Origin of the sequence: Herbaspirillum robiniae (assembly GCF_002213415.1) — a bacterium.
In the GTDB taxonomy this organism is placed as follows: Bacteria; Pseudomonadota; Gammaproteobacteria; order Burkholderiales; family Burkholderiaceae_D; genus Herbaspirillum; species Herbaspirillum robiniae.
Map to the genome: position 1 here is coordinate 343,143 of NZ_NJGU01000004.1, position 56,459 is coordinate 399,601.

Consider the following 56,459-nt stretch of genomic DNA (forward strand, 5'->3'; position numbering starts at 1 on the left):
GCCCTGTTCGGCGCGGCAGGCTATCTGCTGGCGATGGCGCTGGCCGGCTACTACCTGCGCATCTTCGGCGGGACCTGGGGTTCGGTGATCCAGCTGGCCTTCCTGTGCGGGGCGGTGGCGCTGCTGCTGGGCATCCTTTTCTCGGGCGTGTTCCGTTCGCGCCTGCGGGTCTTCATCAGCAAGCACTTCTACAGCTACAACTACGACTATCGCGAGGTGTGGCTGAGCTTCACGCGTTCGCTGTCGTCCAAGGGGCCGGACCTGGAGACGCGCGTGGTCGAGGCGCTCGCCAAACTGGTGGAAAGCCCGGGCGGCGCCGTGTTCATGGTGCGCGACGACGGCAGTTTCGACACCGCGGCGCGCTGGAACTGCGCCGCCGGCGCCCAGGCCGATCCGGCCAACGCCGGCCTGATCAGGTTCCTGGAAGAAAAGCAGTGGGTGATCGACCTGACCCAGCACAAGATCAATCCCGGCCATTACGGCCATGTGGCGATCCCGGCCTGGCTGAGCGACTATCCGCGCGCCTGGCTGGTGGTGCCGATGGAAGTGCACGGCAGGCTGCTGGGGATCGTCATGCTGGCGCAGCCGCGCAGCCCGGTCAAACTCAATTGGGAAGTGACCGACCTGCTCAAGCTGGCCGGGCGCCAGGCCGGCAGCTACCTGGCGCAGCAGCAGTTCGCCACCGAGCTGATGGTGGCGCGCCAGTTCGAGTCGTTCAACCGCATGTCGACCTTCGTGGTGCACGACCTCAAGAACCTGGTGTCGCAACTCTCGCTGTTGATGGCCAACGCCGAACGGCACAAGGACAACCCCGAGTTCCAGCGCGACATGATCGACACGGTCGACTTCTCGGTCCAGAAGATGCGCCTGCTGCTGCACAAGCTGAGCCGCAAGGATTCGGCGGAGACCAGCCAGCCGATCGACCTGGACGCTTTGCTGGAACGGGCCATCCGCGGCAAGTCGGCGGCCGAGCCCAAGCCGGTGCTGACGATCGAGGCCGGCGGCATGCAGGTCCAGGCCGATTGGGAGCGGCTGGAGCGCGTGCTGGGTCATATCGTGCAGAACGCCATCGAGGCGGTCTCGCCCAAGAACGGCCGCGTCGAGGTGCGGCTTGCCCGCGACGGCGCAGAGGCGCTGGTCGAGATCGGCGACAACGGACATGGCATGAGCGAGGAGTTCATCCGCCGCCGGCTGTTCAAGCCCTTCGAGACCACCAAGTCGGCGGGCATGGGCATCGGCGTCTTTGAAAGCCGCGAGTACGTGCAGGCGCTTGGCGGAACGCTGCACGTGGAAAGCGTCGAAGCGGTGGGAACCCGCTTCTTCATCAGGTTGCCTTTGCTCGCGCCCGTGAAAGCGGCGACCACACAACTGCAAGAGGAAACCAGTGAGTCAAAATAAGCCGAAGCTCTTGATTGTCGAGGACGATCCTGGACTTCAGAAGCAATTGCGCTGGAGCCTGGATGCCTACGAGGTGCTCATCGCCGGCGACCGCGAAAGCGCGCTGGCGATGGTGCGCCGGCATGAGCCGGCCGTGGTCACCATGGATCTGGGCCTGCCGCCGGATCCGGACGGCGCCAGCGAGGGCTTCGCCACGCTGCAGCAGGTGCTGGCGCTGGCGCCCGATACCAAGGTCATCATGCTGACCGGCAACCAGGACCATGCGCACGCGGTCAAGGCGATCAGCATGGGCGCCTACGATTTCCACCAGAAGCCATGCAATGACGAAACCCTGCGGCTGGTGGTGGAGCGCGCCTTTTACCTGCACGCCCTGCAGCGCGAGAACCGGCGCATGCAGCAGGGCGCCGGCAATTCGCCGCTCAACGGGCTGATCAGCCGCGACGCCGGCATGCTGGGCGTGTGCCGCAGCATCGAGAAGGTGGCGCCGTCGTCGGCCTCGGTCATGTTGCTGGGCAACAGCGGCACCGGCAAGGAAGTGCTGGCGCGCGCGCTGCACCAGCTCAGCTCGCGCAGCGAGCGCCGCTTCATGGCGATCAACTGCGCGGCGATCCCGGAGAACCTGCTCGAGAGCGAGCTGTTCGGATATGAAAAGGGCGCCTTCACCGGCGCCGTCAAGCAGACCATCGGCAAGGTCGAACTGGCCAATGGCGGCACCTTCTTCCTCGACGAGGTGGGCGACTTGCCGATGCCGTTGCAGGCCAAGCTGCTGCGTTTCCTGCAGGAGCGCGTGATCGAGCGCGTGGGCGGGCATACCGAGATACCGGTGGATGTGCGCGTGATCTGCGCCACGCACCAGAACCTCAAGGAGCTGACCGCCAGCGGCGGCTTCCGCGAGGACTTGTACTACCGCCTGTGCGAGATCGTCATCAAGATCCCGGCGCTGAAGGACCGCGCCGGCGACGCCGTGCTGCTGGCGCGCCACTTCGTGCAGAAGTTCTGCGCCAAGGAAGGGCGCCCGAGCCTGCATTTCAGCCAGGAGGCGCTGCACGCGATCGAGACCTACGACTGGCCCGGCAACGTGCGCGAGATGGAGAATTGCGTGATGCGCGCGGTCATCATGGCCGACGGCTCGCAGATCACCGCGGAAGACCTGGGCCTGTCCGTCGACGGCCGCGAGATCGAGCCGCTGAACCTGCGCCAGGTGCGCGACGAGGCCGAGCGCAAGGCGGTGGTCAAGGCGATCACCCGGATGGACGGCAACATCCTCAAGGCCGCCGAGCTGCTGGGCGTGAGCCGGCCGACGCTGTACGACCTGATGAGCCGGCACGAGATCAAGTGACGATGGCGCTCCAGCACATGCCGATGCCGCGCGCGCGGAGACGGGGATGACGGTCACCCTGGTGCACGACGCCATCACCGCGGCGGCGCTGGCGCGGCCGGACGCCACCGCGGTGCGCTACCGCGGCGCGGCGCTGGACTATGCCGCGCTCGCGCAGGGCGTGGAGACGGCGGCATCGGCCATGCTCCGGTGCGGCATCGGCGCCGGCGAGCGCGTGGCCGTCTATCTGGAAAAACGTATCGAGACGGTGCTGGCGCTGTTCGGCGCGGCCGCCGCGGGCGCCGTCTTCGTGCCGGTCAATCCCTTGCTCAAGCCGGCCCAGGTGGCGCACATCCTCAACGATTGCGGCGTGCGTGTGCTGGTGACGTCGGCGCAGCGCCACGCGGCGCTGGCGGAGGTGCTGGCGCAATGTCCGCAGTTGCGCACCGTGGTGCTGGTCGACGCGCCTGCCGATGCGTCTGCCGCCGGTTCTGCAGGCGCAGAGGTGCTGCCCTGGGAGCAGTTCATGCGGCAGGCAGGGACGGCCTTGCCGCACCGGCGCATCGACGCCGACATGGCGGCCATTCTCTACACCTCAGGCAGCACCGGCCGCCCCAAGGGCGTGGTGCTGTCGCATCGCAACTTGGTGGCGGGAGCGCAGAGCGTGGCGAGCTACCTGGACAATCGTCCGGAGGATCGCCTGCTGTCGGCGCTGCCCCTGAGTTTCGACTACGGGCTGAGCCAGCTGACCACGGCATTCCTGTGCGGCGCATCGGTGGTGCTGATGAATTACCTGTTCCCGCGCGACGTCGTCAAGGCCGTGGCGGAAGAAGGCGTGACCGGGCTGGCCGGGGTGCCGCCGTTGTGGTCGCAGCTGGCGCAGCTGCCGTGGCCGCAGGACTGCACGCTGCGCTACCTCACCAACTCCGGCGGGGCCATGCCGCGTCCGGTGCTGGACCAGCTGCGCCGCGCCTTGCCGGCGACGCAGGTGTTCCTGATGTACGGGTTGACCGAGGCCTTCCGTTCCACCTATCTGCCGCCGTCCGAACTGGACCGGCGCCCCGACTCGATCGGCCGCGCCATTCCCAATGCGGAGGTGCTGGTGGTGCATCCCGACGGCAGCCCCTGCGCGCCCGGCGAGGTCGGCGAGCTGGTGCATCGCGGCGTGCTGGTGGCGCAGGGATACTGGAACGACCCGGAGAAAACCGCCCGGCGCTTCCGGCCGGCGCCGGGGCGCGATCCGCAATTGCAGAGCGCCGAGCTGGCCGTGTGGTCGGGCGACTCGGTACGCATGGACGAAGAGGGCTTCCTCTACTTCGTCGGCCGCGGCGACGACATGATCAAGGTATCCGGATATCGCGTCAGCCCGCATGAGGTGGAAGAGGTGGTCTATGCCAGCGGCCTGGTCGAGGAGGCAGCGGCCATTGGCGTCGGGCATCCGCAATCGGGCCAGGCCATCGTGGTGGTGGTGCCGGCCGCAGAGGCCTTCCCGGCCGACGGCCTGGTCCAGGCCTGCAGGCAGCACCTGCCGTCCTACATGGTGCCGGCCGCCGTGCATCAATGGCCGGGAGGGCTGCCGCGCACGCCCAACGGCAAGCTCGACCGCAAGCTGATGCAGCAGTCGCTGGCCGGACATTTTTTCGACGGAAACACATGAACCCAGCCGCACCGACAATTCCCGACGCCACGGCGAAGCCGGCGCATGCCGCGCGCAGCGGTTTTCCGGTCGAGGAGGGCGTGCTCCGGATCGGCGACGTGCCGTTGACGCGGCTGGCCCAGCGCGTCGGCAGCACGCCGTTCTACGCCTACGACCGGGCTTTGCTGTCGGCGCGGGTGGCGCACCTGCGCGCGCTGCTGCCGCGCGAGATCGAGCTGCATTACTCGATCAAGGCCAATCCGATGCCGGCCCTGGTGCAGTGGATGGCGCAATTGGTCGACGGCTTCGACGTCGCCTCCGGCGGCGAGCTGACGACCGCGCTGGATACGCCGATGCCGGCGCGGCACATCACGTTCGCCGGACCCGGAAAGTCGGCGGCCGAACTGCGGCGCGCGGTGGCGGCCGGGATCCTGGTGCATGTCGAGTCGGCGCGCGAGGCCGACGCCGTCGCAGCCATCGGCGCCGAGCTGGACATCGCGCCGCGGGTATCGCTGCGCCTCAATCCCGCGTTTGAACTGAAGTCGTCCGGCATGCGGATGGGCGGCGGCGCCAAGCCCTTCGGCGTGGATGCGGAGAGCGCGCCGGCCTTGCTCGAGGCGCTGGCCGCCAAGGGCGTCCAGGTGCAGGGCCTGCAGGTATTCTGCGGTTCGCAAAGCCTGGACGGGGCGGCGATCATGGATGCGCAGTCGCGCAGCTTCGAGCTGGGGATGACGCTGGCGCGAGAAGCTTCGCTGGACCTGCATTGCCTCAACATCGGCGGCGCGTTCGGCATTCCTTATTTCCCCGGCGATCGCGCGCTCGACATCGCGCCGATCGGCGAACACTTGCGGCAATGGCTGGCGCGGCTGCGCGAGGCGCTGCCGGCGGCGCGGGTGGTGATGGAACTGGGGCGCTACCTGGTGGGCGAGGCCGGCATCTACGTGGCCCGCGTGGTGGAGCGCAAGGTGTCGCGCGGGCAGGTTTTCCTGGTGGTCGACGGCGGCCTGCATCATCATCTCGCCGCCTCCGGCAATTTCGGCCAGGTGCTGCGCAAGAACTATCCGGTGACGGTGGTGCCGCAGCAGCCGCGCGCAGGCGAGATCGAACACGAGGTGGTGACGGTGGTCGGGCCGCTGTGTACGCCGCTGGACGTGCTGGCCGCGCAGATGCGCCTGCCGCGCGCCGAGCCGGGCGATTTCGTGGTGGTGTTCCAGTCGGGCGCCTACGGCCTCAGCGCCAGCCCGGTCGCCTTCCTCGGGCACCCGGCTCCGGCCGAGGTGCTGGTATGAGGATGCCAGTGCGATGAACCGCGCCTTCTCCGCCTACCTCGACCTGGTCCGTTTCATCGCCGCCATGCTGGTGGTGCTGGACCATCTCGTGGCCTTCCGTATCGTCACGCCGGCACAGGCGGCGTTCTTTCCGGAGTGGGGCAGGGAGGCGGTGGTCATGTTCTTCGTGCTGTCCGGGTTCGTGATCGCCTACGCGACCGAGTCGCGCCAGCAGAGCTTCGGGCAATACGCGGTCAGCCGCGCCGCGCGCATCTATTCGGTGGCGCTGCCCTTGCTGCTGCTGGCCTTTCTTGGCGCGTATGCGCTGCAGGGCGTGCTGGCCGAGCCGCTCAAAGAGGGCTACCAGCTGCAGAAGTTCTATCTCTACATTCCCTATCACAGCCTGTTCCTGGGCGAACTGTGGACGCATTCGGAGACGCCTCTCTGGCTCATTCCCTACTGGTCGCTGGGCTACGAGGTCTGGTACTACCTGCTGTTCGGCGTGCTGTTCTTCATGCGCGGCCGGCGCAGGATGCTGTGCGCGGCCGCCGTGCTGCTGGTGATGGGCTACAAGCTCTGGCTGCTGCTGCCGGTGTGGTACGCGGGCGTGCTGTTATGGCGCGGGCGCGAGCGGCTGCGCCTGGCCCCTGCCGCGGCGCGCACCGGGATGCTGCTCAGCGTGGTCCTGCTGTGCGCCTACAAGTTCTGGCATGGCGACGTCTGGCTGAGAACGCTGGGTCACGCCTGGTGGCCGTTCGCCTCGCTCCCTTTGGGCAGCGCCGAGCGTTATCCGGGCGATTACCTGGTCGGGCTGCTGGTGCTGCTCAATTTCCATTGCGCCCTGCATGCCCGCATGGCGATGCCGCAGTGGGCCTCGCGCGCGGCGCGCGTGCTGGCGTATTACACCTTCCCCCTCTATCTCGTGCACGGGCTGGTGATCTCCTGCTGGCTGGCCTTGCGGCCGGCGGCGGCCGGCGGCGCCGAGCCGGTATCGGTCTGCCTGGCGGTGCTGCTGGCGACCTGGCTGGCCGGCTCGCTCGCGGATCCCTTGCGCGCCGCCATGGAAGTCGGTGGACGCCGGCTGTGCGCGTGGCTGGCCGGCGCGGGCGGCGGCCTGCGGACTTTGCAGGAAAAATAAGATGCTGTTCAACTCCTTTGGCTTCCTGTTCCTGTTCATGCCGGTGGTGGTGCTGGGCTTCTTCGCCCTGGCGCGGATCCGGCGCGAGTGGGCGGCGGCCTGGCTGGCGCTGGCCTCGCTGTTCTTTTATGGCTGGTGGGACGTACGTTATCTTCCCTTGCTGCTGGGCTCGATATGCTTCAACTACTGGGCCGGCCGGTACATAGGCGCGGCCCAGGGCAAGGCGCGGCTGCGCGGCCTGACCCTGGCGGTGGCGGCCGACCTGCTGCTGCTGGCCTACTACAAATACGCGGCGTTCGCGGTGGCCAGCGTCAATGCGGCATTGGGCAGCGAACTGCCGGTGATGAGCGTCGTGCTGCCGATCGGCATTTCCTTCTTCACCTTCACCCAGATCGCGTTCCTGGTGGATACCTTCCGCGGCGAGGTGAAGGAATACAATTTCGTCCACTACCTGCTGTTCGTCACTTACTTCCCCCATCTGATCGCAGGGCCCGTGCTGCATCACAAGGAAATGATGCCGCAGTTCGCCGATGCGCGAAGTTATCGTTTTTCGGCCGGCAACTGGGCCATCGGGCTGTCCATCTTCACGCTCGGCCTGGCCAAGAAGGTGCTGGTGGCCGACAACCTGGCCGAGTACGCCAACGCCGTGTTCGACCAGGGCGGCGCGCCGGGCCTGCTGGTGGCGTGGGGCGGCGTGCTGGCCTACGCCTTCCAGCTGTATTTTGATTTTTCCGGTTACTCGGACATGGCGATCGGCTTGTCGCGCCTGTTCGGGGTCAAGCTGCCGATCAATTTCTACTCGCCCTACAAGGCGCCCAACATCATCGTGTTCTGGCGCCACTGGCACATGACGCTGTCGCGCTTTTTGCGCGACTACCTCTACATCCCGCTGGGCGGCGGCCGCCACGGAACGCTGCGGCGCTACTTGAACCTGATGCTGACCATGGTGCTGGGCGGCTTGTGGCATGGCGCCGGCTGGAACTATGTGATCTGGGGCGCGCTGCATGGCGGCTTCCTGATGATCAACCACGGCTGGCAGGCGCTGTGGCGCGGCCGGCCGGCTGCGCCGCCGTCGCGCGCGGGCCGGGTCGCCGGCGTGCTGCTGACCTTCGTGGCGGTGTGCATCGCCTGGGTGTTCTTCCGAGCGCCGGACCTGCCGCGCGCGCTGGAGGTGTTGCGCGGCATGCTGTTCATGTCCGGCGTCAGCCTGCCCGACGCCATCGGCGCGCGCCTGGGCGACGGCGCGCGCGGCTGGCTGGAGCAGCACGGGGTGGGGTTCTACCTCGGCGGCGGGGCGCGCTTCGTGCAGACCTATCTGTGGGTGGGCGCTGCCGCGCTGCTGGTGTTCTTCTGCCCGAACACGGTACAGATCATGCGCCGCTTCGAACCGGCGCTGCTGGAAGCCGGTGACGCGCTGGAGCGCGCATCGGCGGCGCGCTTCGCCGGCTGGGAGCCTAAGCGGCGCTGGGCGGTCTGGATCGGGGTGCTGATGGTGCTGAGCCTGCTGTCGCTGAACCGGCCGGCGGAATTTCTTTATTTCCAGTTTTGAGGACAGGGACCGGCATGGATGAGAGCCGCGGATTTTCACGTTTCCTGGCCTGGATGACGGGGTCGGTGGCGCTGGGCTGCCTGTTGGCCGCCGCCTGCGTGGTGGTGGTGGATCCCTATCGCCTGTACCAGCTGGTGCGCATTCCCGGTTTCAGCGATCTGCGCCCCGCGCCCGAGCACAACCAGGAAGAGATCAAGCTGACGCTGGCGCGCAAGGCCGGCGCCAATGTCTACGTCATGGGCAATTCGCGCGCCGAATGGGGTTTCGACCCGGCCGCGCTGGCCAGGGCACCGGGCGCGGTGCCGTACAACCTGGCCATCTCCGGCAGCGGCATCGCCACCTCGCGCAGCGAGTTCGCCTACCTGCACAGCCGCGGCGCGACGCCGCGCCGCATCGTGATGGGGGTGGAGTTCCTCGACTTCCCGGTGGACGGCGCGGCGGCGGCCCCGGCTGCGGCCGTGGGCAAGCCGGCGGGCTATCCGATCGAACGCTTCAAATGGCGCTTCGATTCGCTGTTCTCGCTCACCGCCCTGAGCGACAGCGTGACCACGCTGCGCGTGCAGCGCGGGCTGGAGGCGCCGCTGGTGACCGCCAACGGCTTCAATCCCATGCTGGAGTACGCCAAATACGCGCGCGATGAAGGGTATTACGCCATCTTCCGCCAGCGCGCCGAGGACTACGCCGCCAGCTTCGTGCGCAAGCCGCGCCAGCTGGCCTATGCCGACAGCGGCAGCTCGCCGGCGCGCGAGGACCTGCGCGCCATGATCGCGCTGGCCGGCAAGGAAAGGGTGGCGCTGCAGCTGGTGATCTATCCCTATCACGCCCAGATGCTGGCGCTGTTCGAGCAGGCCGGCCTGTGGCCGCTGTTCGAGTCCTGGAAGCGCATGCTGGCCGAAGAGGTGGCCCAGGCGCAGCGCGATTATCCGGGCGTGGCCATCGAGCTCTGGGATTTCAGCGGCTTCGCGCCCTACCAGTGCGAGCCCATCCCGGCCAAGGGCGATCGCCGCACCGGCACGCGCTGGTATTGGGAGGCCGGGCATTTCAAGAAGGCGCTGGGCGACCTGATCCTGGCGCGCCTGCAGGACGACGCCGGCAGCACGGCGCCCGCATTCGGCGAGCGCCTGACGCCGGCTTCGCTGGAAGACAATCGCCAGCGCATCGCGCGCGAACGCGCGGTGTGCGCCGCGGCAGCGCCATCGGTCTTCACCGACGCCAGCCTGCTGGTGGCGCGCGCCGCCCGGCCACGTTCCTGAGCCGCCCATCCACCGATCCACCGTTCCGACCGGACTCATTGACTCGCCCATGAACCTCACTTCCACGCCGGCACCATTCCTGCGCTCAGGCCGCGCCCTCCTGCTGGCGCTCGCCGCGTTCGCCTCCCTGGTCGCCGGCCGCGCCGGCGCGGCCGACCTGGTGCAGACCATCGCCGCCATCAAGCCCTCCATCGTCGGCATCGGCACCTACATGGCCTTGCGCAGTCCCGCGGTCAGCTTCGTCGGCACCGGCTTTGTGATCGGCGACGGCCTGAGCGTGGTCACCAACGCGCACGTGGTGCCGGCGGTGATCGACGACGAGCGCAAGGAGACCCTGCGCGTGATCGTGGCCAGGGGCGCCAGCGTCGACTATCGGGAAGCGGTGCTGGTGAGCATCGATCGCCTGCACGACCTGGCCTTGCTGAAAATGGCCGGGCCGCCCGTGCCGGCGATGAAGGTGGGCGATTCGACCACCGTCAGGGAAGGGCAGATGCTGGCCTTCACCGGTTTTCCGCTGACGGGCATCCTGGGCTTCCATCCGGTCACGCACCGCGGCATGGTCTCGGCCATCACCGTCGTGGCCACGCCCGCGCCGTCGTCCCGCTCGCTCGACGCCAAGGCGATCGTGCAGCTCCAGCGCAATGCCTATGAGGTGTTCCAGCTTGACGGCACGGCCTATCCCGGGGGCAGCGGCAGCCCGCTCTACGACCCCGAGACCGGCGTGGTGCTGGGCGTGATCAACAAGGTGCTCAATGCCACCAAGGAGTCGGCCATTACCGCGCCCAGCGGAATCACCTACGCGATCCCGGCCAATTTCATCCGCGAGCTGGTTGAGAAGAAGTAGTCGCCGGCGCGGTGTCGGAATTTTTTACAGTGCGGCCGATCGCCGGGCAAGGGCAGCCGGCCGGCGCCGCATGCGCAACAGCGGCGTGGGAGCGTTGCCGGTCGCGCAGGCATGCACCAGTTCCGGCCAGGCTCATGGCACGGGAATTTCCAGTGTCGGAAGTCTTTACATGCTTTTAACAATGCGCAACGGAGAGCGCATTGCACAACGGGAAGATTGTTCCAAGTACCTGATTCGCATGGAATTTTGTTTTGGCAAACCGTTTTGCTTCAGTTGGCATGGCTTTTGCTGAATGTGTTGTGAACATTGTTAAAAAGACCACAAATATCCTATATACGCCATGAAGAAACTACTCGGAATTCTCGCGGCCGCCCTGATCGGCCTGCCCGGCGCGGCAGCATTCGCCACCCCGACCAACCTGGTCACCAACGGCGGCTTCGAGTCGCTGACCAACGGCGCCGGCAAGTTCAACACCACCACCGGCAGCCTCAAGGGCACCACGGTCGCCACCGGCTGGACCTCCACCGGCTACAACTTCCTGTACACCCCGGGCACCGCCGATACCACCGGCGCGGGCGCGTCGCACCTGAAACTGTGGGGCCCCAATGACGGCTCCAACAACGGCTTCACCCTGAGCCCGACCGGCGGCAATTTCCTGGCGTCCAACGGCGTGTACCAGGCCGGTCCGATCCAGCAGATCATCAATGGCCTGGTGATCGGCCAGTCCTACCTGCTGAGCTTCGATTGGGCGGGCATCCAGCAGTACAACTTCAACGGCGCCACCACCGAAGGCTGGCAGGTCAGCCTGGGTGCGCAGACGTTCACCACTGCCATGATCAGCAACGTCAGCCACGGTTTCACCGGCTGGCGCACGCAGACCTTCACGTTCACTGCCACGGCTGCGACCGAAGTGCTGTCGTTCCTGGCCAAGGGCACGCCGCCCAGCGGCGCTCCGCCGATGTCCCTGCTCGACAACGTGTCGCTGGTGGCCGTGCCTGAGCCGGGCACCTTGTGGGTGATGGCGATCGGCGCGCTGGCGCTGGCCGCGATGACCTCGCGTCGTCGCCGCCAAGCGCGCGGCTGATGGCCGGACGGCCGTCAGGCGCGTCGCATCGAGGATCCGTTCGCTGATGAGTTTGCTGCAGACACTGCTGGCGCGTTTGCCAGAGCTGATGACGGAGGTGTTGCGCCTCTGTGCCTGGCTGGTGCTGCTCACGGTGCTGTTCGTCCCGCTGGAGCGCTGGTTCTCCTTGCGCCGCGAGCGGCCGCGCGGGCGCGCGATGCTGGCGGACCTGGGGTTCTATTTCCTCAGCAGCCTGGCGCCGGCGTTGTTGTTGAGCCTGCCCCTGGCGCTGGTGGCCGAACTGGGACGGCACCTGTTGCCGCAGTCGGTGGCGCAGGCAGTTGCGGGATTGCCGCCGGCGGCGCGTCTTCTGCTGGCGTTCGTGATCGGCGAGATCGGTTTTTACTGGGGGCATCGCCTGAGCCATGAAATACCGTGGCTGTGGCGCTTCCATGCGGTTCATCACCGGCCGGAGCATGTGTATTTCCTGGTCAACACGCGGGCGCATCCGGTGGATCTGGTGGTGACGCGCCTGTTCGGGCTGGCGCCGCTGTATTTGCTGGGGCTGGCCGGGCCGGGCGTGGCCGGCAGCGCGACGCCGGTGGCGGTGATCTTGCTGGGCACGCTGTGGGGATTCTTCATCCATTCCAACGTGCGGATTCGCCTGGGTTTGCTGGAGTGGGTGGTGGCCACTCCGCTGTTTCACCACTGGCACCATAGCCGGGTGGAACACATCAACCGCAACTATGCGTCCACGCTGCCGGTGCTGGATCGCGTGTTCGGCACTTTTTACCTGCCCGGCGAATGGCCGGCGGAATATGGCGTGAAGCCCGCTGATGCGGCCAGCGCGGCTGAAGTGGCCGATGTGGCCGCCGCCCGCCGATAGCATCACCGATTTTGTGGAGTCGTTGTTCGTTCTTACCGAGACCGTGGACCAACTATGCGCATATTGAAGACCCTGGCGTTCCTCGCCGCCACCCTGGCTTCCGGCATGTCCGGAGCGACTGCGCTGAGCGCGGGACAGATCCTGTCGCAATTCAACGTGGTGGTCTCCACCACGCTGACCTCCGGCCACGACATCGAGGGCCGCGTGGTGGCCGACGAGATCACCGGCGGTGCCACGTTCTACAACAACCCGCGCGGCGCGGCCTCGTCCTACGCGGCGATCAACGCCAACAAGATCGACCAGTTCAACGCCAACATCAACAACGGCGGCAGCGTCAACTACCAGGTCAGCGACGCCGCGCACTTCAACTTCAACGGCGGCGGGCACGCGGCCTACCAGAGCACGCCCTTCGCGTTGAGCGACTTCACCACGCCGCTCAATGCATTGAGCGTGCAGCTGGCGCAACTGGCCTCCAACAGCGCCATCGACGCCAGCGATCCCAACCGCTTCACCTTCAAGCTGACCCCGGACGCCACCGGCACGGCGGTGTTCAACCTGACCACCGCGCAGCTGTCGCAGTCGCGCAACCTGCTGTTCTCCGGTTCGGCCCAGACCATCATCATCAACGTCACCGGCAGCAGCTACGTCGATACCACCAATTTCAACGCCGACACCTTCCTGAACACCCACATCATCTGGAATTTCGAGGACGCCACCAGCCTGAGCTTCCAGAACTGGCACGGCACGGTCCTGGCCGGCAACGCGTCGGTGACCAACAGCTCGGCGATGGAAGGCTTCCTGTACGCCAAGAGCTTCACCGGCAATGGCGAGCTGCATGACTTCGGTTTCGCCGGTACGCTGCCCACGCCCACCGTGCAGGCCCAGGTGCCCGAACCCGGTACCTGGATGCTGATGCTGGGCGGGCTGCTGGGGCTGGCTGCGGTGCTGGCCTATCGCCGGCGCCGGCATCCGATGCCGCAGGCGCGACCGCAGACTGCCTGAGTCGAACCCCGGAATGCATCAGCAAGGCCCATCGAAAGATGGGCCTTTTTGTTTTTGGCGGTGATGCGCGCAATGTAAAATCGCTTGATTAATTGGATCCAATTGTTTAAATTTGGATCCCATAAAATCTTGCTGGGCCGTTTCACGGCAGCATTTCACAACGCCATTTCCACCACATCGATAAGGGAGTCGATTCATGCCGGGTTTCATCCACAAAGCCGCCGCGGGCGCGGTGATCGCCAGCGTCTGCAGCCTGCCGCAGGCTGCGGACAAGATCGTCAAGATCGGTTTCAGCAGCCCGCTGACCGGTGCTCAGGCTGCCGCCGGCAAGGACAACGAACGCGGCCTGCGCATGGCCGTCGACGAGCTCAACCAGAAGGGCGTGAAGGTCGGTGCCGACACCGTGAAATTCGAAGCGATGGTCGAGGACGACCAGGCCGACCCCAAGACCGGCGTGGCGGTCGCCCAGAAGCTGGTCGACGCGCAGGTGAAGGCGGTGTTCGGGCCCTACAACTCGGGCGTGGCGATTCCCGCCTCCAAGCTGTACAACGACGCCGGCATCGTGATGGCGACGGTGGGCTCCAACCCCAAGATCACGTTGCAGGGTTTTGCCAATGTCTATCGCGTCTCGGCCAGCGACAGCCAGCTGGGCGGCAAGATGGCGCTGTACGCTGCCCGCGAACTGAAGTTCAAGCGGGTGTCGCTGGTGGATGACCGCACCGCCTACGGCGTGGGCGTGGCCGAGGAGTTCGCCAAGGTGGCCAAGGCCAACGGCATCGAGATCGTGTCGCGCGACTTCACCAACGACAAGGCGTCCGACTTCAACGCCATCCTCACCTCGATCAAGGGCAAGAAGCCCGACGCGGTGTTCTACGGCGGCTACTTCTCGCAGGCGGCGCCGATGAAGCGCCAGATGAAGACCCTGGGACTGGACGTGCCGCTGATGGGCGGCGACGCCATCTGCGATACCGAGATGGGCAAGCTGGGCGGCGACGCCGTCAATGGCAGCGTCTATTGCACCCAGGGCGGCGGCCTGCTCAAGACCAACAGCGCCGAGACCTTCGTGGCCAACTACGAGAAGCGCAACAACGCCAAGCCCATGTTCTATGCCGTCTCCTTCTACGACGCCATGAAGTTGGTGGCCGAGGCCATGTCCAGGGCCGGTTCGGTGGAGCCGGCAAAGTACGGCCCGGTGCTGGCGCAGGCATCGTTCAAGGGCGTGGCCGGGACTTACGAGTTCGACGCCAACCACGACCTGAAGAGTTCGCCGGTGACCATCTTCCAGTTCAAGAACGGCCGCCCGGAACCGCTGGCCAACTATTGAGGCGGGCGGCGGTGCGCCGATGATTTCCCTGTGTACTCTGTGACTGTGATGTGACCTATCTCTGAGCTCTGGAGATTTCGCCGGCGGATTCGTCCGCCGGCTTTTTTATCGGATGGGCAAAAGAAAACGGGCCGAAGGAATCGGCCCGTTGTCGTATCGGCGGGGACGCGGCGATCAGGCCGCGCGCGCCATCAGAACTGTTCCCACGAACCGCCGTCGTCGGTGCCGCCGGGCAGCTTCGAGGCGGATGCGGCCTTGGTCGGCAGTTCTGCGGCTTTCGGCGTCACGTCGACGGGGCGCTTGCGCGGCGCGGCCGGTGCGCGGGCCGCGAAGGACTTGGTCGACGGAGCGGGGCGGGCGGCGCGCGGCGCGGCGGCGACCGCGTTGCGATCCAGCTTGAAGACGCTCACGGTATCGGTCAGCTTCTCGGCCTGCTCCTGCAGCGATTGGGCCGCGGCCGCGGCTTCTTCGACCAGCGCCGCGTTCTGCTGGGTCACTTCATCCATCTGCGAGATGGCGATGTTGACCTGTTCGATGCCTTCGCTCTGTTCCTGGCTGGCCGAACTGATCTCGGCCACGATGTCGGTCACGCGGCGCACGCTGTTGACCACTTCGGTCATGGTGTTGCCGGCTTCTTCCACCAGCTTGCTGCCCATGTCGACCTGGGCCACCGAGCCTTCGATGAGTTCCTTGATTTCCTTGGCGGCGGCCGCCGAGCGCTGGGCCAGCGAACGCACCTCCGACGCCACCACCGCAAAGCCGCGGCCCTGTTCGCCGGCGCGTGCTGCTTCCACGGCTGCGTTCAGCGCCAGGATGTTGGTCTGGAAGGCGATGCCGTCGATGACGCCGATGATGTCGGAAATCTTGCGCGAGGATTCGTTGATCGAGCCCATGGTGTTGACCACCTTGTTGACGACGTCGCCGCCTTGCACCGCGACTTCCGAGGCCGACACCGCCAGCTGGTTGGCCTGGCGCGCATTGTCGGCATTCTGCTTGACGGTGGAGGTCAGTTCTTCCATGGCCGAGGCGGTTTCTTCCAGCGAGCTGGCCTGCTGCTCGGTGCGCGAGGACAGGTCGAGGTTGCCGCTGGCGATTTCGGTCGAGGCGGTGGTGATGGTGCCGGTGCCCTGGCGCACTTCGCTGACGATGTTGAGCAGGTTGTCGTTCATGCTCTTGAGCGCCGTCAGCAGCTGGCCGGCTTCATCCTTGCCGGAGGGCTGGATATCGGCGGTCAGGTCGCCGCCGGCCACGCGCTGGGCCACCGAGACGGCTTGCTCCAGCGGACGCGAGATCAGGCGCGAGACCCAGATCGCCAGCATCATGGCCAGCGCGATACAGACGATCACGGTGCCGAGGATCCACATGCGGGCCTGGGAGTAGATATCGTCGGCCAGTTTGTTGGAACCGTCGGCGCCGTGGTCGTTGACCTCGATCAGTTTGTCCAGGTTCTGCAGCAGCGCGCGGTACGCCTTGGTGGCATCGCCGCGCTGCAGGCTGCGCGCTTCTTCATCCTTGCCCTGGTGGGAGATGGCGATGATCTTGTCGTGTTCGGCCAGGAAGGTGGCGACCAGTTTCTCCACTTCCGGATACAGGGCCTTTTCTTCAGGTTCGGAGATCTGCGCGACGTAGAGCGCCTGCTGTTTTTTCAGGACGTCGATCTGCTTCTTCGAGGCTTGCTCGATTTCATCGTATTCCTTGGCGTCCTTGGCCAGGATGTGCTGCATCTCGAAACTGCGCACGCGCGCCAGCGTGAGCTGGATGGTGGACAGGGTGCGGATGCTGGGCAGCCAGTTGGTGGCGATTTCGGTCGAGGCGCTGTTGACCTTGTCCAGCTCGCGTATCGAGAAGGCGCCGAGGGCCGCCACCATGGCGACAACAACCAGGAAGGTCGCGATCAGCTTCTTGGAAATCTTCAGATCATAGAACCATTTCATTTTCCATCTCCCTTGTTGATCCCCCGTTTATTCGGGGTCTCGGCCACTTCATTGAATATTGCAAAAAAATTAATCCAGTTCAAGAAATAACGAGCTGGCGACGACGGAAGTGGCGTAGGCCGCACACTTGGATTGCGCTTGTTGACAATGTTGCAGGAATTGTAAGGAAGGCAAGGGAGGCGGGAAATCAGGATTTTCCCGGTGGGTACGGCGCCACAGGCGCCGCGGATGCCTCGCGCGGACGAGGCGGGGGGAGGTCAGTGGCTTTGGCGGCCGGCGCCCAGCCAATGCGAGATGGTATCGACCACGGTCGTCATGAATTCGCGGGCGTCCACCGGTTTGAGCAGGTAACTGTTGGCGCCGGCTTCGAGGGCCTTGGCCACATCGGGCTCTTCATTGGTGGAGGAAAACATCACCACCGGCAGCGCGGCGGTATGCGGATGGCTGCGGACCATGCGCAGGAACTCGATCGCATCCATGCGCGGCAGGTGCGACTCCAGCAGGATCAGGAAGGGAAGCGCGTCGGGGCTGGCGGCGGCCGCGTCGGTGAACAGCGATTCGGCGGCCTGTTCTGCGTCTTCGAACCAGCCGAAAGAGCAATCGAGCTTGCTGCGCCAGACGGCGAAACGCGCCAGCTCAACCGACTCGGGGCTGGGGTCGATCATCAATATACTGGGGCGAGTCATTGCTGATGTTCTGGCGTCTGCGATTGATTTTTGACAATGTCTCAAGGTATCCGGGCAAGTGTGACACAGAGAATTACAGAAATCTATTGCTAGTTGTTCACGTCATTTTCAAGGGCTATCCTTGATCCGGAATATTTTCCCTGAGGGAATATTTCCTTTCGTTTATCCCACTTTCCTTACGGCACGATTACAAATAATTGGTCTTACCGCTGAACGATCGTTCACTTTCTCCTATGGGCCAAGCGGGGAAACCCTCATTAAATTTCTGAATGCCTGTTATGCGGGAATTAAATCGCCTGCCGTCATATTCCTGAATTGCTTTGCGGCTATATTCCCAGCGTACGCGATAGTTACGTTACGGATAGCTCGCTTTGGCGACGCCATCATGCAGCACAGTGCCCGGGAAGCACTTTGAAAAAAACGCGCATGCAAGGGGGTATTACATGGGAAATCCGCAAGGACGAGGGAAAACGGCTCTGGTGATCGGGGGCGGCGCGCCGAATTCGACGCTGATCGCCGGCGCACTGGCCGCGTTCCTGGCCGAGGGGATAGAGTTCGACGTCATTTCGGCCTCCGGCGCCGGCGTCCTGATGGGGCTCTTGTACGCCGCTCCGCGCGACGTTTCGCCGCGCGAGGCGCTGATGCGCTGGGCCGAGGTGGGCGTGGCCGACAGCATCTACAAGCTGTTTCCGGTCAACTACAAGGTCTTCAAGAAGCCGGGCGCGCAGGCCGAGAGCTACCGCGACTCCATGATGGCGCAACTGCAGGCCTTGCCCGGAATGGGCACCAATCCGTTCGCCAACATGTTTACCCAGCATTTCGCCGAAGCCTCGGCCAAATGGAACGACTGGATGCACCTGCTGATGTCGGCCATGTCGCCGTCGGACTTGAACTCGGGCAGCCTGGGCCTGTGCGCGCACCTGCCTTTCCTGGAGCAGTCCATCGATTTCGACGCCGTCGCCAGGATGCGGCCGCAGTTCTACATCAACGCCTACAACATCGACCGTCACCGGATGCAGATCTGGAACAAGGACCAGATCACCGCGGCCCACGTGCGCGCTTCGCTGTCCTTCCCGTTCCTGTATGCGCCCACCGAGATCGACGGTGAAAACTACATCGAGGGCGCGGCGCTGGATACGCTCAACTTCGACCCGTTCATCGCCCCCGACGACGGCGGCCCCGCATTGGAACCCGAGGTCGACACGCTGGTGGTGCTCGACATCCTGGGCGAAGACCGCCTGATCAGGAAGCCGCGCAACCTCTACGACGCCTGGGTGCGCTCCATCATCACGCCGCTGGTCAAGATTTCCAAGACCGAGCAGCGTTTGTTCGAGCTCGAACACAACACCAATCCGGCCACCGGCAAGCAGCGCCGCAAGATGCTCAAGGTCGACCTGATGAAGGACGTGCCCGAGCAGCACTGGCCGCAGGTGCTGGACTGGTCGTCCTCCAACATGCAATTGCTGTTCGATGTCGGCTATCGCGCCGGCCTCGAGTTCTGCCGCACGCACGGGGAGCACCTGGGCGTGCCGGAGAAAGCGCCGCTGGCCGCGTAAGCGGCCGCGCGCGGCGGCAAGAAGTCCATTCCAACAAGAAGCCGTGCAAGGCAACAAAAAAAGCCAGCGAGGGGCGGTAGGCATCGCGGTAGAGGGACAAAAACGGCTCCGGGGGAACCCGGGATTCAATCAACATCATTCCATGGACTTTTAACATCATGACGATCACCAAGCGCCTGATCATCACCTTGTCGACGGCACTCGTTGCGCTGCTGTTCGTCGGCGCCGACGGACTCTGGCAACTGCAGCGCTCGCAGCAACGCCTGGAGCTGATCCAGAACCGCATCATCCCGGGCATGGACAGCCTGAACCTGCTCAAGGGCTATCTTGCCGACTCACGCCTGGCGGGCTACCGCCTGTCGGTCTTCGCCAACCTGCCGGACAAGACCGGCCTGCAAAAGGCGGTCGACGCCGCCAACAAGTCGCTGGACGAGGAGTTCGCCCACTATGAGCGCGACCTGATCTTCGACGACAAGGACCGCGCGCTGATCCAGGCCGACAAGGCCAACATCGAGGCCTATCGCAAGGCCCTGGTGCCGTTCTTCGCGGCCGCCTACGCCAACGACATGGACGGCGTGCGCGCCACGCTGGAAGCCGGCACGCCGCTGGCGATCTCGGCCGCCGCCGCCAAGAAGGGCTTCGACGAGCACATCCTGATCGGCCGCAAGATGATCGACACGATCAAGGCCGAGAGCGACGACGCCTATGTCTTCGCCTTCCGCACCATGATCGCCGTGATCGTGGTGGCGGTGCTGCTGACGGCGATGCTGGGCATCCAGGTGCTGCGCAATGTCAGCCGCAGCCTGGGCAAGATGCAGGAGAACTTCGAGCGCGTCAGCCAGACCCTGGACCTGTCGCGCCCGGTGCCGGTGGAGCGCATGGATGAAGTGGGTCGCACCGCCGACGCCTTCAACAAGCTGCAGGCGCGCATCGTCGAGGTGGTCACCACCACCCGCAGTTCCACCGATTCGGTCACCGTGGCGGCACGCCAGATCGCCGCCGGCAACGCCGATTTGTCCGCGCGCACCGAACAGCAGGCCGCGGCGCTGGAAGAGAGCGCTTCCAGCCTGGAGCAGCTGACCTCGGTGGTGCAGCAAAACAGCGAGAATGCCCGCGAGGCCAACAAGCTGGCGCAATCCGCCTCGTCGATCGCCTCGCAGGGCGGCGATGTGGTGCGCCAGGTGGTCGATACGATGAATTCGATCAACGACTCTTCGCGCAAGATCGTCGACATCATCGCCGTCATCGACGGCATTGCCTTCCAGACCAATATCCTGGCGCTCAATGCTGCCGTGGAAGCGGCCCGCGCCGGCGAGCAGGGGCGTGGTTTCGCCGTGGTGGCCTCCGAAGTGCGCTCGCTGGCTCAGCGTTCGGCCGCCGCTGCCAAGGAGATCAAGTCGCTCATCGATGATTCGGTGGACAAGGTCGGCACCGGCAGCAAGCTGGTCGAGCAGGCCGGCTCCACCATGGCCGAGATCGTCGACAGCGTGGCGCGCGTGACCCAGATCGTGGGCGATATTTCGGACGCAAGCCAGGAGCAGAGTGCCGGCATCTCGCAGGTCAACCATGCCATCTCGCAGATGGACCAGACCACCCAGCAGAACGCCGCGCTGGTGGAAGAGGCCGCCGCCGCGGCAGCAGCCCTGCAGCAGCAGGCCGAGACGCTGGAGCGCGTGGTCAGCGTGTTCAAGCTGGACGGCAACCGCCTGTCGGCGCCGGCCGCCTCCGCGCCGATCGCCCGCGGCGCCATCGACATCACGCCGTCGGCCACGCGCATCAACACCGACAACGCCGGCGTGAAGAAGATCGCGATGGAGATGGAAGAGTTCTGATCCCGCGCCGATGCCGATCCCGTCGGCATCGCGGTAGCGAAAAAAGCTCCCCGCGGGGAGCTTTTTTCATGGTCGCGCGGCGGCGGTGTTCATTCGTGAAAAGACGGGGGAAGCGGGGCGTGCCGCGAAGCATCAAAAGATGTTACACTTAATGCTAATCATTATCATTTGATGACCAGGAGAAAACCAAGATGATCGGTATCAAGAAACTCGCCGCCGCAGCAGTGCTGATGGCATGTACCGCCGGCACGGCCATGGCCGCCGAGTACCCCATCGGCAAGCCGCAGATCCAGAACGGCTTTGAAGTCAACGCCGTCTACCTGCAACCGGTCAAGATGGAGCCGGAAGGCATGATGCTCGACGCTGCGAAGTCCGACATCCACCTGGAAGCCGACATCCGCGCCGTGGCCAAGAACCCCAACGGTTTCGCCGAAGGCGACTGGATGCCTTACCTGGTCATCAAGTATGAACTGACCAAGGTCGGTTCCACCAAGAGCATCAAGGGCGACATGATGCCCATGGTCGCCAACGACGGCCCGCACTACGGCGACAACGTCAAGCTGGAAGGCCCGGGCAAGTACAAGCTGAAGCTGACCATCTCCTCGCCGCAAGCCAACGAGCATGCGCACTTCGGCCGCCACGTCGACAAGGAAACCGGCGTCGGCCCCTGGTTCAAGACTTTCGAACTGAGCTACGACTTCACCTTCGCCGGCATCGGCAAGAAGGGCGGCTACTGATCCGATGCGCCGGCATGAGGGCCTTGCGGCCCCGGCCGGCGCAGCATCGAGCCGCAACATGAACGCCGGCTGCCTGGAGCCTCAACTTCGGTGCAGCCGGTTTCCTTTTTCAGAGTTCCGGAGAGTCCATGTTCCTACGCAAAGCAAGTCTGGGCCTGGTTGCCGCCGTGCTGCTGGCGACCGCTGCACTGGCCTCGGCCGCCGACCTGCCGACCTTCAAGCTGGAGATGCAGGACGGCAAGCTGATCCCGCCGCGCATCGAAGTGCCGTCGGGCCAGCGCATCAAGATCGAGATCCACAACATCGGCAAGTCCGCCGCCGAGTTCGAGAGCATCGAGCTGCGCAAGGAGAAGGTGCTGGCGCCCGGCGCCCAGTCCTTCGTGGTGATCGCGCCGCTGCGTCCGGGCGAGTACAAGTTCTTCGACGACTTTCACCTGAACATGCCGCAAGGCGTGATCGTCGCCAAATAAGCGGGTGATTTGACCGGCGGCACAGGCCAGGCGCCGTGCCGCCCAAGCCGCACCGGACTGCGCCCGGATGCGGTGGCAAAGGAAGAAAAGGGGGCGGCAGCGCCGGGCCCCAAGCGCGGGACGCGAGGAGGGACTGCGTCGTCCGGGCCTGCTCCAGGCCGGAACGTATCGAACGAATCAAGCTTTGCAAGGGAAGGATTTCAATGGGACAAGTCATGTTCATCGTCTGGCGCGAGAGCGTCGAGGCGCTTCTGGTGGTCGGCATCCTGTATGCCTGGCTGAAGAACGGCGACGTCAGCGCGCGGCGCGGCCTGCCTTACCTGTGGAGCGGCGTGGTGGCCGGCGTGCTGCTGGCCGCCGCCCTGGGCGCTGCGCTGCTGGGCTTCTCCGAGCTGCTGTCGGGCGACGCCCAGACCTACTTCCAGATCGCCATCGTGCTGATCGCGGCGGTGCTGATCGTGCAGATGGTGTTCTGGATGCGCAAGCACGGCCGCACGCTCAAGAAAGACATGGAAAACAGCATGCAGGCCAGCGTGGAGCGGGGCAGCTGGTGGGGCGTGTTCTTCCTGGTGGCGCTGGCGATTGCGCGCGAGGGCAGCGAGACCGCGGTGTTCCTGTACGGCATCGGCCTGGGCCAGCAGGACGCCAGCACCGGCTCGCTGATCCTGGCCGGCGTGATCGGTTTCGGCCTGGCCTTCCTGACCTTCTACATCCTGCAGCTGGGCGGCAAGATCTTCTCCTGGCGCCGGTTCTTCCAGGTCACGGAAGTGATCCTGCTGCTGCTGGCGGCCGGCCTGCTGGTGACGGGCGTCGAGAAGCTCTTCGACGTGCTGCTGGAAAGCTCGGATGCGCTGGCTTCGGCCGACTGGACCATGACGCTGACCGCGCCGCTGTGGGACACCTCCGGCTTGCTGGACGACTCGACCACCCTGGGCAGCCTGATTTCCACGCTGACCGGCTACCGCGCCCGCCCGGCGCTGCTGTCGGTGATCGTCTATGTCGCCTATTGGGTTGTGGTATGCTCGGCGCTTTACCGCAAACCGAAGCAGAAGCCCCAGCCCAAGGGGCAAGAAGCAGTCTGAACACGCCATGAATACCTGTACGCAATCGCCGACCTTGCTCTCGCGTACGGGCGAATGGATGCGCCGCAACGGCGCATTCATCCGCACCCTGCAATGGGTCGTGGTAGCGGTATATGCCTTTCTGATCCTGGTGCCGGTGTTCCTGCCGCTGCCTGACGAAACCGCCCATCTCTGGTCCAACATCACGCTGATCGCGCAGTTTGCCTTCTGGGGCATCTGGTGGCCCTTCGTGCTGGTGAGCATGGTGCTGCTGGGGCGCGTCTGGTGCGGCGTACTGTGCCCCGAGGGCGCGCTGACCGAATTCGCCAGCAAGCATGGCCGGGGCCGCGCCATTCCCAAATGGATACGCTGGGGCGGCTGGCCGTTCGTGGCCTTCGCCCTGACCACGGTCTACGGCCAGATGGTCAGCGTCTACCAATACCCGAAGGCGGTGCTGCTGGTGCTGGGCGGCTCCACCGTGGGCGCCATGATCGTCGGCTACCTGTACGGGCGCGACAAGCGCGTCTGGTGCAAGTACCTGTGCCCGGTCAACGGCGTCTTCGGCCTGCTGGCCAAGCTGGCGCCGCTGCACTACAAGGTCAATGAGGACGCCTGGCGCGCCTCCTATCATCCCGAACACAAGATCATCCCCATCAATTGCGCGCCGCTGGTGCCGTTGCGCAACATGAAGGGCGCTTCCGACTGCCACATGTGCGGCCGCTGCGCCGGTCACCGCGACGCCATCGCGCTGACCTTCCGCCCGCCGGCGGTGGAAGTGGTCAAGTTCGGCAAGACCCAGAACAACCTGTGGGAAAGCGTGCTGGTGCTGTACGGCCTGCTGGGCATCGCCATCGGCGCCTTCCACTGGACTGCCAGCCCCTGGTTCATCACCGTCAAGCAGGAGATCGCCACCTGGCTGATCGACCGCGACATCATGTGGCCCTTCGGCACCCAGGCGCCGTGGTGGCTGCTGACCAACTATCCGCAACAGAGCGACGTCTTCACCTGGCTGGACGGCGCCATGGTGGTCGGTTACATCATGACCACCGGGCTGGTGCTGGGCACCGGCGTGGCGCTGATGTTTGCGCTGGCCACGCGCCTGCTGGGCAAATGGGAGTGGAGCCGCTTCAACCACCTGGTGCAGGCGCTGATCCCGCTGGCCGGCTGCGGCGTGTTCGTCGGCCTGTCGGCCACCACCATCAGCCTCTTGCGCGCCGAGCACTGGCCCGTGTACTGGGCCAACGACGTGCGCGCCACGCTGCTGTCGGCGATGACGCTGTGGAGCCTGTGGCTGGGCTGGAAGGTGATCGCGCGCCATACCGGCTCATGGACGCTGCGCGTGGCCGCGGTGCTGCCGGTCATCGGCGGCCTGGCGCTGGTCAACTATGCATGGCTGCTGATGTTTTGGCTGTGGTGACCGACGGCATCTGCGGCAGCTGCTGAAGCTGGCGAAACGACGAAGCGACGAAACGACGAAACGGCAGGCTCTCATCCGAGGCCTGCCGTTTTTTTTCGTCCGACCTGTCGCAGATCATGGCGCGCCGGTATGGCGCAGGTACAATCCGCCCCCTTTGTTTGTTTTCCAGTTCAGTCCTGAGGATTTCCATGAGCGCCTTGCCTTCCTGCCCCCAATGCCGGTCCGAGTTCACCTATGAAGATGCGGGCATGTTCGTCTGCCCGGAGTGCGCGCACGAGTGGAGCGCGCAGCAGGCCGTCGCCGCGGAAGCCGCCAGGGTCTGGCGCGACGCCTCGGGCAATGTCCTGCAGGATGGCGACACCGTCACCGTGATCAAGGATCTCAAGCTCAAGGGCGGCGGCGGTGTGGTCAAGATGGGCACCAAGGTCAAGAACATCCGCCTGGTTGACGGCGACCACGACATCGACTGCAAGATCGAGGGCTTCGGCTCCATGGGGCTCAAGACCGAGTTCGTCAAAAAAGTCTGACCGGTGGTCGCGCCCGGCGGGCGCACGCAGCCGCGAACGGCCGCAGCCGCTGCGCGAGTCACGTAGAATAGCGGGTTGCCGGCGGCATGAGGCCGTCCGGCGCCTTTTGAAAACAACGTACATCGCCATGGCCCGCCCGCGCTTCCTTCCCGATAACATGACCTTGCTGCTGATCGCCGTGGTGGCGACGGCCTCCGTATTTCCCTGCACCGGCGGCGTCGCCGAAGCCTTCGACTGGCTGACCACCTTCATGATCGGCCTGCTGTTCTTCATGCACGGCGCCAAGCTCTCGCGCGAGGCGGTGGTGGCGGGCTTCACCCACTGGAAGCTGCATGTCACGGTGCTGCTGTGCACCTTCGCCGTGTTCCCCCTGATCGGCCTGGCCCTGAAGCCGGTGCTGAGCTACTTCATCACGCCCGAGCTCTACCTCGGCCTGCTGTTCCTGTGCGTGCTGCCGTCCACCGTGCAGTCCTCGATCGCCTTCACCTCGGTGGCGCGCGGCAACGTGCCGGCGGCGATCTGCGCGGCCTCGGCCTCCAACCTGCTGGGCATCTTCCTGACGCCGCTTCTGGTGGGCGTGCTGGTGGTGGCGCACGGCGGGGCCGGGCATTCCTCGCTGGACTCCATCCTGAAGATCGTCTACCAGCTGCTGCTGCCGTTCGTCGCCGGCCAGATCGCGCGTCCGTGGATCGGCCGCTGGATCGAGCGCAACAAGTCCTGGCTCAAGTTCGTCGACCAGAGTTCCATCCTGCTGGTGGTCTACGTCGCCTTCAGCGAGGCGGTGGTGCAGGGCCTGTGGCACCAGGTGCCGGCCACCATGCTGGTGTCGGTACTGGTGATCAACGCGGTGCTGCTGGCGCTGATCATGTTCATCACCACCTGGGGCAGCCGCCGCATGGGCTTCAACAAGGAAGACGAGATCACCATCGTCTTCTGCGGCTCCAAGAAGAGCCTGGCCTCCGGCGTGCCGATGGCCAAGGTGCTGTTCGCCGGCGGCGCCATCGGCATGGTGCTGCTGCCGGTGATGCTGTTCCACCAGCTGCAGCTGATGGTGTGCGCGGTGCTGGCGCAGCGCTACGGCGCGCGCAGGGAAGAGGCGCAGGCCGCGGTGGCGACCGAAAGCGCGGGCGACTGACGCCGTGCCCAGTGCCCGCCCCAAATGAAAACCGGCCCGCAGGCCGGTTTTTTTACGCCGTTTCCTGCCCCGGTATGGGACTCAGGGCGCCGGGTTGGGCTGGTTCTTGTGGATCGCCTCGATGCCGGCGATGACGTCTTCCGAGAGCGTCACTTCCAGGCTGTCGATGTTGCTGCGCAGCTGCTCCATGGTGGTGGCGCCGATGATGTTGGAGCTCAGGAAGGGGCGGGTATTGACGTACGCCAGCGCCATCTGCGCCGGGTCCAGCCCGTGCTGCCTGGCCAGCGCCACGTACTCGGCGGTGGCGCGCTCGGCTTGCGGATTGGTGTAGCGCACGAAGCGCTCGAACAGCGTCAGGCGGCCCTCGGCCGGACGCGCGCCGTTCAGGTATTTCCCGCTGAGCATGCCGAAGGCCAGCGGCGAGTAGGCCAGCAGGCCGACCTGTTCGCGGTGCGCGAACTCGGCCAGGTTGATCTCGAACGTGCGGTTCAGCAGGCTGTACGGGTTCTGGATCGTGACCACGCGCTCCAGGCCATGCTGCTCGGCCGCGCGCAGGAACTGCGCCACGCCCCAGGAGGTTTCATTGGACAGGCCGATATAGCGGATCTTGCCGGCCTTCACGAACTCCGAGAGCACCTTCAGCGTTTCTTCGACAGGCACGGTGGTCTCGTCGGCGACATGCTGGTAGCCCAGCTGGCCGAAGCTGTTGACGCTGCGGTCCGGCCAGTGCAGTTGGTACAGGTCGACATGATCCAGCTGCAGGCGCTCCAGGCTGCCGTGCAGCGCGTCGGTCAAGCCCTTGCGGTCGAGGTCGTTGATGCCGCCGCGGATGTGGCGCGGGTTGTGCGGCTTGCGCGCGGGACCGGTGCATTTGGTGGCGATCAGCAGGCCGTCGCGCTTGCCGGACTTCTTCAGCCAGGTGCCGAGGTAGCGCTCGGTCAGGCCCTGGGTTTCGGCCTTGGGCGGCACCGGATACATCTCGGCGGCGTCGATCAGGTTGATGCCGCGCTCGACGGCGTAGTCGAGCTGGGAGTGGGCCTGGGCCTCGGTGTTTTGTTGGCCCCAGGTCATGGTGCCCAGGGTGATCAGGCTGACCTTGGCGTCGGTGCGGCCGAGTTGGCGATACTGCATGGTTTCTCCTTGTTGTTGTCGGCGCGGCGGCGCCAGGATGAGAGGGCAAGCCGGCCGCGGCGGGATCGGGTAGTATATCCGCGCCTGTCCTGCATTGCAGGGCGCGGCCGGCGCGGCGCAAGACCGTGTCCGAATACGCCGGAACCGCAGGCCGTATCAGGCCGCGGGCCCGGCAATACGCCATCCACCGCCGTCTTTACGCTTCACCGTTCCATGTCATCCACATCCTCTTCCGGCAGTACCGGGGCGGCCGCCGACGACAGTCAGCTGCTGCGCCACCACACCCCGTTCAAACTCTTCTGGTGCGCCAGCGTGGCCTCCACCATCGCGCTGCAAATGCAGATCGTGGCGGTCGGCTGGCAGGTCTACCAGCTCACCCACAGCGCCTTCGACCTGGGCATCGTCGGCCTGGTGCAGTTCATTCCTTCGCTGATCCTGGTGTTCGTGGTCGGCCACGTCGCCGACAAGCACGACCGCCGCAACGTCGCCCGCGTCAGCGCGCTGGTAGAGGCGCTGGCCGCCGCCACGCTGGCCCTGGGCAGCATGGGCGGCTGGCTCAACCGCGAGATCATCTTCGCCATCGTGTTCGTGATCGGCGCCGGACGGGCCTTCTCCAAGCCGACCATGTCGGCCATGCTGCCCAGCCTGATGCCCGCGGCGCTGCTGCCGCGCGCGGTGGCGGGATCGGCCTCGGCGACCCAGTTCGCCATCATCATCGGGCCGGCCGTGGGCGGCTTCCTCTACGTGGCCGGGCCGGCCGTGGTGTACGCCAGCAGCTGCGTGCTGTTCGCCGTCTGCAGCCTCTTGCTGAGCCTGATCAAGCGCCCGCCGCAGGCGCGCGCCGCGCAGGGCGGCAAGCCCACCGGCGCCAGCCTGTCGTCGGTGTTTGCGGGCCTGGCGTTCATCCGCAGCAAGCCTGCCATCTTCGGCGCCATCTCGCTGGACATGTTCGCGGTGCTGCTGGGCGGCGCCACGGCGCTGCTGCCGGTGTATGCGCACGACATCCTGCAGACCGGTTCGGCCGGACTCGGGCTGTTGCGTTCGGCGCCGGCGCTGGGGGCGCTGGCGGTGGCGCTGTTCCTGGCGCGCCGTCCGCTGCGCGGCCGGGTGGGGCGCACCATGTTCATCGCGGTGGGGGTGTTCGGGCTGGCCACCATCGTGTTCGGCCTGTCCCGCTCGTTCGCCTTGTCGCTGCTGGCGCTGGTGGCCCTGGGCGCCTCCGACATGATCAGCGTGGTGGTGCGCTCGTCCTTCGTGCAGCTGGAGACGCCCGACGAGATGCGCGGCCGCGTGTCGGCGGTCAATTCGGTCTTCATCGGCACCTCCAACCAGCTGGGCGAGTTCGAGTCGGGCCTCACCGCGGCCTGGTTCGGCGCGGTGCCGGCGGTGCTCATCGGCGGCATCGGCACCATCCTGATCGTGCTGCTGTGGATCCGGCTGTTCCCGGCGCTCTACAAGGTGGACCGGCTGGCGGCCAGGTAGTGGCGTGGCTCAGGCCCGGGCCGGCGGCGTCAGCGCTGCGCGCCGGCGCCCAGCTTGACGCGGATGCCCGGCAGGCTGCCGTATCCGGAGATGACCACCGGGCAGTTGACGATGATGCCGGTCTTCTCGATCTTCACTTCGCCGCCATCCTCGGCGGCGAGGATTTCCTCTTCCGACTTCAGCAGGCGCGGCGTCTTGCCGGCCTGCCAGATCACCTTGTGCACCTGCCACAGCGGCGAGTAGTTGGGATCGGCATTGCCGCTGCCGGTGGGATTGGGCAGCGAGGGCAGCACGCCACCCTGGCGGAAATTGGCGAAGGAGTAGATGCGTTCCACCGCGCTTTTCTGGCCGGGCGCGGCCGGCTGCGGCGCAATCGCGTTGGCCAGGCGCGGCACGTAGTTGGCGCCCATCTCGGCGGCGGCCTGCCGGTCCGACACATCGGTGGTCACGTAGCGCACCGGCTTGCCTTCGTACCAGCCGGAGATCAGCGGCAGCTCCACGGTGTCGGTGTTTTCCTGCGCGTGGACGGCGGGCGCGGCAGCCAGGCTTGCCGCGCACAGCAGCATGGCGCGCAGCAGGGGATGGGGCGATGAAAGCGGCATGATGGAAGTCCTCGCGTGATGTGGCCGCAAGTATTCCATGTTTCCCGGACCGGCGCCTTACAGCAGCTTGCCGCCGGCCTGCAGCAGCGGCGGGGCTTCTTCTTCCCTGGCCTGCGGCGCGTGCTGCTGCAGCAGCAGTTGCAGGAACTGCGCATAGGGCACCGGCTTGCTGAAGTAATAGCCCTGGTACTCGTCCGAGCCGAACTCGCGCAGCGCCTTCAGTTGCTTTTCCGTCTCCACGCCTTCGGTCACCACCTTCAGGTTCAGCGCGTGGCCCATGGCGATGATGGCCTGCACGATGGCGCTGCCGTTGGGGTCGTCGGGGATGTCGTTGATGAAGGACTTGTCGATCTTCAGCGTGTTCACCGGGAAGCGCTTGAGGTAGGCCAGCGACGAGTAGCCGGTGCCGAAGTCGTCGATGGAGATGGTGAAGCCCTCGGCGCGGATGCCGTCCATGATGGCGATGGCCTGGTCGCGGTTGTGCATGACCATGCTCTCGGTGATCTCGAACTCCAGGCAGGTGGGCGGCGTGCCGTGGCCTTCGACCACGCGCTTGATGTCTTCCAGCAGGTTCTCGTCGCCGAACTGGCTGCCGGTCAGGTTGATCGACACCCGGCCCAGTTCGAGGCCGCGCGCCAATACCTGGCCGACGTCGCGGCAGGCGATATCCAGCACCACCAGGCCGATCTGGTCGATCAGGCGGGTCTCTTCGGCCAGCGTGATGAATTCGCCCGGCGGCAGCAGGCCGCGCACCGGGTGCTGCCAGCGCACCAGCGCCTCGGCGCCGACGATGCGCCCGCTGGCCAGGTTGACCTTGGGCTGGTAATGCACCACGAACTCGCCGCGCTCGATGGCGCGCCGCAGTTCGGACTCCAGCGCGATGCGCTCCACGGTGTTGGTGTTGATCTCGTCGGAGAAGAAGCGGTAGTCGTCCTTGCCGTGGTGCTTGGCGCGATACATCGCGATGTCCGCGTTCTTGATCAGCGCCTGGGCGTTGTTGCCGTCGCCGGGGTAGGTGGCGATGCCGATGCTGGCCGACAGCGTGGCCTCCTGGCCGTCGATGATGAAGGGCTTGCGCGCCTCGGCCAGCAGCTTCTGCGCGATCTCGCCCAACTGCAGCGGATCGTCGAAGTCGTCCACCAGCACGATGAACTCGTCGCCGCCCACGCGCGCCAGGATGTCCAGCTCGCGCAGGCTGTTGCGGAAGCGCTGGGCGATCTCCTGCAGCACCGCCTCGCCGGTCTCGTGGCCGAAGGTGTCGTTGATGTTCTTGAAGCGGTCCAGGTCCATCAGGAACACCGCCACCATGCCGTCGCGGTGCTCGGCGTGGGTGATGGCGTTGGACACGTGCTGGGTGCACAGGAAGCGGTTGGGCAGCCCGGTCAGCTCGTCGTAATGCGCCAGGTGGCGGATGCGCTCGTCGGCGCGGCGGCTCTCGATGGCCACGCTGGCGAGGTCGGCGGCGATGTTGGCCAGCTGCAGGTATTCCGCGCTGGGCGCCTGGTTTTCCTTGAGCAGGGCCGAGAACACGCCCAGCAGTTGGCCTTCCTTGCCGATGATGGGCCAGGCGCCGCAGGAGGGGTAGATCTCGGCGTCGATCAGCGCGCGCAGATGCTCCATCACCGGGTCGTTGGCGATGTCGGTGACGATGCAGGGCGCGCGCCGCAGCGCCGCTTCCGCGCCCACGCCGTTGCCGTGGCGGATCGCCATGCCCTGCAGCAGGCGCACCACGCGCTCGGGATGGCGGTTCGACAGCACGGAGGTGAAGTGCGAAGCCTGGTCGTTCACCAGCAGGACGCTGCAGGCGCTGTAGGGGATCTGGGAGTCCGCGAAGCCGACGATCTCGGAGAGGATGGTGTCCAGGTCTTCGTCGGCCATGACCATGTGCAGCACGCGGTTCTGCTCGCTTTGCAGCAGTTCGGCGCGCTTGCGCCCGCTGATGTCGCGCAGGATGGCGAAGATGGCGTAGCCGCGGTCCAGCTCGGCGCGGTTGAGGGTGACGTCGGTATAGATGATCTTGTTGCGCCGGACCGTGACCCATTCAAACTGCTGCGGCTGGCCGGCCAGGGCGCGCGCGACCAGGTCGTCGATGTCGGGCTGCTCGATGTGCATCGACTTCTGGCGCGAGAACAGGCCGACCTTGCGACCGATGATGCGGTCCTTGTCGGGCACGCCGAAAAAGCGCACCGCCGCCGCGTTGCAGTCCAGGTAACGCAGGTCGGCCGAGATCAGCACGATGGGATCGTTGCCTTCTTCATACAGCTTGCGGTAGCGGTATTCGCTGACGGTCAGCGCGTTGTCCAGGCGGCGCTGGTAGCGGTAGTAGACCAGGAAGGAGATCAGCGCGATCAGGATGAAGCCGAGGATGCCGGTGGTCAGCAGGATGCGGTTCTCGGTGCGGCTGCGCCAGGGCGCCAGCACGTCGTCCATGCGGCGCGCATAGACCACCACCATCGGCCAGTCCTGCAGGCGCTTGTAGGTGAACAGCAGCTGTTCGCCGGTGAGGTGCGAGTTCTCCTCGAAGCCGCCTTCCTCCGGGCCGCTGCGGATGCGCGCCATGCTCCGGGCGTCGGCCATGCTGGTGTTGAGCCAGCGCTCCTCGAACGGCGAACGGATCATCATCGAACCGTCCTCGGTGCGCAGCGAGACGATCGCCTCGTAGTTGGTGATGCGTTTGTAGAAGTCGAAGAAGTGGGACGCCCGCAGTTCCGCCACCAGCATGCCGGCCGGTCGGGCCGAGCGGTCGTAGAGGTTCATCGCCACCGGCAGCACCAGCTCCTGGTTGGTGCGGCTGCGCATCAGGCGGCCGACGAACAGGCGCGGGCGCGCCGGGTTGCGGTCGACATACTTCAGGTTCTGGTCTTCGGGAATGCTGTCCTGGTCCAGCGGTCGCAGCGAACTGGCGCGCGAGACGCCGTTGCGGTCGACATAGCGCAGCGCCAGCACCGACTGATAGCGCTGCTTCTGCTGGTTGAGCAGCTGGTGCAGGGCCTGGTCGTCGTCCAGCACGGCCTGGTCGGTGTTATGGATGGCGTCGGATGCGCCGACCAGCATCGAGTCGACGTTGCGGAAGGCGCGTTCGGCGTGCTCCTGCACGCTGCGCACGGCCACCATTGAACTGGTTTTTTCGGATTCGATGGTCAGCAGCCGGTCCTGGCGGACTTCCCACCAGGTCTGGATGACGATGAACGAGCCGACAAACGCGACGAAGAGCAGAAGAGTCTTGAGGGTATAGCCCGCACGTCCGGCCGTTTTGTTCTGTTTTCCCATTTAGACGAATATCGCTAACACCTGTCCTGATACCTGGTCACCCGTTGCGCAGCGTTGGCTGCAACCCCTTTTTCGCGGCCCGCAGCGCCGGCCGCCTGCCGCGGCAAACCGCGGCGTTTCCGTTGCCTTGCGCCAGGCCCGCGCGAGCTTGCGCGACCGGCGGGCACAGGCAAGCGCTGCCGACATGCTGGCAGCAATTGCTTACGCACAAGTTACGTTGGCGCTACCAATTCGCAGTAAGTGAATTGGCAGTATGCCACCATCCGTTCAATCCGATTGTTTTTGTTGGTGTTTATTTAACGGACAGTTCTGCGTCTGCCTGTCCTGCGTTCGCATCCGGTTTTGCCGCCAGCCTGAGCTGCCGGACCGGTCCGAACGGTTCCGTTGCCGGGACGGTGTTTCCACACCGCATTGATGCCGCCTCGCATGCTGCGGAGATCCTGCGCATGCATGACGACTGCCGCATCCGGAGCCGGTTGCAGCGCGCCCCCGTGTAACGGCCCGATTCCGGAAACCTTTAGCGTCGATTGCCTCCCATGCAGCAAAAAAACGTAATTTCACGTGCTTCGCGGATACGTGCTGGCTGATACTTTTGTTTCTTTGAACCTTACCGCATGCCGTGGTCTTTGTCATTATCGCCGCACGGGAAAGGTCCCGTTTCAAGCGATTTCATGTCGGCCGGAAAGATTTTCACCGCCGGCATGCCGAGCGGGCGTCGGTATGTTTGCCTTGGCAGTGCGATAATACGGCCGGTTTCGCGCGAACATCCAGCGTTTTCCGGCGTTCCGCCCGCGCAACGCTGCGGCGCTCGCAACGCCGGAGGGTAAAACGCCATGCGGCACCGCGTTTCGCCGGTTCGCGCACGCATTCATTCCAGCACATTGGCAAAGGACAATCCCTATGAAGACAAGAGCAGCAGTGGCATGGCCGGCAGGCAAGCCCTTGACCATCGCGGACATGGAAATGGACAGTCGCAACGCCGCGGGCGTTTTCTCCGCCGTACCCGGCCTTGAGAAGCGCGGGCAGTCGCTTTGCCCGGCGGTGGCGTTCTGATGGAGGACAATCTCATGCTGGAAACCCTCAGCGAGCACGGCTGCTTCGGCGGCGTCCAGGGCTACTATCGCCATGAACCGGCCGAGATCGGCCTGCCGATGCGCTTTTCGGTGTTCGTCCCGCCGCAGGCCGCAGCCGGCGCCAAGCTGCCGGTACTGTTCTACCTGGCCGGCCTGACCTGCACCGAAGAGACCTTCATGATCAAGGGCGGCGCGCAGCGCGTGGCGGCCGAACTGGGCATCATCCTGGTGGCGCCGGACACCAGCCCGCGCGGCGCCGGCATCGAAGGCGAGAGCGACAGCTGGGACTTCGGCGTGGGCGCCGGCTTCTATGTCGACGCCACCGCCGCGCCGTGGGAGAAGAACTACCGCATGTATTCCTATGTGGTGCACGGCCTGCGCCAGACCATCCTGCGCGAGTTCCCGGCCGATCCGCAGCGCATCGGCATCTTCGGCCATTCGATGGGCGGCCACGGCGCGCTGGTGCTGGCGCTGCGCAACCGCGACATCTACCGCTCGGTCTCGGCCTTCGCGCCGATCGCCGCGCCCGGCAAATGCCCGTGGGGCCACAAGGCCTTCGGCAACTACCTGGGCGAAGATCGCCAGGCATGGAAGCAGTACGACGCCAGCGAGCTGATGCGCGGCCTGCGTTCGCCCTATCCGCAGGGCATCCTGGTGGACCAGGGGCTGGCCGACAAATTCGTGGCGGAGCAACTGCTGCCGGAGGAATTCGAAGCCGCTTGCAAGGCCGCCTCGCAGCCGCTGACCCTGCGTCGTCACGAGGGATATGACCACGGTTATTACTTCATCTCCACCTTCATGGAAGATCATCTGCGCTTCCATCACCAGGTGCTGGTGGGCTAGGCATACGCCGCACCAAAGAAAAAGCGCCGGTCTGCGAAGACCGGCGCTTTTTTCATTGCCGCGGAGAATGCTGCGCTTCAGTGTGCGGCCGAAGCCTCCGCCGCGCCGGCGCCGCCCTTGGAGGGCTTGATGATCCAGATCAGCGGGATGATCACCAGGAAGATCACCGCCGACACATAGAAGATGTCGTTGATGCCCAGCATCGCCGCCTGGAAGGTGATGGTGCGCTCCACCATGCCGGCCGTCTGCTCCTGGTTCAGGCCCAGCAGGCTGCTGATGTTGCTGAAGGTCTGCTGCAGCCAGGGGCTGTAGGGCGTGGCATGTTCGGTCAGCTGCGCGTGGTGCATGATGGTGCGGTTGTTCCACGCGGTGGTCGAGATCGAGGTGCCCACCGCGCCGCAGAACACGCGCACGAAGGACGACAGGCCGGCCGCCGCCGGAATGCGTTCGGGCGGCAGGCCCGAGAGCAGCAGCACCGTCAGCGGCACGAAGAACATCGCCGTCGGGATGCCTTGCAGCAGGGTCGGTGCGATCACCGTCCACTGGTCGACATCGAGGTTGTAGCGCGAGCGCAGCCAGAACACCAGGGCGAAGCCGATGAACGACGCCGTGGCCACCTTGCGCGCATCGACCATCGGCAGGAAGCGCCCGATCAGCGGCATCAGGATCACCGCGAAGATGCCGATGGGCGCGGTCGACAGTCCCGAGTCGATCGAGCGGTAGCCCAGATACTGCTGCAGCCACTGCGGCAGGATCACCAGGTTGCCGAAGAACACGCCGTAACCGATCGAGATGGCGATGGTGCCGCCGGCGAAGTTGCGCCGGCCGAACAGGCGCAGATCCACCACCGGGTGGTCGTTGTTGAGTTCCCACACCACGAAGTAGGCGAAGGCGACCGCCGCGATGATGCCCAGCGTGACGATGGTGGGCGAGGAGAACCAGTCCAGGTCCTTGCCCTTGTCGAGCATGATCTGGAAGGCCGCCACCCAGGTCACCAGCAGCGCCAGGCCGATCTTGTCGATGGGCAGCTTGTGCGTGGGCGTCTCGCGCGAGCGGTAGATGGCCAGCGTGACGCCGGCGGCGATCAGGCCCACCGGCACGTTGATGTAGAAGATCCACGGCCAGGTGTAGCTGTCGGTGATCCAGCCGCCCAGCGCGGGACCTGCGACCGGCGCCACCACCGCCGTCATGCCCCATAGCGCGAGCGCGAACGAGGCTTTGGACTTGGGATAGGCGCCCAGCAGCAGAGACTGCGACAGCGGCACCATGGGGCCGGCCACCAGGCCTTGCAGCACGCGCGCGGCCAGCAGGATGGGCAGGGTGGGCGCCAGGCCGCACAGCCACGATGCGATCACGAACAGCAGCACCGAGGTGACGAACAGGCGCACCGCGCCCAGGCGCTGGGTGAGCCAGCCGGTCAGCGGGATGGAGATGGCGTTGGCGGCGGCAAACGAGGTGATGACCCAGGTGCCCTCGTCGACGGAGACGCCGAGGTTGCCCGAGATGGTGGGGATGGCCACGTTCGCGATCGACGAGTCGAGCACGTTCATGAACACCGCCAGCGACACCGACAGCGTGCCCAGCACCAGGTTGGCGCCGGTCAGCGGCGGTGGCGGCGCATATGGAGTTGCGGGAGTGTTGGCCATAAAAATACCAGTCGTATCAGATCAGGCGCGGGCCCGATCAGGTATGCGGCACCGCTGTCGGAGCGGCTGCCTTTTTCTTCTGCTGGGGCAGGCCGCTGGCGTTGTCGCTGATGATGCGCTCGACGATGGCGTCGGCCTGCTTGCCCAGGTCTTCATAGACGCTGGTCTGGTAGTCGGTCTGCACCGCTTCGAGCTGCTTGCCGTCGCCGTGGATGTCCACGGTGGCGGTGGTCGACAGGCCGATGCGCAGCGGATGCGCGCGCACCTGCTCCGGATCCAGCGCGATGCGCACCGGCACGCGCTGCACCACCTTGATCCAGTTGCCGGTGGCGTTCTGCGCGGGCAGCAACGAGAAGGCGCCGCCGGTGCCGGCCGAGAAGCCGATGATGGTGCCCTTGTACTTCACGTCCGAGCCGTAGACGTCGGCCACCACTTCAACCGGCTGGCCGATGCGGATGTGCTTCAACTGGCCTTCCTTGAAGTTGGCGTCGATCCAGATCTGCTCCAGCGGCACGATGGCCATCAGCGGATTGCCGGCGGCGATGCGCTGGCCGACCTGCACCGAGCGCTTGGAAACGAAGCCCGACACCGGCGCCACGATGTTGACGCGGGCGTAGTTCAGGTAGGCGTTGCGCACGGCGGTGGCGGCCTGCAGCACGTTGGGGTGCTCGGTGACGCTGGTGTGGTCGGTCAGCGCGCGGTTGGCGGCGGCGGCGGCGCGGGTCTGGTCGAGTGCGGCGGTGGCGCTCTTGAGTGCATCGCGCGCATGCGAGACGTCTTCCTGCGACACCGCGCCGACCGACAGGCCGGCCTGGCGGCGCTGCATGTCGTCCTTGGCGCGCGCCAGGTTGGATTCGGCGGCGGCCACGTTGGCGGCCAGCGTGTCGTTGTTCAGGAACAGCTGGCGGGTCTGGCGCACGGCCTGGGCCAGCGCGGCCTCGGCTTGCGACAGCGCCAGTTTGGTATCGGCCGAATCCAGTGTCACCAGCTGCTGGCCGGCCTTGACGATCTGGGTGTCGTCGGCCTTGATCGAGGTCACGGTGCCGCCGACCTGGGCCGAGATCTGCACGATGTTGCCGCCGACGTAGGCGTCGTCGGTTTCTTCGAAGAAGCGGCCGTGCAGGAACCAGTACAGGAAGCAGCCGACTGCGATGACCAGCAGGATCAGCGTCAGCAGGAACAGCTGGCGCTTGCGCTTGCCGTTTCCGTTGGTCTTGCCGTTGGCGTTTTGGGTGGGAGCGCCCGGGGCGTTCTGGGTAGTGCTGTCACTCATGGATTACTCCGTTTGATTTTTTCGTAAGCGATTGCCGGGCCGCGCCGCCATTGGCCGGCGGTGCGGCGCGCCTGCCGCCGGCCGGATGGGATGAGAGTCCGGCGGCAGGCTGGTCATTGATAGGGTCAAGGTTGTCTGGGAGCGTCGCCGCCGGCCGGAGCGTTCAGCGCCAGGCCGGCCTGGCGGTCATCGAAGCCGCCGCCCAGCGCCTTATACAGCGCCACCTGCTGGTCGCGTCGCGCAGCTTCCAGGCTGACCATGGCCTGGCGCTGGGCCAGCACCGCGGTCTCGGCCGAAAGCAGCGTCAGCTGCGACACCAGGCCGATGCGATAGCGCTCGCCGGCCAGCTTGTAGGCGCGCTCGGCCGCTTCCAGCGCCTCGCGCCGGATCGGCAGCTGGCGCTCGGTCGAGTTGATCGAGGCGATCTGGCGCGCGACGTCGGCATAGGCGTCGTTGAGCGTCTTGTTGTAGGTCGCCACGGCCAGGTCGTAGTTGGCGTACTCGCCCTTCAGGCCGGCGCGCAGCGCGCCGCCCTCGAAGATCGGCAGCGAGATCGCCGGGCCGAAGGCGATGGTCTTGCTGGCGGCGGTGAACGGGTTGTTGTTGAGCAGCGTGTCGAAGCCGATCATCGCCGACAGGTTGATGTCGGGATAGAAGCGCGCCTTGGCTACGTCGATGCCGTGGCTGGCCGCTTCCACCTGCCAGCGCGCGGCCACGATGTCGGGGCGGCGGCCCAGGAGGTTCAGCGGCAGGTCGGCCGGCAGGTCCGGCGTGGCCAGCTTGCGCATCTGCGGCGCGGCCAGCTGCAGGCCGCGGTCAGGGCCCTTGCCGGTCAGCGCGCCCAGCTGCTGGCGGGTCAGCAGGATCTGGCCTTCGCTTTGTTCCAGCTGGGCGCGCGCGTCGGCGCTGCTGCTGCGCGACTGGTTGCGTTCGATCTGGGTATCCAGGCCGGTGCGCACGCGGTCGGCGGTGATCTTCTGCAGCGACTCGCGCTGGTCCACGGTGCGCTGGAGGATGTCATGCAGCGCGTACTGCGCGGCCAGCTGGCTGTAGGCCGAGACGATGGACGTGGTCAGCGCCAGGCGCGCTTCCTGCTCGCCGGCTTCGGCCGCTTTTTCGTTGGAGATGGCCTGCGCCAGCGCCGCATGGTTCTTGTTCCACAGGTCCAGTTCGTAGCCGATGTTGATGCCGGCCTTCTTCTCGTTGAACCAATTGCCGCCGTAGGGCTCCGGATAGATGGTGGTGTTGGAGAACTGGTTGCGGATCACCGAGGCTTCGGCGCTCACGTTGGGCAGCAGCGGCGCGCCGCGGGCTTCGGCCATGGCGCCGGCCGCGGCGATGCGCGCCTGCGCCTGCTGCAGGTTGGGGCTGGAGGCCAGCGCCTCCTCGATCAGGGCGGAGAGCTGGGCGTCGCCGAACTGGCGGACCCAGTCGCTGCCGGGCCATTGGCCGGCATTCTGCTGCTGCGGATTCGACAAACTGCGTTGCGTGGCAAAATCGGATGCCTGGGCCAGCTTCTTGTCGCTGCCGATACCGCTGAAGCTGGCGCAGCCCGACAGCCCCAAGAGGCCGATCATGGCGGCGACGGCGGCGATCGCCCGCGGCCGTAGGGCGGGCGATGTGATGCGTTTCATAGAATTCTCCACGGTGAAATTTTTGGCGATGCGAGTTCTTTTGCGATCTCTTCTGACGGTTTCGTCTCGCCTGGCGGAGCGTGGCAGGATCGGGCGCTATGGCAGGCGGGGAGGGGGTCTCCGGGGGCCTACAACTATTTACGCGAGTCCGCTGCAGAATGCTGGCGAGTAAAAACTCATTTTTGTATTATACTCTGAGATACGAACAATAACTCATGTTGCGAATTCGCGTCGGAGACCGGCGAATTCATCACTGAAGCTGAAAATGAAACTGCAACCCCGTAAAGAACCCCGCCAGGCACGTTCGCGTGCGATGGTCGACACCATTCTCGACGCCATGTCGCGCGTGCTCGTGGAGCGCGGCTACGCCAAGACCAACACCAACCTGGTGGCCGAATCGGCCGGCATCAGCGTCGGTTCGCTGTACCAGTACTTCCCCAACAAGGATGCGCTGATCTTCGCCCTGCGCGAGCGCCACGTCACGCGCATGCTGGCGCTGTTCGAAGACGTCGCCGCCCATATCGACGGCGCCGGTTCGCTGCAGACCGACTTCGAGGCGCTCATCGATGCGCTGGTGGCGGCCCACCTGGTCGAGCCGGAACTGAACCGCATCCTGGAAGAGGAATTCCCCGCCTATAACCTGCCGGTCTCGACCGAGATCCGCCAGCGCTTCTTCGACGCCATCCGCGGCGTGCTGGAAAAGCATCGCGGCAGCGTCACCGTGCCCGACCTGGATGTGGCGACCTTCGTGCTGCAGCGCATGCTCAAGGCGCTGATCAATGCGGTGGTGCTGACCGGCCCCGGCGGCCTGTCGCCCGGCAGCGTGCGCCCGGAGATCCTGCCCGCGGTGATCGGCTACCTGACAGCTCCGCGCAAGGATTCGGCGGCATAATCACGCCATGCGTCCGGCGCGGGGAGAAAAAACCGATGCCGCGGCAACTGGCAACTCAGAAACTTCCTTATTTCATTTCCTGCGGCCTGCCGTATAGTGGACGGAATTTCTTGTCGGACGCACAAAAAGCGCACCGGCCAACCGTCATCCACCTACATCGATCATGCGGGAAACAATCAACGCCCTGTCCAGGGCCGCAGTAACGGCAATGCTGCTGGGGGCAGCGCTGGCATGCGCGCAGGCCAGGGCGGCCGTCGCGGTGGAAGTGCTGGACGCCGCCGGCCAGCCGGTGCCCAACGCCGTGGTCTACGCCGAGCCGGTGGGCGCCGTTGCGCCGTCCAAGCCGCCGCGCCAGACCGAGATCGAGCAAAAGAACAAGACCTTCTTCCCGCTGGTGACCGTGGTGCAGACCGGCACGCCTATCCTGTTTCCCAACCACGACACGGTGCGCCACCACGTCTATTCGTTTTCCCCGGCCAAGACCTTCGAGCTGAAGCTGTATTCGGGCACGCCCGGCAGCCCGGTGGTGTTCGACAAGCCGGGCACCGTGGTGCTGGGTTGCAACATCCATGACCAGATGGTGGCTTACGTGCAGGTGGTCAACACGCCGTATTTCGGCGTCACCGACCGCAACGGCGCGGTGAAGCTGGAAGGCCTGGGCAACGGCAAGTACACGCTCAAGGCCTGGTATTTCACGATGGCGCAGAACCAGGCGGCCATAGAGCAGCCCCTGCAGGTGCAGGCGGGCGACGCCAAGGCATCGGTGAAACTGAACGTCAAGGCGGTGCCGCTGTAAGCCGGCGCCTTTCCACCCACACATCGAATCAACCTAGGGAAGCGGGGCTCCGGTGCGGTTATATCGTCTGGAAAGCAAGATCGTTGCGCTGTTCATCATCCTGATCGTGGTGGTGCAGCTGGCCGGCTTCGCCGCCATCCGCAAGGCCATCGACAGCAACGCCCGCAATTCCATCACCGACGAGCTGGTGATCGGCCAGCGCGTGTTCGTGCGCCTGCTCGACCAGAACGCCCAGAAACTCACGCAGGGCGCGCGCCTGCTGGCCTCCGACTTCGGTTTCCGCCAGGCCATCGGCACCGACGACCGCGATACCATCAACTCGGTGCTGGCCAACCACGGCGCCCGCATCGGCGCGTCGATGGCGATGCTGATCGGCACCGACGGTCAGATCCGCGCCTCCACCCTCGAATACCCCGACACCGACCTGCAGCGCAGCAGCCTCGAACTGATCCGCAAGCCGGAAGCCGAGAACGGCGCCGCCGACAACGTCATCGTCGGCGACAGCATGTTCCAGATCGTGGCGGTGCCGATCAAGGCGCCGGTCACCATCGCCTGGGTCGTGATGGGCTTCCCGGTCGACCGCCAGCTCATTGCCGACATGCGCGCGCTGTCCTCGTTGCAGGTGTCGATCCTGGTCAGCAACCGCGGCGGCGCCGGCTGGGCGGCGGACGTCTCGACGCTGTCGCCGGACGCCTCGGCGATGCTGTCGCAGGAAATCCATGCGCCGTCGATGAAGAGCGAGAGCATCTCCGACCTGCAGATCTACGGCAACGAATACCGCGCGCGGATGCTGCCGCTGGCGCGTTCCTCCAGCGGCCAGGAGGCGGTGGCGGTGCTGCAGCGCTCGATCAGCGAAGCGGTGGCGCCGTATCACCGCTTGCAGGTGATCCTGCTGACCATCAGCATCGTCGGCGTGTTGATCGCGGCGCTGGCCAGCGCCGTCATGGCGCGCCGCATCACCAGTCCGTTGCGCGAGCTGGCCGACGTGGCCAAGCGCCTGGGCGCCGGCGACTACAGCGAAGGGGTGCAGATCCGCCGCCAGGACGAGATTGGCCGGCTGGCCGGCGCCTTTGAAACCATGCGTTCGGAGATCGCCACCCGTGAGCTCAAGATCAGCCGCCTGGCGTACCAGGACCAGCTGACCGACCTGCCCAACCGGGTGCAGTTCGCCGATCTGCTCAAGGACGCCATTGCCGCCGCGCGCGCCGTGCCGCGCGGCACCTGCCATATCCTGATGATGGACCTGGATCGCTTCCAGCAGGTCAACGACGTGCTGGGCCACAGCTTCGGCGACGACTTGCTGCGCCAGGTGGCGCGGCGCCTGGCCGACCAGCTGCGCCATCCGGACGCCAAGGTGGCGCGCCTGGGCGGCGACGAATTCGCCATCCTGCTGCCCGGCGCCGACCTCGACGAGGCGCTGGCGCAGGCCATGCGCATCCTGCGCGCGCTGGAGCATCCGCTGTCGCTGCAGGAGCAGACCGTGGACCTGGGCGCGGGCATCGGCATCGCCGGCTTCCCGCTGCACGGCCAGAGCAGCGACGAGCTGCTGAGCCGCGCCGAGGTGGCGATGTACACCGCCAAGCGCAAGGGCAGCGGGGTGGTGGTCTACGATCCCGCCATCGACAAGACCAGCCAGGAAAGCCTGTCGCTGCTCTCCGAGCTGCGCCGGGCGCTTGAGCGCGACGAGTTCATGCTGTACCTGCAGCCCAAGCTGGACCTGGCCTCCGGTGAGGTGATCGGGGCCGAGGCGCTGGTGCGCTGGGTGCATCCGGAGAAAGGCTTCATCGGGCCGGACAACTTCATTCCCTTCGCCGAGACCACCGGTTTCGTGCGCATGCTGACCACCTGCATGCTGGAGAAGGTGGCGCGCCTGTGCAGCGAGCTGCAGACCCGGGGGACCTATCTCAAGTTCTCGGTCAATCTTTCCGCGCGCGATCTGATGGACCAGGAGCTGCCGGCCACCTTCGGCGCCATCCTCAACCGTTACATGCTGTCGCCGACGGCCATCTGCCTCGAGATCACCGAGAGCGCCATCATGGACGATCCGGCGCGCGCGCAGAACACGCTCGACCGCCTCTCGCGCATGGGGTTTGCGCTGGGCATCGACGATTTCGGCACCGGCTATTCCTCGCTGGCCTATCTGAAGAGCCTGCCGGTGGACGAGTTGAAGATCGACAAGTCCTTCGTCATGAAGATGGAGCAGGACCAGGACGACGCCAAGATCGTGCGCTCCACCGTCGACCTCGGCCACAACCTCGGCCTGCGCGTGGTGGCCGAAGGCGTCGAGAGCGAGGCGGTATGGTTCCTGTTGCGCCAGATGGGCTGCGACCAGGGGCAGGGATATTTCATGGGCAAGCCGATGCCGGTCGACCGTTTCCTGGAATGGCTGCAGAGCTGGCGCGCGCCGGCCATGCTGGACCAGTCGGAGAACGTGGCGGTCTGAGCTTCGGCGGCGACGACAAGACATAGTGGTTTGTGGGGGTAGTGCGGGCGGCGCATCCGGGGGGGATGCCATGCCGCCGGCGCTGAGCGCCGCAGCGATGCGGCCAGTCAAAGGGGTGAGGATGAAAAGCTTGAAACAGGCAAGCCGCACGGCGCTGCTCGCCGGCATGGCCCTGGCCGTGCCGCTGGCGCCGGCGATGGCGCAGATGACGGCAACGCAGCAGGAGGCGTGGGCCGCGTCACAGGAAAAGAAGGCGGAGCAGGCGCTGCAGGGCGCCAGGACCGATCCGGCCGAACCGCCGCAGCGCGACCGCTGGGCGCCGGACATGGGCAAGCTCACCGCCACCGGCGGCGTGATCCAGGTCGAAGGCGCCGGCGGCGGCGGGCTGACGCCGTGGGCGCTGATCACCGGCTACGGCACGCGCGACAGCTACGGCGCCAGCGCGCATTACACCTACGTCGCCACCCAGGACTACAAGCTGAAGTCCTACGGCGTGGCCGTCGGCATCATGGACCGCGTCGAACTCTCGGCCGCCAAGCAGGAGTTCTACGGCAGCCTGGCGCCGCTCAACAACCTCAGGATCACCCAGGACATCTTCGGCGTGAAGCTCAAGGTGGCCGGCGACGCCGTCTACAACCAGGACCAGTGGCTGCCGCAGATTTCGGTGGGAGCCATGTTCAAGCGCAACAACGGCATCGGCGGCCTGGGCGCGGTGACCAGCGTCAAGCAGCTGGGCGCGGCCAGCGACGCCGGCATCGATTACTACGTCTCGGCCACCAAGCTGTTCCTGGAGCAGAGCATCCTGCTCAACGGCACGGTGCGCCTGACCAAGGCCAACCAGATGGGCATCCTCGGTTTCGGCGGCGACAAGAACGACCGCTACCAGCCCATGGGCGAGTTCTCGGCGGCCTACCTGATCAACCGCAAGCTCGCCATCGGCGCGGAATACCGCATGAAGCCGCGCAACCTGACGGCCGACAACGAGAAGGACTACTACGACGCCTTCGTGGCCTGGTTCCCCAGCAAGAACCTGTCGGTCACGCTGGCTTACGTGTCGCTGGGCGACATCACCATCTACAACCCCAAGCGGCAGGACGGCGTCTACCTGTCGCTGCAGGCCGGATTCTGAGGAGGCCGCCATGACCGCACGCAATTTCCCGATCCGCCGCGGCGCGCTGGCGGCGCTGGGCCTGATGCTGGGCCTGATCCTGCCGGCCGCCGGGTTCGCCCAGATCAGCCCGGAAGCCGCCGGCACGGCCGCCGTGGCGCCGGCCAGGACGGCCGATCCCAGCCTGTTCAAGGACCTCGGCGGCTTGCCGGTGATCGAACGCGTGGTGAGCGACTTCGTCGCCGCCATGCTGGCCGACGAGCGCATCAAACACACCTTCGCCGGCACCAACCTGCAGCGCCTGGACAAGATGCTGGTCGAGCAGTTCTGCCAGATCAGCGGCGGCGGCTGCGCCTATACGGGCGACGCGATGAAGGAAGTCCACCAGGGGCTGAAGCTGACCAATGCGCATTTCAATGCGCTGGTGGAAGACCTGCAGCTCGCCATGGACAAGAACGGCATCCCGTCGCGCACCCAGAACCGCCTGCTGGCGTTGCTGGCGCCGATGCAGCGCGATACGGTCACCCGCTGAAGGGCGCGGGGCAGCCGCAAGAAATATTTTCCGGCAACGGGAATAATCCGGGAGCAGGGCGCGTATACCTCGGCATGGGTAAGGCAAACCGCGCAACCCTGCCAAGAAAGGAAATGACATGAGACTGCTCGCAACCTCCCTTTTTGCCCTGGCCTGTGCCGGCGCATCGTTCTCCGCAGCGGCCCAGAGCGCCGGCGTCAAGGCCATGGACGGCGTGCTGGTCGATGCCAAGGGCATGACCGTCTACACCTTCGACAAGGACACCGCCAACAGCGGCAAGAGCGCCTGCAACGGCCCCTGCGCCAAGCTGTGGCCGCCGGTCGCGCCGATGGGCATGCCCGCCGCGCCGTATTCCACCGTCACCCGCGATGACGGCAGCGCCCAGCTGGCCTACCAGGGCAAGCCGCTGTACCTGTATGAGCAGGACAAGAAGCCGGGCGACCGCGCCGGCGACAACTTCAAGGACATCTGGCACGTGGTCAAGCAATAAGGCCGACTGGGACCGCCCGCCATGTTCGGACGCAAGGCCAGGCAGGAACAGGCGCGGCAGGCCGACGAGCAGCTGATGCTCGCCTGCCTGCCGCGGCTGCGCCGCTACGCCCGCGCCCTGGTGGGCGACCGCAATGCCGCCGACGACCTGGTGCAGGACACGCTGGAGCGCGGCTGGCAGAAGCTCGACAGCTGGCAGCGCGGCAGCGACATGCGGCCGTGGTTGTTTGCCATCATGCATAACCTGCATGTGGACCAGCGCCGCCGGCCGGTGCTGGCGACCGTCGACCTGGAGGAGGCCGAGGCCATGGCGGCCCATGCGATGCCGGCCGACCGCAGCGTGGCGCTGGACCTGGAGGCGGCGCTGCGGCTGTTGCCCGCCGAGCAGCGCGAGATCCTGCTGCTGGTGGTGCTGGAAGAAATGCGTTACGAAGAAGTGGCGGCGACCCTGGGCATCCCGGTGGGCACCGTCATGTCGCGCCTGTCGCGCGGCCGTGAGCGGTTGCGGCTGCTGATGGAAGGCGGCAAGGGCGCAAGGCCCGATCCCGCCGGCAGCGGGGCAGCCTCGTTGAAGGTGGTGAAATGAATACTCCGGCAATCAGCGAAACCGATCTGCACGCCTACGTCGACGGCAGGCTGCCGCCCGCGCGCGCGCAGGAGGTGGCCGCCTGGCTGGAGCGGGAGCCGGCCAACGTGGAAGCGCTGGAACGCGTGCGCGCCTGGCGCGCGCAGAACCAGGGGCTGCATGCCCTGTTCGATGATGTGATGGAAGAGCCGGTTCCGCCGCGCCTGGCCGCTTTCGCGGTCTCGGCCGAACGTCGCCGGCCGGACAGCCGCGGCCGTATCCGGACGATAGAGACGACAGAGCCGGCGGCCAACGCCGGCTGGTGGCGCAATGCGTCGCGTTATGCGGCCATGCTGCTGCTGGCGGTGGCCGGCGGTATCGGCGGCTGGGTCCTGCACGGCGCCGCCGAGGAAGGCGCCATGCAATGGCTGCCCGGGTTGCGCTCGCAGATGGTGGCGGTGGCGCCGATCACGCTGGCGCGCCAGGCGGCGGTGGCGCATAACGTCTACAGTCCGGACCTGCGCCGTCCGGTGGAAGTCGGGGCCGACCAGGAGCAGGCGCTGGTCACCTGGCTGTCGCGCCGCATCGGCGCCAATGTGCGCGCGCCCAAGCTGGCGCCGCTGGGTTACGACCTGATCGGCGGACGTCTCCTGCCGGGGCAGAGCGGGCCGGTGGCGCAGTTCATGTACCAGGACGCCGGCGGCCAGCGGCTGACGCTGTACGTGTCGCGCGACCAGGTGCAAAGCCAGGGGACGGGTTTCCGTTTCGCCCAGGAGGGCAAGGTCAACGTGTTCTACTGGATCGACGGGCAGTTCGGCTATGCGCTCTCGGGCGGCATCCCGAGGAACGAACTCTCGCGCATCGCCAGCTCGGTCTACGAGCAGCTGGAGCCGGTGCCGCGCCCGGCCAACTGAGCCGGGGCGCCGTCAGCCGCGGCCGGATCCGGATGAGTCCTCGGCCTGGGGCGACGTCGCCGGCAGGTCGCGGGGCGGCCAGAAGAATTCCCCAGGTTTTTTCGCCAGCCGCGCCAGCAGCGCCTTGAGCAGCTTGCCGCCCTGGCGGAAGCGCACCTGGCGCGAACGCAGCGCCACGAACAGCGCCAGCGCAAAGCTCACCCACAGGTTCACCGCACCCACCGCCAGCACGCCCACCGCGCTCAGCACGAAGGTGTGCAGGCCCACGTTCCATTGCAGCGCCTCCATCGCGATGGCCAGGTTGGCCGCCGAGAAGGTGATGTGGCGGATGTCGATGGGCAGGCCCAGCATGAAGCCGACCGTGCCTATCGTGCCCAGCATGATGCCGAAGTAGAAATTGCCCATCAGTCCGCCCAGGCCGGTTTCCAGGTAGCCCCCCAGCTTTTGCGCGCCGCGCTTGCCGATCACGGCGGTCAGCCAGCGCGCCCGCACCACGCGCTGCGACATGCGGGTGTAGAGCGCCTTGTTGTCGTAGTAACCCGAGATCAGGCCGGCCAGGAACAGGCACACCCCGGCGATGGCCGCGTGGAACAACGCCAGACTGCCGACCGGATCGAGGTCGTGCAGCAGGTGCGCGGCCTTGTCGGCATCGACGAAGTGATTGCCGCTCAGGTGGAACCACAGCGTCACCAGCAGGTAAGCCATCGGGAAGGCGATGGTGAGGTTGCCCAGCACCGCCACGAACTGGGTGCGGAACACCTTGACGATCACGTCCACCAGGCTGTCGATGTCGAGGTTGCGGCCGTCGCCGCTGCGGTGCAGGTCGGCGGCGATGCGCGAGGCCGTCATGGCCGGCTGCTTGGTGGCCACGGTGAAGTGCAGCACGTGGATCAGCATGAAGCCCAGCGAGTAGTTCATGCTGAACAGGAAGGCCTCCACCAGCGGCGCCGCGTGCAGGTAGGAGAACAGGATCTTGATCAGCGCCATGAAACCGATGATCAAGCCGGCGCCCGCCGCCGAGCGGTACATGGCGCCGAACTCGCGGCGGTTCTCGGCGATGTAGTGCTCGCCGGTGCGGCTGGCGTTCTCGGTGATGTTGCGCGCCAGCAGATTGATGTTGCCGGCCAGCAGGCCGCGCACCGTGTACTTGCGGTTGTGCGCCTCGACCAGCTCCATGGCCAGCGCCAGGCCGGTGCGGCGCTGCTCCTGCGCGTCCGTGATCGCCGGTTCGGCCAGCGCCAGCAACTGGCGCAGCCGCGTCAGGTTTTGTTCCAGGCGCAGCAGGCGGTAGGTTAGCGAGACGCTGGTGCCGATGCGCAGCGCGTGCTTGCGGATCTTGTCGACGACCTCCTGGCACTGGTCCAGCAGCACCATCACATGGCGCGCGTCCTCCACCGGCGCGCTGTCGTCCTGCAGGCGGCGGCGATAGCTTTCCAGCCAGCCGTGCAGTTCCACGTTCTGCATCAGGAAGGGCGACTCGAAGGCCTTCACGTCGCTGTATATGCGGATCAGCTCCGGCTCCATGCCGATGGCGCTGATGCGGTAGGACAGCACCTGGATCGCCTGCAGCAGCTCGGTCAGCGTCTTGCCCTGGTCGGGCGCGGCGGCCCGGTTCAGCGCCTGTTCCTGCGGGGCGCCGGCGATGGCCTGCCACAGCGCGTCCCAGGCCTCGAACGGCACGGCCTGCAGCCAGAGATGGTCGCTCTCATGCGGGAACACCAGCTCCAGGCAATCCTGCAGGTTGCGCTCGTCCAGCGCCGGCGGCAGCACCCGGTAGGCGATGCGGCGGCGCAGTTCATGAAAGAAGCCGTCGTTGGAGAGGATGCCGGTATCGGTATAGAGGCTGACCTGGCGCCGGGTCGACAGCAGGTGCATCAGGTGGCTGCGCAGCGCGGCCGCGTGGTGCGGATTGTCGCGCAGCAGCCGGGTCAGGGTGCGCACGTTGCCGGTCGCCGCTTCGGGATCGCCCTTGCGCGGCGGGCGCAGCGCCGCGGCCAGGCCGGCGATGCCGGAGAGGTCGGTGGACAGCGGTGCGGAGGCGATCTGTTCGAGGGCTGGGAGCATCAGGAATCTTTGTCTGAAAAAGGGCGAAAGTCTAGCGGCGGGGTTTGTCGTGTCAAGACGCGTTGAAAATTAACACATGAAAAGTAAGGTAAGGACGATGTAATCGCTGTTAAGACTTCGAACGGCCTTGCCGCTAACACATGTGCCCATTGCGTAAAGAGCGCATTCGCACGCATGCCGGTCAGGGACTCCGGCAGGACGTGCGGCGGCATGTGGAAAGACAGGCGGCCGTTGCGCCTGCCTTTCCATGCATGCCATCGCGCCGGCCCGGCGGCCACAGGCCGGGTTTGAGCCACCTGCGGCGGTGTTGTTGCCGGCAGGTGTGCGCCTGCGCGATTCGCGTGATGGTTCGGTTGCACTTCAACGAAGGAGTCCCTATGGAGATGGCAACTATCGCCAGTGGTGTAGCAACGGCCTGGCTGGCCAACAAGGCGGCGGAGTCCGTCGGCATCGACCTGACCAAGGTGGCCAAGGAAGCGGCAGACGACGTCATCGGCGCCGTCGCGGCGGTTGGTCGCCTGCCGTCCAATATCAACATAGGTCGGATCATCAACACGATCGCCTAATGAAATGCGTTGCAGTCGGAGCGCATGTTTCGGATCGCATCCCTCGGGATGCGATTTTTTTTATTGTGACGTCGACAAGAAAGATCCTCAAGGCTCAGCTTCGAACAAATGCGTGGGCTGGCGTCAAACCTTTACGGGTTCGGTCTTTTCTTGATATTTCCTGATGGAAATATCAAATATGTCATTAAAGAAAATCGATATATTTCGATTGAATTCTTGATTGATGTAAAGAAACAGGTTTGAATGCCGTAAAGCAGATACTGCCTTGCGCAATCCGGCCGGGTGGTGACCTTTCCCTCAAAGGAGTCGTCTATGGATGTTTCTCAAATTGCATCGGTGGCAACCAGTCTTGCCTCGGCGCAGACCTCTGACCAGGTCAACGTGCTCATGCTGAAGAAGGCACTGAACACGCAGGCTGCGGCAGCGATCGGCGTATTGCAGTCCCTGCCGCCGTTGCCGGCCAATCCGAACATCGGCCGTAACGTCAATACGACCGCCTGAGCGTTCTGTTTCGGGTTTGAAAATCGCAGCCTCCGGGCTGCGATTTTTTTTGCCTGGTCATTGATGAGCCGGCCGTCGTCGATGGCCCGAAAAAGCCATAAAAAGCATATTTAAATCAACTTAAGTTTAAATGAACAATTAAATATGCTTGAAAAAGCATTCTCGACCAATATAATGGTTCTATAGATAAAAAACCATTTTATTGGACTTATATGTCAAGCCTGATCGAGATCGGCAGCCGTGTGCGCACCGCCCGCAAGGCCAGGGGGCTGACCGCCGTTGAACTGGCCGCACTGGCCGGCATGCATCGCAACACCTTGCTGGCGCTGGAAACCGGCAAGGGCAACATCGAGCTGGGCAAGCTGCTGTCGCTGTGCAGCGAGCTCGGGCTGGAGCTGCTGCTGGTGCCGCAGCAGGCCGCCGGCATGCGCGCCGCCGACGCCGTCGGCGAGAGCGCCGGCCGCCAGACCGAACTGGCGCAGCGCCTGCAGCAACTGATGCGGCAAGGTGGACAGCCATGAGCATGCTGCGTTCGCTGCGCGTGCGCCTGGGTACGACCGACGCCGGTTCGCTGTTCGCGCTGGACGACGGGCGCTGTTATTTCCGCTTCGACGACGGCTATGCGATGCAGGGGCCGTCGCGCCCCGTGCTCTCCCAGCTGTATTGCGCCTCGACCGAGGAGCGCACGCGCGCCCAGTTGCTCGATCCGACCCTGGCCGCCAATCGCGGCGACGGCAAAGGCGGATTGCCGCCGTTCTTCCAGAACCTGCTGCCCGAAGGACAGCTGCGCAAGCATCTCGTGCAGCGCGCGGGGCTGGCGCCGGACGACGAGTTCGGCCTGCTGGCCTATTGCGGCAAGGACCTGCCCGGCGATGTCTCGGCCGTGGCCGAGGAGCTCGACGAGCGCGACCTGGGACGGCTGCTGGGGCAGGGGCATGACAGCTACGAGATGAGCTCGGGCCAGTTGCCGGTGCCGGGCGGCGAATCGCTCTCCGGCGTGCAACCCAAGCTGGCGCTGGTGAAGGAGCCGGGCGGGCGCTACGTGATGCGCTCCAGGGATCGCGCCGGCGCCCATTTCATCGCCAAGCTGCCCGCCACCGATTACCCCAACATGCCGCAGGTCGAGTTTTCTTCGCTGACGCTGGCCGCGGCCGCCGGCGTGAACGTCTGCACGTTCGAACTGGAACCGCTGTCGGTCATCGCCGAGCACCTGCCGTTCGGCCTGCGCAACGACGCCAGCCGTTTCCTGCTGGTGCATCGTTTCGACCGCGACGCGCCCACGCCCACCGGCCGCCGCCACATGGAAGATTTCGCCCAGGTCACCGGCACCGCGCCCGGCGCCAAATATGTCGGCACCTATGCCGCCTTGGGCGTGGTGCTCAAGGAGCGCAGCGCGCGCGGCGTCGAGGACGTGTTCGAGCTGCTGCGGCGGATCAAGGTCAATGAGTTGCTGGGCAATTTCGACGCCCACCTGAAGAACTTCAGCCTGCTGTATGGCATTCCGGATCCGTCGCGCGTATCGGACACATCAGGCCGGCAGCAAGAGGCGGTGCTGTCGCCGGCCTATGACATCGTGGCCTACGCGGCCTACGTCGGCGGCGACGGCCATGCCCTGGCGTTCGTGCCCGGACAGAAGGGCAAGCAGTTGCTCACGCCCGCCGTCCTGCGCCAGCTGGCCAACCTGTGGAGCATTCCCGAACCCAAGCTGCAGGCGGTGCTGGTGGAGACCGTGGAGCGCGCCATGACGCAGTGGCCGGCGCTGATCCGCGAGCTGCCGTTCACCGATGCCCAGCGCGCCAGGCTGCAGGCGCATATCGACGCCAATGCCAGCGTGGCCGCCTGGCGTCGCCGTGCGGCGCGCCGCGAGGCGGGGCGCGATGGTGGAGGCGATGCCGGACGCGGAGAGGGCGCATGAGGCCCACGCCGACACTGCCCGTGCGCGACGGCCTGTCGCCCAGTTACCTCTGGCTGCAGCCGGGGCCGTGGCGCGACATGCTGTCTTTCCTCGCCGAACGTTTCAGCGCCGTGCCGGCCGAGGCTTGGCGCGAGCGCCTGCTGCGCGGCGAAGTGCGCAATCAGCACGGCGAGGCGCTGCGGCCGGAGTCGCCCTATCGCAGCGGCGATTGCATCTTCTACTACCGCGAGCTGCCGCAGGCGGAAGAGCGCATCCCGGTGGAAGAAAAGATCCTGCATATCGACCAGCACCTGCTGGTGGCCGACAAGCCGCACTTCCTGCCGGTGATCCCGACCGGGCGCTTCGTGCAGGAGACGCTGCTGGTGCGGCTGAAGAAGGCCACCGGTTTCGCCGACCTGGTGCCCATCCACCGGCTGGACCGCGAGACCGCCGGCGTGATCGTGTTCTCGCACAATCCCGCCAGCCGCGGGAAGTACCAGTCGATGTTCCAGCAGCGCACGATGTTCAAGGTCTACGAGGCGATCGCGCCGCTGCGCGCCGACCTGCAGCTGCCGCTGGTGCATCGCAGCCGCGTGGAGGAGATCCCGGAGCAGTTCTTCAAGATGCATGAGGCGCCGGGCGAGCCGAATTCCGAAACCCATATCTCGCTGATCGAGGCGCGCGGGGCGTTCGGCCTGTACCGGCTGGAACCGGTCACCGGCCGGCGTCACCAGCTGCGCGTGCACATGGCATCGCTGGGCATGCCCATCGTCAACGACCTGTTCTATCCGGACGCGGTGCCGGTGGGCGTGGCCGACGAGCTCGACAAGCCCTTGAAGCTGCTGGCGCGGTCGCTGTTTTTCATCGATCCGCTGGACGGCGGCGAGCGTCATTTTGCGAGCGAACGCACGCTCTGAAAATCGATGCCGCTACAATCGGTAGCCGCAAGACCATGATCCATCCAAGAGAGAGACCTCAATGACATCTGCTTTCGCATTGCATAAGAAAACCCCTCTGAAAATTATCGCCGCAACCCTGCTTGCGCTCGGCGCGCAGGCCATGCAACCGGCGCTGGCCGCGCCGCAAGCTCCGTATTACGACCTGGCCCAGCAGGAGAAGGCCGGCCTGATCGACACCATGCGCGACCTGGTCGGCATCGAGTCCGGCAGCAAGGACCTGGAAGGCCTGGCCAGGATCGCCGCGCTGATCCGCGACCGTCTGGCCGCGCTGGGCGGGCGCGCCGAGCTGCTCGACGCGCCCGAGGTCTACCGCATGGACGACACCCCCGAGAAGATCGGCCAGGTGGTGCACGCCGAGTTCAAGGGCACCGGCAAGCGCAAGATCATGCTGATCGCCCACATGGATACGGTCTACCTGCGCGGCATGCTCAAAGACCAGCCGTTCCGCGTGGACGGCAACAAGGCCTACGGCCTGGGCATCGCCGACGACAAGCAGGGCATCGCCACCATCCTGCACACCGTCGCCATCCTGCAGAAGGCGGGCTTCAAGGACTACGACACGCTGACCGTGCTGATCAACGGCGACGAGGAAATCAGCTCGCCCGGCGGGCGCAGCCTGCATACGAAATACGGCGCCGAGCAGGACGTGGTGCTGTCCTTCGAGGGCGGCGGTGCCGACGGCCAGCTGCGCCTGGCCACCAGCGGTATCGGCGCGGCCTACCTGAGCGTGACCGGCAAATCCTCGCATGCGGGCGCGGCGCCGGAGAAGGGCGTCAACGCGCTCTACGAGCTGTCGCACCAGCTGCTGCAGCTGGACAAGCTGTCCCAGCCCGAGCGCGGCCTGAAACTGAACTGGACCGTGGCCCAGGCCGGCACCAACCGCAACGTCATTCCGGCCGCCGCCAGCGCGCAGGCCGATGCGCGCGCGCTGAAGGTGGCCGACTTCGAGCAGCTGCAGCAGCGCCTGAACGACGGCATCAAGAAGCAACTGATCCCTGAAGCCAAGGTCGGCGTGAAGTTCGAGATGCGTCGTCCGCCGCTGGAGGCCACGCCGGCGTCGCGCAAGGTGTCGGCGCATGCGCGCGGCATCTATGAAGAGATCGGCATGCCGCTCAACGTCGCCGAGGTGGCCACCGGCGGCGGCACGGACGCGGCCTTCGCGGCCCTGAAGAGCCGTGGCGCGGTGATCGAGGGCATGGGGCTGAGCGGCTTCGGCGCGCACTCCAACGATGCCGAGTACGTGCTGCTGGACACCATCGTGCCGCGTCTGTACCTCTCCGCGCGCCTGATCATGGATGTGGCGCAGGACAAGGTGAAGTGAGGTAGCAAGGAAGGCAGGAAAGGCGGCGGCCCCGATGACGGGCCGCCGTTTTTTTTGAGGCTCAGGCGGCGGACTTCAGCTGGTGCAGCGACGCCACCAGGTCGGCGAAGCGCTGGCCCTGGATCATGATGTGGTGACGCAGCGTTTCCATGGTCTTTTCTTCGTCGCCGGCGATGATGGCGTTCACCGCCGCGCCGTGCTCGTCGAAGGACATCTTCAGGCGGTCGCGCACGCGCAGCTGCAGGCGGCGGTAAGGGCGCAGGCGGCGGTGCAGGGCGCGCGCCTGTTCGGCCAGGAAGGTGTTGTGGCTGCCGGCGTAGATGTGGTCGTGGAAGACCTCGTTGAGGTAGAAGTAGGCGTCCGGATCCGAGGCGTCGCGCGCGGCCTGGCAGGCCTGGTGCGCCGCCAGCAGTTCGGCGTGCTCGGCCGGCGTCATGCGGCGCGCCGCCAGGCGGCCGCACATGGCCTCGAACTCGGCCATGACCTCGAACATTTCAATCAGTTTTTGCGGGCCGATCTCGGCCACGATGGCCCCGCGACGCGGCCGCATCTCGACGATGCCCATCGAGGCCAGCTGGATCAGCGCCTCGCGGATGGGCGTGCGCGAGACGCCGAACTCTTCGGCCAGCGAAGTCTCGTCCAGGTGCTGGCCCGGCACCAGCTTGCCGACGGCGATCAGTTCCTCGATCGATTCGCGCAGGGTTTCAGAACGTTTTTTGGCGGTTTCCATCTTGAAATCCTTCCAGGAAGCTCAGGATTGCATACAAGACAATATTTTAAATTGGTTTGGTGCTTGACAATGTATGCTTTTCAGAAGAAATTGTATACACGATGCGATCATAAAAAAACACGTAGCCCAAAGACACGTAGTTTCAAAAGCAACATCCATCAATCCCTGGAGGAGACACAACATGACTGGATTCACCCGCCGGAACTTCCTCGGCACGCTGGCTGCCGCCCCCCTCATGACCGGCATGGCAGGCCTGCCCCTAACCGCATGGGCGCAGACGACCAACCTCAAGATTTCCCATCAGTTTCCCGGCGGCACCATCAACGAAGGCGACTTCCGCGACCGCCTGGTGCGCGTGTTCGCCCAACAGGTCAGCGAGCGCACCAAGGGCGCGCTGAAGTTCGAGATCTATCCCGGCTCTTCGCTGATGAAGACCAACGCGCAGTTCTCCGCCATGCGCAAGGGCGCGCTGGACATGTCGCTGGTGCCGCTGAACTACGCCGGCGGCGAAGTCCCTGAAACCAACATCGGCCTGATGCCCGGCCTGGTGACCTCGTACCAGCAGGGCGCATCGTGGAAGAACGCCGAAGTGGGCAAGGAACTGGCGCGCATCCTGGGCGAGAAGGGCATCGTCGTGGTCAGCTGGATCTGGCAGGCCGGCGGCGTGGCCTCGCGCGGCAAGCCCATCGTCGACCCGGCCGATGCCAAGGGCATGAAGGTGCGCGGCGGTTCGCGCGAGATGGACCTGATCCTGAAGGAGGCGGGCGCGGCCGTGGTGACGCTGCCCTCCAATGAAATCTACGCCGCCATGCAGACCGGCGCGATGGATGCGGCGATGACCTCGTCGACCTCCTTCATGTCGTTCCGCCTGGAGGAGGTCGCCAAGGCGCTCACCACCGGCCGCGACAAGGCCTACTGGTACATGTTCGAGCCGCTGATGATGTCCAAGGCGGTGTTCGAGAAGCTGCCCAAGGACCAGCAGGCGGTCATCATGGCCGTGGGCGCCGACATGGAGCAGTTCGCGATGAAGGCCGCGCAGGCCGACGACGTCGCCGTGGCCCAGGTCTATCAGAAGGCCGGCGCCAAGGTGGTCGACCTGAACGCCGAGGTGGTCAAGAAGTGGCAGGACATCGCCCGCAATACCGCCTGGAAGGATTTCGCCGCGCGTAACGCCAACTGCGCCAAGCTGCTCTCGCTGGCGGAGAAGACCCTATGAGCCACGGTTTCGAGATGCCGGGCGCCGCCCCGGCAACCCGGCCGGTGCCCGCCAGCGCGCCGCTGGCGTGGCTGGCCGCGGTGCTGGAGGGCTACCACAAGGTGGCCGTGTTCCTGGGCATGATCGCGCTGGTGGTGACCTCGTGCATCCTCACCTACTCGGTGGTGGTGCGCTATTTCTTCCATCATCCGACCGACTGGCAGGACGAGGCCTCGGTCTTCATGCTGGTGGGCGTGATCTTCCTGTGCTCGGCCTACGTGCAGTCGCTGCGCGGCCACATCGGCATCGAGGCGCTGGCGGGCTTGCTCTCGCCGATGGCCAACAAGGTGCGCATGTTCATCGTCGACCTGGTGTCCTTCGCGTTCTGCGCCTTCTTCGCGTGGAAGTCGTGGGCGCTGTTCCATGAAGCCTGGGTGGACGGCCAGACCACCTCGTCGACGTTTGCGCCGCCGTTGTGGATCCCGTATTCGATGATGGCGCT

General features: G+C 65.7%; 50 protein-coding genes (2 of these 50 cut by a window edge). 39 read left to right on the forward strand and 11 right to left on the reverse strand.

Translation table 11 applies throughout. From position 1 onward, the window contains the following. The 12 genes from prsK to CEJ42_RS08285 form a co-directional block, all read left to right on the forward strand. Positions 1–1,398, forward strand: the 3' portion of a protein-coding gene (gene prsK, locus CEJ42_RS08230) for an XrtA/PEP-CTERM system histidine kinase PrsK (RefSeq protein ID WP_088750594.1). It extends 717 nt beyond the left edge of the window; 1,398 of the gene's 2,115 nt are visible here — the last part of the coding sequence; its start codon lies beyond the left edge, outside the window; its stop codon occupies positions 1,396–1,398. Next, positions 1,385–2,737: a PEP-CTERM-box response regulator transcription factor gene (prsR, locus tag CEJ42_RS08235; RefSeq protein ID WP_079214642.1), complete on the forward strand. Its 1,353-nt coding sequence runs from the start codon at positions 1,385–1,387 to the stop codon at positions 2,735–2,737. Before prsK ends, prsR begins: the two co-directional genes overlap by 14 nt. Positions 2,738–2,783: 46 nt before the next feature. Then, positions 2,784–4,373, forward strand: a complete 1,590-nt coding sequence (locus CEJ42_RS08240) for an acyl-CoA ligase (AMP-forming), exosortase A system-associated (RefSeq protein ID WP_088750595.1) — start codon at positions 2,784–2,786, stop codon at positions 4,371–4,373. Then, positions 4,370–5,641: a pyridoxal-dependent decarboxylase, exosortase A system-associated gene (locus CEJ42_RS08245; RefSeq protein WP_088750596.1), complete on the forward strand. Its 1,272-nt coding sequence runs from the start codon at positions 4,370–4,372 to the stop codon at positions 5,639–5,641. The genes CEJ42_RS08240 and CEJ42_RS08245 overlap by 4 nt, the downstream gene beginning before the upstream one ends. A 13-nt stretch (positions 5,642–5,654) precedes the next feature. Continuing rightward, complete coding sequence (locus CEJ42_RS08250; protein WP_088750597.1) at positions 5,655–6,758, forward strand: acyltransferase family protein; 1,104 nt, start codon at positions 5,655–5,657, stop codon at positions 6,756–6,758. Position 6,759: 1 nt separating this feature from the next. Further along, entirely contained in the window at positions 6,760–8,307 is a 1,548-nt protein-coding gene (locus tag CEJ42_RS08255) for an MBOAT family O-acyltransferase (RefSeq protein WP_088750598.1), read from the forward strand. Positions 8,308–8,321: 14 nt separating this feature from the next. Beyond that, positions 8,322–9,560: a hypothetical protein gene (locus CEJ42_RS08260; protein ID WP_088750599.1), complete on the forward strand. Its 1,239-nt coding sequence runs from the start codon at positions 8,322–8,324 to the stop codon at positions 9,558–9,560. A 49-nt stretch (positions 9,561–9,609) separates the two neighbouring features. Beyond that, positions 9,610–10,404 (forward strand): S1 family peptidase, encoded by a 795-nt coding sequence (locus CEJ42_RS08265; RefSeq protein WP_088750600.1) that lies wholly within the window; start codon positions 9,610–9,612, stop codon positions 10,402–10,404. Positions 10,405–10,744: 340 nt separating this feature from the next. Further along, positions 10,745–11,488, forward strand: coding sequence for a DUF642 domain-containing protein (locus CEJ42_RS08270; protein ID WP_079214649.1), 744 nt, complete (start codon positions 10,745–10,747; stop codon positions 11,486–11,488). Positions 11,489–11,534: 46 nt separating this feature from the next. Further along, positions 11,535–12,353, forward strand: a complete 819-nt coding sequence (locus tag CEJ42_RS08275) for a sterol desaturase family protein (RefSeq protein ID WP_165774408.1) — start codon at positions 11,535–11,537, stop codon at positions 12,351–12,353. 54 nt (positions 12,354–12,407) lie between these two features. After that, on the forward strand, positions 12,408–13,355 hold the full coding sequence (locus CEJ42_RS08280; protein WP_079214651.1) for a choice-of-anchor A family protein: 948 nt from the start codon (positions 12,408–12,410) through the stop codon (positions 13,353–13,355). Between the two features lie 196 nt (positions 13,356–13,551). Further along, a complete protein-coding gene (locus CEJ42_RS08285) occupies positions 13,552–14,679 on the forward strand; it encodes a branched-chain amino acid ABC transporter substrate-binding protein (protein ID WP_088750601.1) in 1,128 nt (375 codons plus the stop codon). Positions 14,680–14,870: 191 nt separating this feature from the next. Here the strand turns inward: CEJ42_RS08285 and CEJ42_RS08290 are convergent, their stop codons facing one another. Then, positions 14,871–16,613, reverse strand: a complete 1,743-nt coding sequence (locus CEJ42_RS08290; protein WP_088750602.1) for a methyl-accepting chemotaxis protein — start codon at positions 16,611–16,613, stop codon at positions 14,871–14,873. Positions 16,614–16,870: 257 nt separating this feature from the next. Next, complete coding sequence (locus tag CEJ42_RS08295) at positions 16,871–17,299, reverse strand: response regulator (protein ID WP_088750603.1); 429 nt, start codon at positions 17,297–17,299, stop codon at positions 16,871–16,873. Positions 17,300–17,742: 443 nt separating this feature from the next. Here CEJ42_RS08295 and CEJ42_RS08300 point away from each other — a divergent pair, with 443 nt between their 5' ends. The 6 genes from CEJ42_RS08300 (at position 17,743) to CEJ42_RS08325 (ending at position 24,372) form a co-directional block, all read left to right on the forward strand. Then, complete coding sequence (locus CEJ42_RS08300; RefSeq protein ID WP_088750604.1) at positions 17,743–18,855, forward strand: patatin-like phospholipase family protein; 1,113 nt, start codon at positions 17,743–17,745, stop codon at positions 18,853–18,855. Positions 18,856–19,013: 158 nt separating this feature from the next. Further along, entirely contained in the window at positions 19,014–20,687 is a 1,674-nt protein-coding gene (locus CEJ42_RS08305) for a methyl-accepting chemotaxis protein (RefSeq protein WP_088750605.1), read from the forward strand. Positions 20,688–20,878: 191 nt separating this feature from the next. After that, a complete protein-coding gene (locus CEJ42_RS08310; RefSeq protein ID WP_079214656.1) occupies positions 20,879–21,424 on the forward strand; it encodes an iron transporter in 546 nt (181 codons plus the stop codon). Between the two features lie 128 nt (positions 21,425–21,552). Beyond that, positions 21,553–21,894 (forward strand): cupredoxin domain-containing protein, encoded by a 342-nt coding sequence (locus CEJ42_RS08315; RefSeq protein ID WP_079214657.1) that lies wholly within the window; start codon positions 21,553–21,555, stop codon positions 21,892–21,894. 203 nt (positions 21,895–22,097) lie between these two features. Further along, positions 22,098–22,976, forward strand: coding sequence for an FTR1 family iron permease (locus CEJ42_RS08320; RefSeq protein ID WP_088750606.1), 879 nt, complete (start codon positions 22,098–22,100; stop codon positions 22,974–22,976). A gap of 7 nt (positions 22,977–22,983) precedes the next feature. After that, the gene (locus CEJ42_RS08325; protein WP_420809763.1) at positions 22,984–24,372 is read left to right on the forward strand and encodes a 4Fe-4S binding protein; all 1,389 of its coding nucleotides are present in this window, start codon (positions 22,984–22,986) and stop codon (positions 24,370–24,372) included. Here the strand turns inward: CEJ42_RS08325 and CEJ42_RS24450 are convergent. Further along, positions 24,335–24,562: a hypothetical protein gene (locus CEJ42_RS24450; protein WP_129587688.1), complete on the reverse strand. Its 228-nt coding sequence runs from the start codon at positions 24,560–24,562 to the stop codon at positions 24,335–24,337. The two genes, CEJ42_RS08325 and CEJ42_RS24450, sit on opposite strands and share 38 nt — an antisense overlap. On the opposite strand from CEJ42_RS24450, the gene CEJ42_RS08330 reads away from it, so the two are divergent. After that, positions 24,561–24,899, forward strand: a complete 339-nt coding sequence (locus CEJ42_RS08330) for a zinc ribbon domain-containing protein YjdM (protein ID WP_088750607.1) — start codon at positions 24,561–24,563, stop codon at positions 24,897–24,899. The two genes, CEJ42_RS24450 and CEJ42_RS08330, sit on opposite strands and share 2 nt — an antisense overlap. Before the next feature lie 127 nt (positions 24,900–25,026). Beyond that, a complete protein-coding gene (locus CEJ42_RS08335; RefSeq protein WP_079214661.1) occupies positions 25,027–26,034 on the forward strand; it encodes a bile acid:sodium symporter family protein in 1,008 nt (335 codons plus the stop codon). A gap of 81 nt (positions 26,035–26,115) precedes the next feature. Here CEJ42_RS08335 and CEJ42_RS08340 read toward each other — a convergent pair whose 3' ends face one another. Continuing rightward, positions 26,116–27,165 (reverse strand): NADP(H)-dependent aldo-keto reductase, encoded by a 1,050-nt coding sequence (locus CEJ42_RS08340; RefSeq protein WP_088750608.1) that lies wholly within the window; start codon positions 27,163–27,165, stop codon positions 26,116–26,118. Between the two features lie 213 nt (positions 27,166–27,378). Here CEJ42_RS08340 and CEJ42_RS08345 point away from each other — a divergent pair, with 213 nt between their 5' ends. Beyond that, on the forward strand, positions 27,379–28,647 hold the full coding sequence (locus CEJ42_RS08345; RefSeq protein ID WP_079214663.1) for an MFS transporter: 1,269 nt from the start codon (positions 27,379–27,381) through the stop codon (positions 28,645–28,647). A 29-nt stretch (positions 28,648–28,676) separates the two neighbouring features. Here CEJ42_RS08345 and CEJ42_RS08350 read toward each other — a convergent pair whose 3' ends face one another. Together CEJ42_RS08350 and CEJ42_RS08355 are read right to left on the reverse strand one after the other, a co-directional pair. Continuing rightward, positions 28,677–29,249, reverse strand: coding sequence for a DUF7482 domain-containing protein (locus CEJ42_RS08350; RefSeq protein WP_207760402.1), 573 nt, complete (start codon positions 29,247–29,249; stop codon positions 28,677–28,679). A gap of 57 nt (positions 29,250–29,306) precedes the next feature. Continuing rightward, positions 29,307–32,519, reverse strand: coding sequence for an EAL domain-containing protein (locus CEJ42_RS08355; protein WP_079214664.1), 3,213 nt, complete (start codon positions 32,517–32,519; stop codon positions 29,307–29,309). Positions 32,520–33,419: 900 nt separating this feature from the next. Between CEJ42_RS08355 and CEJ42_RS25155 the strand changes: the two genes are divergently transcribed. After that, a complete protein-coding gene (locus CEJ42_RS25155; protein ID WP_207760403.1) occupies positions 33,420–33,572 on the forward strand; it encodes a hypothetical protein in 153 nt (50 codons plus the stop codon). Between the two features lie 14 nt (positions 33,573–33,586). Next, positions 33,587–34,435 carry an S-formylglutathione hydrolase gene (gene fghA / locus CEJ42_RS08360; RefSeq protein WP_088750755.1) on the forward strand — a complete coding sequence of 283 codons (849 nt, stop codon included), beginning with the start codon at positions 33,587–33,589 and terminating at the stop codon, positions 34,433–34,435. A gap of 77 nt (positions 34,436–34,512) precedes the next feature. Here fghA and CEJ42_RS08365 read toward each other — a convergent pair whose 3' ends face one another. The 3 genes from CEJ42_RS08365 to CEJ42_RS08375 all read right to left on the reverse strand — a co-directional run bounded on the left by CEJ42_RS08365 (position 34,513) and on the right by CEJ42_RS08375 (position 38,988). Beyond that, positions 34,513–36,081, reverse strand: coding sequence for a DHA2 family efflux MFS transporter permease subunit (locus tag CEJ42_RS08365; protein WP_079214665.1), 1,569 nt, complete (start codon positions 36,079–36,081; stop codon positions 34,513–34,515). Positions 36,082–36,118: 37 nt separating this feature from the next. Then, positions 36,119–37,354, reverse strand: a complete 1,236-nt coding sequence (locus CEJ42_RS08370) for an HlyD/EmrA/EmrK family protein (protein WP_088750609.1) — start codon at positions 37,352–37,354, stop codon at positions 36,119–36,121. A gap of 125 nt (positions 37,355–37,479) precedes the next feature. Beyond that, a complete protein-coding gene (locus CEJ42_RS08375; protein ID WP_088750610.1) occupies positions 37,480–38,988 on the reverse strand; it encodes an efflux transporter outer membrane subunit in 1,509 nt (502 codons plus the stop codon). A gap of 265 nt (positions 38,989–39,253) precedes the next feature. On the opposite strand from CEJ42_RS08375, the gene CEJ42_RS08380 reads away from it, so the two are divergent. The 8 genes from CEJ42_RS08380 to CEJ42_RS08415 all read left to right on the forward strand — a co-directional run bounded on the left by CEJ42_RS08380 (position 39,254) and on the right by CEJ42_RS08415 (position 46,727). Next, complete coding sequence (locus CEJ42_RS08380) at positions 39,254–39,880, forward strand: TetR/AcrR family transcriptional regulator (protein ID WP_079214668.1); 627 nt, start codon at positions 39,254–39,256, stop codon at positions 39,878–39,880. 208 nt (positions 39,881–40,088) lie between these two features. Then, complete coding sequence (locus CEJ42_RS08385; protein ID WP_088750611.1) at positions 40,089–40,676, forward strand: methylamine utilization protein; 588 nt, start codon at positions 40,089–40,091, stop codon at positions 40,674–40,676. A 52-nt stretch (positions 40,677–40,728) separates the two neighbouring features. Continuing rightward, on the forward strand, positions 40,729–43,119 hold the full coding sequence (locus tag CEJ42_RS08390) for a putative bifunctional diguanylate cyclase/phosphodiesterase (protein WP_079214670.1): 2,391 nt from the start codon (positions 40,729–40,731) through the stop codon (positions 43,117–43,119). Positions 43,120–43,240: 121 nt separating this feature from the next. Further along, the gene (locus CEJ42_RS08395) at positions 43,241–44,248 is read left to right on the forward strand and encodes a DUF3034 family protein (protein ID WP_088750612.1); all 1,008 of its coding nucleotides are present in this window, start codon (positions 43,241–43,243) and stop codon (positions 44,246–44,248) included. 10 nt (positions 44,249–44,258) lie between these two features. Beyond that, complete coding sequence (locus CEJ42_RS08400; protein WP_243397821.1) at positions 44,259–44,759, forward strand: group I truncated hemoglobin; 501 nt, start codon at positions 44,259–44,261, stop codon at positions 44,757–44,759. A 118-nt stretch (positions 44,760–44,877) separates the two neighbouring features. Continuing rightward, positions 44,878–45,249 (forward strand): COG4315 family predicted lipoprotein, encoded by a 372-nt coding sequence (locus tag CEJ42_RS08405; protein WP_079214673.1) that lies wholly within the window; start codon positions 44,878–44,880, stop codon positions 45,247–45,249. A gap of 21 nt (positions 45,250–45,270) precedes the next feature. Further along, the gene (locus CEJ42_RS08410; RefSeq protein ID WP_079214674.1) at positions 45,271–45,834 is read left to right on the forward strand and encodes an RNA polymerase sigma factor; all 564 of its coding nucleotides are present in this window, start codon (positions 45,271–45,273) and stop codon (positions 45,832–45,834) included. Next, the gene (locus CEJ42_RS08415; protein ID WP_088750613.1) at positions 45,831–46,727 is read left to right on the forward strand and encodes an anti-sigma factor family protein; all 897 of its coding nucleotides are present in this window, start codon (positions 45,831–45,833) and stop codon (positions 46,725–46,727) included. Before CEJ42_RS08410 ends, CEJ42_RS08415 begins: the two co-directional genes overlap by 4 nt. A gap of 12 nt (positions 46,728–46,739) precedes the next feature. On the opposite strand, the gene CEJ42_RS08420 is transcribed toward CEJ42_RS08415, so the two are convergent. Then, positions 46,740–48,791 carry a site-specific recombinase gene (locus CEJ42_RS08420; protein ID WP_088750614.1) on the reverse strand — a complete coding sequence of 684 codons (2,052 nt, stop codon included), beginning with the start codon at positions 48,789–48,791 and terminating at the stop codon, positions 46,740–46,742. 377 nt (positions 48,792–49,168) lie between these two features. On the opposite strand from CEJ42_RS08420, the gene CEJ42_RS08425 reads away from it, so the two are divergent. The 6 genes from CEJ42_RS08425 to CEJ42_RS08450 all read left to right on the forward strand — a co-directional run bounded on the left by CEJ42_RS08425 (position 49,169) and on the right by CEJ42_RS08450 (position 54,032). Beyond that, the gene (locus CEJ42_RS08425) at positions 49,169–49,357 is read left to right on the forward strand and encodes a hypothetical protein (RefSeq protein WP_079214677.1); all 189 of its coding nucleotides are present in this window, start codon (positions 49,169–49,171) and stop codon (positions 49,355–49,357) included. A 312-nt stretch (positions 49,358–49,669) separates the two neighbouring features. Then, positions 49,670–49,858 carry a YjfB family protein gene (locus CEJ42_RS08430; RefSeq protein WP_079214678.1) on the forward strand — a complete coding sequence of 63 codons (189 nt, stop codon included), beginning with the start codon at positions 49,670–49,672 and terminating at the stop codon, positions 49,856–49,858. A gap of 212 nt (positions 49,859–50,070) precedes the next feature. Then, positions 50,071–50,379, forward strand: a complete 309-nt coding sequence (locus CEJ42_RS08435) for a helix-turn-helix domain-containing protein (protein WP_088750615.1) — start codon at positions 50,071–50,073, stop codon at positions 50,377–50,379. Beyond that, positions 50,376–51,773 carry a type II toxin-antitoxin system HipA family toxin gene (locus CEJ42_RS08440; protein ID WP_088750616.1) on the forward strand — a complete coding sequence of 466 codons (1,398 nt, stop codon included), beginning with the start codon at positions 50,376–50,378 and terminating at the stop codon, positions 51,771–51,773. Before CEJ42_RS08435 ends, CEJ42_RS08440 begins: the two co-directional genes overlap by 4 nt. Further along, the gene (locus CEJ42_RS08445) at positions 51,770–52,669 is read left to right on the forward strand and encodes a pseudouridine synthase (RefSeq protein ID WP_079214681.1); all 900 of its coding nucleotides are present in this window, start codon (positions 51,770–51,772) and stop codon (positions 52,667–52,669) included. Before CEJ42_RS08440 ends, CEJ42_RS08445 begins: the two co-directional genes overlap by 4 nt. Positions 52,670–52,730: 61 nt before the next feature. Next, positions 52,731–54,032 carry a M20/M25/M40 family metallo-hydrolase gene (locus CEJ42_RS08450; protein ID WP_079214682.1) on the forward strand — a complete coding sequence of 434 codons (1,302 nt, stop codon included), beginning with the start codon at positions 52,731–52,733 and terminating at the stop codon, positions 54,030–54,032. A 61-nt stretch (positions 54,033–54,093) separates the two neighbouring features. Here CEJ42_RS08450 and CEJ42_RS08455 read toward each other — a convergent pair whose 3' ends face one another. Then, a complete protein-coding gene (locus CEJ42_RS08455; protein WP_079214683.1) occupies positions 54,094–54,762 on the reverse strand; it encodes a GntR family transcriptional regulator in 669 nt (222 codons plus the stop codon). Positions 54,763–54,943: 181 nt separating this feature from the next. Between CEJ42_RS08455 and dctP the strand changes: the two genes are divergently transcribed. Next, positions 54,944–55,978, forward strand: a complete 1,035-nt coding sequence (gene dctP, locus CEJ42_RS08460) for a TRAP transporter substrate-binding protein DctP (RefSeq protein WP_088750617.1) — start codon at positions 54,944–54,946, stop codon at positions 55,976–55,978. Further along, positions 55,975–56,459, forward strand: partial view of a TRAP transporter small permease gene (locus tag CEJ42_RS08465; protein ID WP_079214685.1) — the 5' portion only. The gene runs 88 nt beyond the window's last position; only the first 485 of its 573 coding nucleotides appear in the window; it begins with the start codon at positions 55,975–55,977; its stop codon lies beyond the right edge, outside the window. The genes dctP and CEJ42_RS08465 overlap by 4 nt, the downstream gene beginning before the upstream one ends.

Excerpts from the sequence above, each read along its gene's own strand:
- CEJ42_RS08240 (WP_088750595.1), top strand. The coding sequence starts at position 2,784 with ATGACGGTCACCCTGGTGCACGACGCCATCACCGCGGCGGCGCTGGCG.
- CEJ42_RS08245 (WP_088750596.1), top strand. The coding sequence starts at position 4,370 with ATGAACCCAGCCGCACCGACAATTCCCGACGCCACGGCGAAGCCGGCG.
- CEJ42_RS08250 (WP_088750597.1), top strand. The coding sequence starts at position 5,655 with ATGAACCGCGCCTTCTCCGCCTACCTCGACCTGGTCCGTTTCATCGCC.
- CEJ42_RS08255 (WP_088750598.1), top strand. The coding sequence starts at position 6,760 with ATGCTGTTCAACTCCTTTGGCTTCCTGTTCCTGTTCATGCCGGTGGTG.
- CEJ42_RS08260 (WP_088750599.1), top strand. The coding sequence starts at position 8,322 with ATGGATGAGAGCCGCGGATTTTCACGTTTCCTGGCCTGGATGACGGGG.
- CEJ42_RS08265 (WP_088750600.1), top strand. The coding sequence starts at position 9,610 with ATGAACCTCACTTCCACGCCGGCACCATTCCTGCGCTCAGGCCGCGCC.
- CEJ42_RS08270 (WP_079214649.1), top strand. The coding sequence starts at position 10,745 with ATGAAGAAACTACTCGGAATTCTCGCGGCCGCCCTGATCGGCCTGCCC.
- CEJ42_RS08275 (WP_165774408.1), top strand. The coding sequence starts at position 11,535 with ATGAGTTTGCTGCAGACACTGCTGGCGCGTTTGCCAGAGCTGATGACG.
- CEJ42_RS08280 (WP_079214651.1), top strand. The coding sequence starts at position 12,408 with ATGCGCATATTGAAGACCCTGGCGTTCCTCGCCGCCACCCTGGCTTCC.
- CEJ42_RS08285 (WP_088750601.1), top strand. The coding sequence starts at position 13,552 with ATGCCGGGTTTCATCCACAAAGCCGCCGCGGGCGCGGTGATCGCCAGC.
- CEJ42_RS08290 (WP_088750602.1), bottom strand. The coding sequence starts at position 16,613 with ATGAAATGGTTCTATGATCTGAAGATTTCCAAGAAGCTGATCGCGACC.
- CEJ42_RS08295 (WP_088750603.1), bottom strand. The coding sequence starts at position 17,299 with ATGACTCGCCCCAGTATATTGATGATCGACCCCAGCCCCGAGTCGGTT.
- CEJ42_RS08300 (WP_088750604.1), top strand. The coding sequence starts at position 17,743 with ATGGGAAATCCGCAAGGACGAGGGAAAACGGCTCTGGTGATCGGGGGC.
- CEJ42_RS08305 (WP_088750605.1), top strand. The coding sequence starts at position 19,014 with ATGACGATCACCAAGCGCCTGATCATCACCTTGTCGACGGCACTCGTT.
- CEJ42_RS08310 (WP_079214656.1), top strand. The coding sequence starts at position 20,879 with ATGATCGGTATCAAGAAACTCGCCGCCGCAGCAGTGCTGATGGCATGT.
- CEJ42_RS08315 (WP_079214657.1), top strand. The coding sequence starts at position 21,553 with ATGTTCCTACGCAAAGCAAGTCTGGGCCTGGTTGCCGCCGTGCTGCTG.
- CEJ42_RS08320 (WP_088750606.1), top strand. The coding sequence starts at position 22,098 with ATGGGACAAGTCATGTTCATCGTCTGGCGCGAGAGCGTCGAGGCGCTT.
- CEJ42_RS08325 (WP_420809763.1), top strand. The coding sequence starts at position 22,984 with ATGAATACCTGTACGCAATCGCCGACCTTGCTCTCGCGTACGGGCGAA.
- CEJ42_RS08330 (WP_088750607.1), top strand. The coding sequence starts at position 24,561 with ATGAGCGCCTTGCCTTCCTGCCCCCAATGCCGGTCCGAGTTCACCTAT.
- CEJ42_RS24450 (WP_129587688.1), bottom strand. The coding sequence starts at position 24,562 with ATGGAAATCCTCAGGACTGAACTGGAAAACAAACAAAGGGGGCGGATT.
- CEJ42_RS08335 (WP_079214661.1), top strand. The coding sequence starts at position 25,027 with ATGGCCCGCCCGCGCTTCCTTCCCGATAACATGACCTTGCTGCTGATC.
- CEJ42_RS08340 (WP_088750608.1), bottom strand. The coding sequence starts at position 27,165 with ATGCAGTATCGCCAACTCGGCCGCACCGACGCCAAGGTCAGCCTGATC.
- CEJ42_RS08345 (WP_079214663.1), top strand. The coding sequence starts at position 27,379 with ATGTCATCCACATCCTCTTCCGGCAGTACCGGGGCGGCCGCCGACGAC.
- CEJ42_RS08350 (WP_207760402.1), bottom strand. The coding sequence starts at position 29,249 with ATGCCGCTTTCATCGCCCCATCCCCTGCTGCGCGCCATGCTGCTGTGC.
- CEJ42_RS08355 (WP_079214664.1), bottom strand. The coding sequence starts at position 32,519 with ATGGGAAAACAGAACAAAACGGCCGGACGTGCGGGCTATACCCTCAAG.
- CEJ42_RS25155 (WP_207760403.1), top strand. The coding sequence starts at position 33,420 with ATGAAGACAAGAGCAGCAGTGGCATGGCCGGCAGGCAAGCCCTTGACC.
- fghA (WP_088750755.1), top strand. The coding sequence starts at position 33,587 with ATGCTGGAAACCCTCAGCGAGCACGGCTGCTTCGGCGGCGTCCAGGGC.
- CEJ42_RS08365 (WP_079214665.1), bottom strand. The coding sequence starts at position 36,081 with ATGGCCAACACTCCCGCAACTCCATATGCGCCGCCACCGCCGCTGACC.
- CEJ42_RS08370 (WP_088750609.1), bottom strand. The coding sequence starts at position 37,354 with ATGAGTGACAGCACTACCCAGAACGCCCCGGGCGCTCCCACCCAAAAC.
- CEJ42_RS08375 (WP_088750610.1), bottom strand. The coding sequence starts at position 38,988 with ATGAAACGCATCACATCGCCCGCCCTACGGCCGCGGGCGATCGCCGCC.
- CEJ42_RS08380 (WP_079214668.1), top strand. The coding sequence starts at position 39,254 with ATGAAACTGCAACCCCGTAAAGAACCCCGCCAGGCACGTTCGCGTGCG.
- CEJ42_RS08385 (WP_088750611.1), top strand. The coding sequence starts at position 40,089 with ATGCTGCTGGGGGCAGCGCTGGCATGCGCGCAGGCCAGGGCGGCCGTC.
- CEJ42_RS08395 (WP_088750612.1), top strand. The coding sequence starts at position 43,241 with ATGAAAAGCTTGAAACAGGCAAGCCGCACGGCGCTGCTCGCCGGCATG.
- CEJ42_RS08400 (WP_243397821.1), top strand. The coding sequence starts at position 44,259 with ATGACCGCACGCAATTTCCCGATCCGCCGCGGCGCGCTGGCGGCGCTG.
- CEJ42_RS08405 (WP_079214673.1), top strand. The coding sequence starts at position 44,878 with ATGAGACTGCTCGCAACCTCCCTTTTTGCCCTGGCCTGTGCCGGCGCA.
- CEJ42_RS08410 (WP_079214674.1), top strand. The coding sequence starts at position 45,271 with ATGTTCGGACGCAAGGCCAGGCAGGAACAGGCGCGGCAGGCCGACGAG.
- CEJ42_RS08415 (WP_088750613.1), top strand. The coding sequence starts at position 45,831 with ATGAATACTCCGGCAATCAGCGAAACCGATCTGCACGCCTACGTCGAC.
- CEJ42_RS08420 (WP_088750614.1), bottom strand. The coding sequence starts at position 48,791 with ATGCTCCCAGCCCTCGAACAGATCGCCTCCGCACCGCTGTCCACCGAC.
- CEJ42_RS08425 (WP_079214677.1), top strand. The coding sequence starts at position 49,169 with ATGGAGATGGCAACTATCGCCAGTGGTGTAGCAACGGCCTGGCTGGCC.
- CEJ42_RS08430 (WP_079214678.1), top strand. The coding sequence starts at position 49,670 with ATGGATGTTTCTCAAATTGCATCGGTGGCAACCAGTCTTGCCTCGGCG.
- CEJ42_RS08435 (WP_088750615.1), top strand. The coding sequence starts at position 50,071 with ATGTCAAGCCTGATCGAGATCGGCAGCCGTGTGCGCACCGCCCGCAAG.
- CEJ42_RS08440 (WP_088750616.1), top strand. The coding sequence starts at position 50,376 with ATGAGCATGCTGCGTTCGCTGCGCGTGCGCCTGGGTACGACCGACGCC.
- CEJ42_RS08445 (WP_079214681.1), top strand. The coding sequence starts at position 51,770 with ATGAGGCCCACGCCGACACTGCCCGTGCGCGACGGCCTGTCGCCCAGT.
- CEJ42_RS08450 (WP_079214682.1), top strand. The coding sequence starts at position 52,731 with ATGACATCTGCTTTCGCATTGCATAAGAAAACCCCTCTGAAAATTATC.
- CEJ42_RS08455 (WP_079214683.1), bottom strand. The coding sequence starts at position 54,762 with ATGGAAACCGCCAAAAAACGTTCTGAAACCCTGCGCGAATCGATCGAG.
- dctP (WP_088750617.1), top strand. The coding sequence starts at position 54,944 with ATGACTGGATTCACCCGCCGGAACTTCCTCGGCACGCTGGCTGCCGCC.